Origin of the sequence: Streptococcus sp. FSL L8-0526, assembly GCF_038007145.1 — a bacterium.
GTDB lineage: Bacteria > Bacillota > Bacilli > Lactobacillales > Streptococcaceae > Streptococcus > Streptococcus thermophilus.
Genome location: NZ_JBBOWP010000001.1, coordinates 1 through 57,671, shown reverse-complemented (window position 1 = coordinate 57,671; position 57,671 = coordinate 1). Strand labels below are relative to the sequence as shown.

Annotated in this window: 49 protein-coding genes and 7 pseudogenes (1 of these 56 running past the window's edge); 45 read left to right on the top strand and 11 right to left on the bottom strand. The window is 40.2% G+C overall.

Features of this window, described 5'->3' with window-relative positions:
• Positions 1–285, bottom strand: partial view of an ABC transporter substrate-binding protein/permease gene (locus tag NSQ85_RS00280; RefSeq protein ID WP_011680665.1) — the start only. It extends 1,266 nt beyond the left edge of the window; the window shows 285 of its 1,551 coding nt (coding positions 1–285); it begins with the start codon at positions 283–285; the stop codon falls past the left edge of the window.
• Positions 286–488: 203 nt separating this feature from the next.
• Between NSQ85_RS00280 and NSQ85_RS00275 the strand changes: the two genes are divergently transcribed.
• The gene (locus tag NSQ85_RS00275; RefSeq protein ID WP_011680666.1) at positions 489–1,343 is read left to right on the top strand and encodes an undecaprenyl-diphosphate phosphatase; all 855 of its coding nucleotides are present in this window, start codon (positions 489–491) and stop codon (positions 1,341–1,343) included.
• A 51-nt stretch (positions 1,344–1,394) separates the two neighbouring features.
• Here NSQ85_RS00275 and NSQ85_RS00270 read toward each other — a convergent pair whose 3' ends face one another.
• Entirely contained in the window at positions 1,395–1,685 is a 291-nt protein-coding gene (locus NSQ85_RS00270) for a DUF3021 family protein (protein ID WP_232087380.1), read from the bottom strand.
• Between the two features lie 294 nt (positions 1,686–1,979).
• On the opposite strand from NSQ85_RS00270, the gene mecA reads away from it, so the two are divergent.
• The 31 genes and pseudogenes from mecA (at position 1,980) to NSQ85_RS00115 (ending at position 36,336) form a co-directional block, all read left to right on the top strand.
• A complete protein-coding gene (mecA, locus tag NSQ85_RS00265) occupies positions 1,980–2,729 on the top strand; it encodes an adaptor protein MecA (RefSeq protein ID WP_100273348.1) in 750 nt (249 codons plus the stop codon).
• Between the two features lie 3 nt (positions 2,730–2,732).
• Positions 2,733–3,890: a glycosyltransferase family 4 protein gene (locus NSQ85_RS00260; protein WP_014607894.1), complete on the top strand. Its 1,158-nt coding sequence runs from the start codon at positions 2,733–2,735 to the stop codon at positions 3,888–3,890.
• A 159-nt stretch (positions 3,891–4,049) separates the two neighbouring features.
• Positions 4,050–4,820, top strand: coding sequence for a Fe-S cluster assembly ATPase SufC (gene sufC, locus NSQ85_RS00255; RefSeq protein WP_002947634.1), 771 nt, complete (start codon positions 4,050–4,052; stop codon positions 4,818–4,820).
• Positions 4,821–4,856: 36 nt separating this feature from the next.
• On the top strand, positions 4,857–6,119 hold the full coding sequence (gene sufD / locus NSQ85_RS00250; RefSeq protein ID WP_179974182.1) for a Fe-S cluster assembly protein SufD: 1,263 nt from the start codon (positions 4,857–4,859) through the stop codon (positions 6,117–6,119).
• Between the two features lie 53 nt (positions 6,120–6,172).
• Positions 6,173–7,405, top strand: a complete 1,233-nt coding sequence (locus tag NSQ85_RS00245) for a cysteine desulfurase (protein ID WP_179974183.1) — start codon at positions 6,173–6,175, stop codon at positions 7,403–7,405.
• Positions 7,392–7,826: a Fe-S cluster assembly sulfur transfer protein SufU gene (gene sufU, locus NSQ85_RS00240; RefSeq protein WP_179972555.1), complete on the top strand. Its 435-nt coding sequence runs from the start codon at positions 7,392–7,394 to the stop codon at positions 7,824–7,826. Before NSQ85_RS00245 ends, sufU begins: the two co-directional genes overlap by 14 nt.
• A gap of 79 nt (positions 7,827–7,905) precedes the next feature.
• Positions 7,906–9,324: a Fe-S cluster assembly protein SufB gene (sufB, locus tag NSQ85_RS00235; RefSeq protein ID WP_179972556.1), complete on the top strand. Its 1,419-nt coding sequence runs from the start codon at positions 7,906–7,908 to the stop codon at positions 9,322–9,324.
• A 282-nt stretch (positions 9,325–9,606) separates the two neighbouring features.
• Positions 9,607–10,615: pseudogene (locus NSQ85_RS00230) on the top strand (peptide ABC transporter substrate-binding protein); the annotation flags it as partial.
• 7 nt (positions 10,616–10,622) lie between these two features.
• Positions 10,623–10,841: pseudogene (locus NSQ85_RS00225) on the top strand (ABC transporter permease subunit); the annotation flags it as partial.
• A 10-nt stretch (positions 10,842–10,851) separates the two neighbouring features.
• A pseudogene (locus tag NSQ85_RS00220) lies at positions 10,852–11,882 on the top strand (ABC transporter permease).
• A gap of 297 nt (positions 11,883–12,179) precedes the next feature.
• Positions 12,180–13,046: an Hsp33 family molecular chaperone HslO gene (hslO, locus tag NSQ85_RS00215; protein WP_179974184.1), complete on the top strand. Its 867-nt coding sequence runs from the start codon at positions 12,180–12,182 to the stop codon at positions 13,044–13,046.
• Positions 13,039–14,016: a tRNA dihydrouridine synthase DusB gene (gene dusB, locus NSQ85_RS00210; protein WP_179974185.1), complete on the top strand. Its 978-nt coding sequence runs from the start codon at positions 13,039–13,041 to the stop codon at positions 14,014–14,016. Before hslO ends, dusB begins: the two co-directional genes overlap by 8 nt.
• Before the next feature lie 226 nt (positions 14,017–14,242).
• Positions 14,243–15,511: a peptidase gene (locus NSQ85_RS00205; RefSeq protein WP_179974186.1), complete on the top strand. Its 1,269-nt coding sequence runs from the start codon at positions 14,243–14,245 to the stop codon at positions 15,509–15,511.
• Positions 15,512–15,616: 105 nt separating this feature from the next.
• Positions 15,617–16,060, top strand: coding sequence for a zinc-dependent MarR family transcriptional regulator (locus tag NSQ85_RS00200; protein ID WP_014607905.1), 444 nt, complete (start codon positions 15,617–15,619; stop codon positions 16,058–16,060).
• A gap of 1 nt (position 16,061) precedes the next feature.
• On the top strand, positions 16,062–16,769 hold the full coding sequence (locus tag NSQ85_RS00195; RefSeq protein WP_179974187.1) for a metal ABC transporter ATP-binding protein: 708 nt from the start codon (positions 16,062–16,064) through the stop codon (positions 16,767–16,769).
• Positions 16,762–17,574, top strand: coding sequence for a metal ABC transporter permease (locus NSQ85_RS00190; RefSeq protein WP_071417508.1), 813 nt, complete (start codon positions 16,762–16,764; stop codon positions 17,572–17,574). The genes NSQ85_RS00195 and NSQ85_RS00190 overlap by 8 nt, the downstream gene beginning before the upstream one ends.
• A gap of 162 nt (positions 17,575–17,736) precedes the next feature.
• Positions 17,737–18,675 carry an AEC family transporter gene (locus NSQ85_RS00185; RefSeq protein ID WP_179974188.1) on the top strand — a complete coding sequence of 313 codons (939 nt, stop codon included), beginning with the start codon at positions 17,737–17,739 and terminating at the stop codon, positions 18,673–18,675.
• 147 nt (positions 18,676–18,822) lie between these two features.
• On the top strand, positions 18,823–21,006 hold the full coding sequence (locus NSQ85_RS00180) for a PTS transporter subunit IIBC (RefSeq protein ID WP_179974189.1): 2,184 nt from the start codon (positions 18,823–18,825) through the stop codon (positions 21,004–21,006).
• Positions 21,007–21,104: 98 nt separating this feature from the next.
• The gene (locus NSQ85_RS00175) at positions 21,105–21,920 is read left to right on the top strand and encodes an endonuclease/exonuclease/phosphatase family protein (RefSeq protein WP_179974190.1); all 816 of its coding nucleotides are present in this window, start codon (positions 21,105–21,107) and stop codon (positions 21,918–21,920) included.
• 106 nt (positions 21,921–22,026) lie between these two features.
• Positions 22,027–23,376 (top strand): glucose-6-phosphate isomerase, encoded by a 1,350-nt coding sequence (locus tag NSQ85_RS00170; protein ID WP_340780882.1) that lies wholly within the window; start codon positions 22,027–22,029, stop codon positions 23,374–23,376.
• A 184-nt stretch (positions 23,377–23,560) separates the two neighbouring features.
• Positions 23,561–24,277, top strand: coding sequence for a YebC/PmpR family DNA-binding transcriptional regulator (locus NSQ85_RS00165; protein WP_179974192.1), 717 nt, complete (start codon positions 23,561–23,563; stop codon positions 24,275–24,277).
• A 125-nt stretch (positions 24,278–24,402) separates the two neighbouring features.
• The gene (locus NSQ85_RS00160) at positions 24,403–24,741 is read left to right on the top strand and encodes a preprotein translocase subunit YajC (protein ID WP_100284950.1); all 339 of its coding nucleotides are present in this window, start codon (positions 24,403–24,405) and stop codon (positions 24,739–24,741) included.
• Positions 24,742–24,869: 128 nt separating this feature from the next.
• Positions 24,870–25,628 (top strand): isoprenyl transferase, encoded by a 759-nt coding sequence (locus tag NSQ85_RS00155; RefSeq protein ID WP_179974193.1) that lies wholly within the window; start codon positions 24,870–24,872, stop codon positions 25,626–25,628.
• 12 nt (positions 25,629–25,640) lie between these two features.
• On the top strand, positions 25,641–26,435 hold the full coding sequence (locus NSQ85_RS00150; RefSeq protein ID WP_179972569.1) for a phosphatidate cytidylyltransferase: 795 nt from the start codon (positions 25,641–25,643) through the stop codon (positions 26,433–26,435).
• 16 nt (positions 26,436–26,451) lie between these two features.
• The gene (rseP, locus tag NSQ85_RS00145; protein WP_179972570.1) at positions 26,452–27,714 is read left to right on the top strand and encodes an RIP metalloprotease RseP; all 1,263 of its coding nucleotides are present in this window, start codon (positions 26,452–26,454) and stop codon (positions 27,712–27,714) included.
• Between the two features lie 70 nt (positions 27,715–27,784).
• A complete protein-coding gene (locus tag NSQ85_RS00140) occupies positions 27,785–29,653 on the top strand; it encodes a proline--tRNA ligase (protein ID WP_179974194.1) in 1,869 nt (622 codons plus the stop codon).
• A 609-nt stretch (positions 29,654–30,262) separates the two neighbouring features.
• Positions 30,263–32,203: an ABC transporter substrate binding protein gene (locus tag NSQ85_RS00135; protein WP_340780881.1), complete on the top strand. Its 1,941-nt coding sequence runs from the start codon at positions 30,263–30,265 to the stop codon at positions 32,201–32,203.
• Positions 32,203–33,006: an ABC transporter ATP-binding protein gene (locus NSQ85_RS00130; RefSeq protein WP_100273344.1), complete on the top strand. Its 804-nt coding sequence runs from the start codon at positions 32,203–32,205 to the stop codon at positions 33,004–33,006. Before NSQ85_RS00135 ends, NSQ85_RS00130 begins: the two co-directional genes overlap by 1 nt.
• A gap of 164 nt (positions 33,007–33,170) precedes the next feature.
• A complete protein-coding gene (groES, locus tag NSQ85_RS00125; RefSeq protein ID WP_179972573.1) occupies positions 33,171–33,458 on the top strand; it encodes a co-chaperone GroES in 288 nt (95 codons plus the stop codon).
• Between the two features lie 44 nt (positions 33,459–33,502).
• Positions 33,503–35,122: a chaperonin GroEL gene (groL, locus tag NSQ85_RS00120; protein ID WP_179974195.1), complete on the top strand. Its 1,620-nt coding sequence runs from the start codon at positions 33,503–33,505 to the stop codon at positions 35,120–35,122.
• Between the two features lie 93 nt (positions 35,123–35,215).
• A pseudogene (locus NSQ85_RS00115) lies at positions 35,216–36,336 on the top strand (IS3 family transposase).
• A 71-nt stretch (positions 36,337–36,407) separates the two neighbouring features.
• Here NSQ85_RS00115 and NSQ85_RS00110 read toward each other — a convergent pair.
• The 5 genes from NSQ85_RS00110 to NSQ85_RS00090 form a co-directional block, all read right to left on the bottom strand.
• Positions 36,408–36,557 carry a hypothetical protein gene (locus tag NSQ85_RS00110; protein ID WP_340780880.1) on the bottom strand — a complete coding sequence of 50 codons (150 nt, stop codon included), beginning with the start codon at positions 36,555–36,557 and terminating at the stop codon, positions 36,408–36,410.
• Positions 36,558–36,701: 144 nt separating this feature from the next.
• Complete coding sequence (locus NSQ85_RS00105; RefSeq protein ID WP_231910736.1) at positions 36,702–37,007, bottom strand: hypothetical protein; 306 nt, start codon at positions 37,005–37,007, stop codon at positions 36,702–36,704.
• Positions 37,008–37,371: 364 nt separating this feature from the next.
• Positions 37,372–37,677, bottom strand: a complete 306-nt coding sequence (locus tag NSQ85_RS00100) for a DUF2752 domain-containing protein (protein ID WP_179974196.1) — start codon at positions 37,675–37,677, stop codon at positions 37,372–37,374.
• The gene (locus NSQ85_RS00095; protein ID WP_113870446.1) at positions 37,677–38,009 is read right to left on the bottom strand and encodes a TM2 domain-containing protein; all 333 of its coding nucleotides are present in this window, start codon (positions 38,007–38,009) and stop codon (positions 37,677–37,679) included. The genes NSQ85_RS00100 and NSQ85_RS00095 overlap by 1 nt, the downstream gene beginning before the upstream one ends.
• A 201-nt stretch (positions 38,010–38,210) precedes the next feature.
• Complete coding sequence (locus tag NSQ85_RS00090) at positions 38,211–39,083, bottom strand: RluA family pseudouridine synthase (protein ID WP_113870445.1); 873 nt, start codon at positions 39,081–39,083, stop codon at positions 38,211–38,213.
• 65 nt (positions 39,084–39,148) lie between these two features.
• On the opposite strand from NSQ85_RS00090, the gene pbp2a reads away from it, so the two are divergent.
• The 5 genes from pbp2a to NSQ85_RS00065 all read left to right on the top strand — a co-directional run bounded on the left by pbp2a (position 39,149) and on the right by NSQ85_RS00065 (position 43,208).
• The gene (gene pbp2a / locus NSQ85_RS00085; protein WP_179974197.1) at positions 39,149–41,476 is read left to right on the top strand and encodes a penicillin-binding protein PBP2A; all 2,328 of its coding nucleotides are present in this window, start codon (positions 39,149–39,151) and stop codon (positions 41,474–41,476) included.
• Positions 41,477–41,524: 48 nt separating this feature from the next.
• Complete coding sequence (gene rpmG, locus NSQ85_RS00080; RefSeq protein WP_002946904.1) at positions 41,525–41,677, top strand: 50S ribosomal protein L33; 153 nt, start codon at positions 41,525–41,527, stop codon at positions 41,675–41,677.
• 8 nt (positions 41,678–41,685) lie between these two features.
• Positions 41,686–41,862 (top strand): preprotein translocase subunit SecE, encoded by a 177-nt coding sequence (locus NSQ85_RS00075; protein ID WP_179972577.1) that lies wholly within the window; start codon positions 41,686–41,688, stop codon positions 41,860–41,862.
• A gap of 196 nt (positions 41,863–42,058) precedes the next feature.
• The gene (gene nusG / locus NSQ85_RS00070) at positions 42,059–42,598 is read left to right on the top strand and encodes a transcription termination/antitermination protein NusG (RefSeq protein ID WP_179972578.1); all 540 of its coding nucleotides are present in this window, start codon (positions 42,059–42,061) and stop codon (positions 42,596–42,598) included.
• A gap of 121 nt (positions 42,599–42,719) precedes the next feature.
• The gene (locus NSQ85_RS00065) at positions 42,720–43,208 is read left to right on the top strand and encodes a phosphatase PAP2 family protein (RefSeq protein WP_179974198.1); all 489 of its coding nucleotides are present in this window, start codon (positions 42,720–42,722) and stop codon (positions 43,206–43,208) included.
• Between the two features lie 131 nt (positions 43,209–43,339).
• Here the strand turns inward: NSQ85_RS00065 and NSQ85_RS00060 are convergent.
• A pseudogene (locus NSQ85_RS00060) lies at positions 43,340–44,170 on the bottom strand (Cof-type HAD-IIB family hydrolase).
• Positions 44,145–44,911: pseudogene (locus NSQ85_RS00055) on the bottom strand (DeoR/GlpR family DNA-binding transcription regulator). Before NSQ85_RS00055 ends, NSQ85_RS00060 begins: the two co-directional pseudogenes overlap by 26 nt.
• Before the next feature lie 165 nt (positions 44,912–45,076).
• Between NSQ85_RS00055 and leuS the strand changes: the two are divergent.
• The 7 genes and pseudogenes from leuS (at position 45,077) to pepC (ending at position 53,976) form a co-directional block, all read left to right on the top strand.
• The gene (leuS, locus tag NSQ85_RS00050; RefSeq protein WP_179974199.1) at positions 45,077–47,578 is read left to right on the top strand and encodes a leucine--tRNA ligase; all 2,502 of its coding nucleotides are present in this window, start codon (positions 45,077–45,079) and stop codon (positions 47,576–47,578) included.
• Positions 47,579–47,758: 180 nt separating this feature from the next.
• A pseudogene (locus NSQ85_RS00045) lies at positions 47,759–48,226 on the top strand (MarR family winged helix-turn-helix transcriptional regulator).
• A gap of 146 nt (positions 48,227–48,372) precedes the next feature.
• A complete protein-coding gene (locus NSQ85_RS00040) occupies positions 48,373–49,503 on the top strand; it encodes an acyl-CoA thioesterase/BAAT N-terminal domain-containing protein (protein ID WP_415669274.1) in 1,131 nt (376 codons plus the stop codon).
• Positions 49,504–49,793: 290 nt separating this feature from the next.
• Entirely contained in the window at positions 49,794–51,248 is a 1,455-nt protein-coding gene (locus NSQ85_RS00035) for a nicotinate phosphoribosyltransferase (protein ID WP_179972581.1), read from the top strand.
• Positions 51,249–51,259: 11 nt separating this feature from the next.
• Positions 51,260–52,081 (top strand): ammonia-dependent NAD(+) synthetase, encoded by an 822-nt coding sequence (nadE, locus tag NSQ85_RS00030; protein ID WP_179972582.1) that lies wholly within the window; start codon positions 51,260–51,262, stop codon positions 52,079–52,081.
• 15 nt (positions 52,082–52,096) lie between these two features.
• Positions 52,097–52,537, top strand: coding sequence for a DUF805 domain-containing protein (locus NSQ85_RS00025; RefSeq protein ID WP_179972583.1), 441 nt, complete (start codon positions 52,097–52,099; stop codon positions 52,535–52,537).
• A 101-nt stretch (positions 52,538–52,638) separates the two neighbouring features.
• Positions 52,639–53,976: an aminopeptidase C gene (pepC, locus tag NSQ85_RS00020; protein WP_340780879.1), complete on the top strand. Its 1,338-nt coding sequence runs from the start codon at positions 52,639–52,641 to the stop codon at positions 53,974–53,976.
• Positions 53,977–54,085: 109 nt separating this feature from the next.
• On the opposite strand, the gene pbp1a is transcribed toward pepC, so the two are convergent.
• A complete protein-coding gene (gene pbp1a / locus NSQ85_RS00015) occupies positions 54,086–56,452 on the bottom strand; it encodes a penicillin-binding protein PBP1A (protein WP_340780878.1) in 2,367 nt (788 codons plus the stop codon).
• A complete protein-coding gene (recU, locus tag NSQ85_RS00010; RefSeq protein WP_024009722.1) occupies positions 56,452–57,048 on the bottom strand; it encodes a Holliday junction resolvase RecU in 597 nt (198 codons plus the stop codon). Before recU ends, pbp1a begins: the two co-directional genes overlap by 1 nt.
• A 76-nt stretch (positions 57,049–57,124) precedes the next feature.
• Here recU and NSQ85_RS00005 point away from each other — a divergent pair, with 76 nt between their 5' ends.
• Positions 57,125–57,658: a DUF1273 domain-containing protein gene (locus tag NSQ85_RS00005; protein WP_340780877.1), complete on the top strand. Its 534-nt coding sequence runs from the start codon at positions 57,125–57,127 to the stop codon at positions 57,656–57,658.
• The last annotated feature ends 13 nt before the right edge of the window (positions 57,659–57,671 follow it).

The following is a 57,671-nucleotide window of genomic DNA, read 5'->3' as shown; positions in this document are numbered from 1 at the left end:
AGAAGTGAGGGCAGGAATCAAACCTGTCCAAGCTGTTTTGACCACCAAGGGTTTCTTACCTTGGGCTTCAGCGATTTTTTTAGCGATTTGCACGTCATAACCGTTGGCATACTGTTTAGTACCTTCTATTGGAATGGCTCCGTTTGAGTTATCATCCTGTGTCCAGTTGAAAGGTGCATAGGCAGCTTCCATACCAACACGGAGATACTCGTCTGCTTGAGCGCTTGATACTCCGCCAAAAACGAGGAGGAGAGCCGCAAAGCAGGCTACAATAATTTTTTTCATTGAAACAATGTCTCCTATAAAAATCTCATTCCTTACTATTTTACAGGAAATTGAGACTGATGACAATAAGCTGATGCTAGAAAAAAACTGTATATCAGGATTATCTTTAAATACAGTTGCTAATTTGATATAATGGGGAGTATGATTTGGAGTCTTACTCGCTATTGATGTGATAAGTCTAACATTTAAAAACGGAGATAATAATGCAAACGGCACAGTATATTATTGAATTACTAAAGGCAGTCTTTCTTGGGATTGTCGAAGGAATAACTGAGTGGTTACCCATCTCATCAACAGGTCATTTGATCTTGGTTAATGAATTCTTGAACTTAAGACAAAGTAAAGATTTCATTGATATGTTTAATATCGTTATCCAGCTTGGGGCTATTTTAGCAGTTATGGTCATTTACTTTAAACGTTTGAATCCCTTTCAACCTGGTAAAACAGCACGTGAAGTGCAGTTGACTTGGCAACTTTGGCTCAAGGTGGTCATTGCTTGTATTCCCTCAGCCTTCTTTGGTCTTCTTTTAGATGATTGGATGGAGGCCCACCTCAGTAATTTCTTTGTAGTAGCTATCATGTTGGTGGTCTACGGGATTGCCTTTATTTGGATTGAGGACCGCAATCGACGTGTAGAGCCTAAGGTAACGGACTTGGCACGTATGTCTTACAAGACCGCTTTCTATATTGGTCTTTTCCAAGTCTTGAGTATCATTCCAGGGACTAGTCGTTCAGGTGCTACTATTCTTGGGGGAATCATCGTTGGTACTAGTCGTAGCGTAGCAGCTGACTTTACCTTCTTCCTTGCTATTCCAACGATGTTTGGTTATAGTGGGCTTAAGGCAGTTAAGTATTTTATTGATGGGAACACCTTGACTGGTGGACAAGCGGCCATTCTATTGGTAGCTAGTGTGACAGCCTTTCTTGTCAGCCTATTTGTGATTCGCTTCTTGATGAACTATATTAAGAAACACGATTTCACTGTTTTTGGAAAATACCGTATCGTACTCGGTATCATTGTGCTTTTCTATGGAGCTGTCAAACTTATTTTTGGATAAAAAATTGAAAGGATTTCGATTGAAGTCCTTTTTATCTGGTTTAGAGATTAGTTATTGAGAAGTTTTCCAAAGATAAGATAAGCTAGTGTCTAAAGAACTAGTCCGCAAGTTAGGAAACCGGAAAGGATTTTCAATAAGTCTACAATCGTTATGCAAGGGATGCCATCCGGAAAAACAGAGGATTGGAAGGATGGTAACATACAAGGTCGAGAAGTGGAGGAGTGATTGTTGTCTGAATGTCAAATGATTATCGTCGTAAATGGGTGCAGTTGCCAGTATAGTGGCAAGGATTAATCCTGTAAGAAAGGTAGATTTGTTTACTTGATAAGGTTTTCCTGACAAGTAGAGAAAGAGCGTCAAAAAACTCGTTATTCTTACAGTATTGCTAGTTCGAAGTCATCCTTTTTTATAGGCAGTCATGGTTGTTACCTCCAACCATATATCCACTATATATCCACTTTTATTTTACTCTTTTCTAGGATAGCTGACAGCAATAAATAGGAAAATTCAAGTCTTTGCTAGTATTAGAGAATTTTAAAAAAAGCTTCCTAAAATAAGACCTAAACTTGTTCAGAAATTGCTATCTCTTTGTTTTTCTAGTATAATGAAATAACTACTCGTGCGAGGTTTTTACATATGGAAATGAAACAAATAAGCGAGACAACTCTAAAAATCATGATTACCATGGAAGATCTTGAAGAACATGGTATGGAGCTGAAAGATTTCTTGATTCCCCAGGAAAAAACAGAGGAATTTTTCTATACTGTCATGGATGAGTTGGACTTACCTGATAACTTTAAAAATAGTGGGATGTTGAGCTTCCGTGTCACGCCACGAAAGGATCGTGTGGATGTTTTTGTGACTAAATCAGATCTTAAGGAAGACCTTGATTTCAATGATTTGTCAGATATGGAAGACTATTCAGGACTTTCTCCAGAAGAATTCCTCAAAGCTCTTGAAGATAACTTTATGGATAAGGGAGATATTGAAGCCCACCATAAGCTCGAAGAGCTTGAAAAGACCTTGAAAGAGGTTGATGAGACTATGACAGATCCGGCTAAGGAAGTGGCTGAGGAAACTATTCGTGAAGATTATACTCACTATGTCTTGGCTTTCTCTGACTTTGATCAAGTAGTGACCTTTGCGCAAGGTTTGAAGAATGTGTCAGTGGAGGGTTCTGAACTTTATAAACTTGGTGATGTCTACTATATGACTATCCTTCTTTACTTGGCTGATGAGCCTGATTATTACGCGAACAATATGTATGCGCGTTTTCTTGAATATGCGAATGTGGCAGACCGAACACGTCCCTATCTACAAGAGCATGCAACAATCTTGATGGAAGAGGACGCCTTACCGGTATTACAAGCAACGAAATGGAGCTAAGACATGCCTTGGACCATTAATTATATTTTTGTCTTGATTGGGACCTTTTTGATTGCCATTGTGGGAACCCCACTGGTTCGCTCTTTGGCCTTTCGAGTCGGAGCAGTTGATAATCCAAATGCAAGACGTATCAATAAAAAGCCAATGCCGAGTGCTGGTGGTCTAGCTATTTTCTTGGCTTTTGTACTGGCGACCTTGGTATTTATGCCTATGATTATTCAGAAGGATGTCTGGCATATTTCTTATTTTAGATACATCCTACCGGTTGTTGTGGGTGGTGCTATTGTGGTATTGACAGGTTTCATTGATGATATCTTTGAATTAAAACCTTTGCCTAAGATGCTCGGTATTGTTATCGGGGCTGTCATTGTTTGGGCTTTTACGGATTTTCGATTTGATAGCTTTAAGATACCTTTTGGCGGTCCCGTGATTCAATTTGGTCCAGTCTTGACCTTGATTCTAACAGTGTTATGGATTGCTGCTATCACCAATGCCATTAATCTGATTGATGGTTTGGATGGATTGGTTGGAGGAGTTTCTATCATTTCCCTGATGACTATGGGGGTGATTTCTTATTTCTTCCTCTATGATACTGATATTTTCTTGAACTTGACCATTTTTGTCTTAGTGGCTGCCATTATAGGCTTTTTCCCTTACAATTATCATCCAGCGATTATCTATCTAGGTGATACAGGGGCGCTCTTTATTGGCTTTATGATAGGTGTCTTGTCATTGCAAGGGCTGAAAAATGCGACAGCAGTAGCTATTTTGTCGCCTGTTATTATCCTGGGGGTGCCTATTACTGATACGGTGGTGGCTATTGTCCGCCGTAAGTTGTCAGGGCGCCCAGCCATGGAGGCTGACAAGATGCACTTGCATCATCGCCTTTTAGCTATGGGGTTCACTCATCGAGGAGCAGTTCTGGTGGTTTATGCCATCGCTACTCTCTTTTCATTGATTGCCCTCTTGTTGAATGTTTCCAGTCGTCTTGGTGGTATCCTTCTGCTCTTGAGTCTACTTTTAGGGATGGAAATTCTGATTGAAGGGCTCGAGATTTGGGGCATTGGTCGAACACCTCTCTTTAACTTCCTGAAATTTATCGGGAACAGTGATTATCGTCAAGCAATCATGTTGAAATGGAAGCAAGGTCGAAAAAAATAAACATTTGAAAAGCCAAGCAATGGCTTTTTTGTTATAATAATTCTAATTAGGGAAAATGGAAGTTCTCTTTTTATTTTCCGGAAAATAGTTTTGCTATTTTCAAAAAATAATGCAATTAGCGAGTACATGCTCGCTGTATATATGGAAAAGGGGTATACAATGTCTGTACTTGAAATCAAAAATCTTCATGTTTCTGTTGAAGATAAAGAAATCTTGAAGGGTCTTAATTTGACTCTTAAAACTGGTGAGATTGCTGCTATTATGGGTCCTAACGGAACTGGTAAATCTACCCTTTCGGCTGCTATCATGGGTAACCCAAATTATGAAATCACAGAAGGAGACATCCTTTTTGATGGTGAAAGCATCCTTGACTTAGAAGTTGATGAACGTGCACGCCTAGGTCTTTTTCTTGCTATGCAATACCCAGCTGAAATCCCAGGGATTACAAATGCTGAGTTTATCCGTGCGGCTATGAATGCTGGTAAAGAAGATGATGAAAAGATTTCTGTCCTTGATTTCATCACTAAATTGGATGAAAAGATGGAATTACTTGGTATGCGTGAAGAAATGGCTGAGCGTTACCTTAACGAAGGTTTCTCAGGTGGTGAGAAGAAACGTAACGAAATTCTTCAGTTGCTTATGTTGGAACCTAAGTTTGCTCTTCTTGATGAGATTGACTCAGGTCTTGATATTGATGCTCTTAAAGTGGTTTCAAAAGGGGTTAACGCTATGCGTGGCGAAGGCTTTGGTGCTATGATTATCACTCACTACCAACGTCTCTTGAACTACATCACTCCAGATGTTGTACACGTAATGATGGAAGGTCAAGTGGTTCTTTCAGGTGGTCCTGAATTGGCTGCCCGTCTTGAGCAAGAAGGTTATGCGAAAATCGCTGAAGAGCTCGGTTACGAGTACCACGAAGAAGCCTAAGTCTGTTACTCGAAATAACTAGAAAAGGAGTAACCTATGTCAAAAGAATCTATTATCGCTTTTTCACAAGCAAAAGCAGAGCCACTCTGGTTGCAAGATCTTCGTCAAGCAGCGTTTGATAAGCTTGACAGTTTGGCTCTTCCGAAAATTGAGCGTGTTAAATTCCACCGTTGGAATCTAGGCGATGGAACGATTGCTGAAAATGAATCATCAGCAAATGTGCCTGACTTTACAGCGCTTGGAAACAATCCTAAATTGGTCCAAGTAGGAACAAATACTGTCCTTGAACAATTGCCATCTGACTTGATTAACCAAGGTCTTGTCTTCACAGACCTTGCAACAGCTCTTGAAGAAATCCCAGAAGTCGTGGAAGCCTTCTTTGGTAAGGCTGTGGCCTACGATGAGGACAAATTAGCAGCCTATAACTATGCCTATTTCAATAGTGCAGCAGTCCTTTATGTACCAGATAATGTTGAAATTGACTTGCCAGTTGAGAGCTATTTCTACCAAGATGGTGATTCATCTGTTCCATTTAATAAACATGTTTTGATTGTAGCGGGTAAAAACAGTAAATTGACTTATCTTGAGCGTTTTGAAACGCTAGGTGAGGCTACTGAAAAAGCTAGTGCCAACATTTCTGTGGAAGTTATTGCACAAGACGGTGCTCAAGTTAAGTTTGCGGCTATTGACCGTTTAGGTGAAAATGTCACAACTTATATCAGCCGTCGTGGTCGTATTGGTCGTGATGCAAGCATTGACTGGGCTCTCGGAATCATGAACGAGGGTAATGTTATTGCTGACTTTGATAGCGACTTGATTGGCAATGGAAGTCATGCCAATCTTAAAGTTATTGGTCTGTCATCAGGTCGCCAAGTTCAGGGGATTGACACTCGTGTGACTAACTATGGTAACAACTCTGTGGGACATATCTTACAACATGGCGTTATCTTGGAGCGTGGTACCTTGACTTTCAATGGTATTGGTCACATTGTCAAGGGTGCTAAGGGTGCCGATGCACAACAAGAAAGCCGCGTTCTTATGCTTTCTGATAAGGCCCGTTCAGACGCTAACCCAATCCTTTTGATTGATGAAAACGAAGTTACAGCAGGACACGCTGCTTCAATCGGTCAGGTGGATCCAGAGGATATGTACTACCTCATGAGTCGTGGACTTGATCAAGAGACTGCAGAACGCTTGGTTATTCGCGGTTTCTTGGGAGCAGTTATCACTGAAATCCCAGTTAAGGAAGTGCGTGACGAGATGATTTCTGTAACTGATACAAAACTAAACAAACGTTAAGAACTATCAACGCAGATAGTCTAACCGATGATATATCTAGATAGGGAGATAAGATGTCAGCTCTAGATGCCTATAAGATTCGACAAGATTTTGCCATCTTAGATCGGGTAGTCAATGATGAACCTTTGGTATACTTGGATAATGCAGCGACGACTCAGAAACCTCAAGTAGTTTTGGACACCCTCATGGCCTACTATCGTGAGGAGAATGCTAATGTGCACCGTGGCGTGCACACTTTGGCAGAGCGTGCCACAGCTGCTTACGAAGCTAGTCGTGAAAAAATTCGCCAGTTTATTAATGCCAAATCAACTAAAGAGATTCTCTTTACACGTGGAACGACAACTGGTCTTAACTGGGTTGGTCGTTTTGCAGAGCAGGTTCTTGAGCCAGGAGATGAGGTGGTTATTTCAATTATGGAACACCACTCTAATATCATCCCTTGGCAGGAAGCTTGTAAGAACGCGGGGGCTAAACTTGTTTATGCTTACTTGAAAGATGGTCAGTTGGATATGGAAGACTTGGTCAATAAGATTAGTGAAAAGACAAAATTTGTCAGTCTGGCTCAGGTTTCTAACGTTTTAGGTTGCATCAATCCTGTTAAAGAGATTGCACAAATGGCTCACCGAGTTGGCGCCTATATGGTAGTGGATGGTGCCCAATCTGCACCCCACATGGCTATTGATGTTCAGGATTTGGATTGTGATTTCTTCATCCTTTCTGGGCATAAGATGTTAGGCCCAACAGGAATTGGCGTTCTATATGGAAAAGAAAAGATTCTCAACCAGATGAATCCTATCGAATTTGGTGGTGAGATGATTGATTTCGTTTATGAACAAGAAGCCACTTGGAAGGAACTGCCTTGGAAATTTGAGGCTGGTACACCTAACATTGCGGGAGCTATTGCACTTGGTACTGCTGTGGACTACCTCTCTGCTTTAGGTATGGAAAATGTTCATGCTTATGAGCAAGAGTTGGTAGACTATGTCTTGCCTAAGCTTCAAGCGATTGAGGGATTGACGGTATATGGGCCAGAAGATTCTGGCAAACATGCGGGTGTTATCGCCTTTAATATTAATGGACTTCATCCTCATGATGTGGCGACTGCCCTTGACTATGAAGGGGTGGCGGTTCGTGCGGGTCACCACTGTGCTCAACCTTTAATTAATCATTTAGGTATTTCATCGGCTGCCCGTGCAAGTTTCTACATTTACAATACTAAAGAGGATTGTGACAAGCTGGTAGAGGCAATTCTTGCGACGAAGGAGTTTTTCAATGGCACTCTCTAGACTAGATAGTTTATATATGGCTGTTGTGTCGGATCACTCTAAGAGCCCTCATCATCACGGTGTTCTACCTAATGTGGAGCAACTTCAACTGAATAATCCGACATGTGGAGATGTTATCAATCTGTCAGTTAAATTTGATGGTGATATGATTGAAGACATCGCCTTTGCTGGTGATGGTTGTACCATTTCGACAGCCTCATCAAGTATGATGACGGATGCGGTTATCGGTAAAACCAAGGCAGAGGCTTTAGAACTAGCAGAAATTTTCTCTCTTATGATTCAAGGGGATCATAAAGTGGATGAGGATAAGTTAGGTGAGGCCAAGCTCTTGGCGGGGGTTTCTAAATTTCCACAACGTATCAAATGTGCAACGCTCTCTTGGAATGCCCTTAAAAAGGCTATAGAGAGAAGTGAGCTCTAGGAAGCAATGGAGTAATTATCCTCCTTGCTAAAGTCTTAAATAAAGAAAATTAATCAAACCTTTAATAAAGGAAAATACTATGACTGAAACAAATGAAAAAGTAGAACCAAGACCCATTGATCTTGGGGAATATAAATACGGTTTCCATGATGATGTGACACCAGTCTTTTCAACAGGAAAAGGAATCAGTGAAGATGTGGTCCGTGCCATGTCTGCTGAAAAAGGGGAGCCTGAGTGGATGCTTGAATTCCGCTTGAAATCATTAGAAACCTTTAACAAAATGGCTATGCCAGAGTGGGGGCCAGACCTTTCTGGTATTAACTTTGATGATCTGACTTATTTCCAAAAGGCATCAGAAAAACCTGCTCGTGACTGGGAAGATGTTCCTGAGAAAATCAAGGAAACTTTTGAACGTATTGGTATTCCAGAAGCAGAACGTGCCTATCTTGCTGGAGCCTCAGCTCAGTATGAGTCAGAAGTGGTTTACCACAATATGAAAGAAGAGTATGACAAGTTGGGTATTATCTTTACAGATACAGATTCAGCACTTAAAGAGCATCCAGAACTCTTTAAGAAGTACTTCTCAAAACTGGTTCCGCCAACAGATAACAAATTTGCGGCCCTTAACTCTGCCTTCTGGTCAGGTGGTACCTTTATTTATGTACCAAAAGGCGTTAAGGTAGATATTCCGCTTCAAACCTACTTCCGTATTAACAACGAAGCAACTGCTCAATTTGAACGTACTCTTATTATCGTTGATGAAGGTGCCAGCGTTCACTATGTTGAAGGTTGTACAGCGCCTACATACACAACGGCAAGCCTTCATGCGGCCATCGTTGAAATCTTTGCACTTGATGGTGCCTACATGCGCTACTCAACTATTCAAAACTGGTCAGATAACGTCTACAACTTGGTAACTAAACGTGCTACGGCTAAGAAAAACGCAACTGTTGAGTGGATTGATGGTAACCTGGGTGCTGAAGTAACCATGAAGTATCCATCTGTTTACCTTGATGGTGAAGGTGCACGTGGTACCATGCTTTCAATTGCCTTTGCTAATGCTGGTCAACACCAAGATACAGGGGCTAAGATGATTCACAATGCACCGCATACATCATCATCTATTGTTTCTAAATCAATTGCTCGTAATGGTGGTAAGGTTGACTATCGTGGACAAGTAACCTTCAACAAGAATTCCAAGAAATCAGTATCTCACATCGAATGTGACACTATCTTGATGGATGACTTATCTAAATCAGATACTATCCCATTCAACGAAATCCACAATTCACAAGTTGCGCTTGAACACGAAGCTAAAGTTTCTAAGATTTCTGAAGAACAGCTCTACTACCTCATGAGCCGTGGGCTTTCAGAACAAGAAGCAACTGAAATGATTGTCATGGGATTTGTGGAACCATTTACCAAAGAACTTCCAATGGAATATGCTGTTGAGCTTAACCGCTTGATTAGCTATGAAATGGAAGGATCAGTTGGGTAAGCAGTAAGTTTGTGTAAAAATACAGAGTAAACTGAGAAATTGGTTCAAAATACTATAAGGTTAAGATATATTTCTTAGCCTTTTTGTTTGGATTGATTGTAAAATATTTATGTGTAGTGGACAAAAGCTATAGATGCGTCATTTTTTGGATATTTCGAGTCTTTTTCGAGACAAAATAACTGAATTGTCGAATTATTAAGAATTATGTCTTTACTTTAGGCTGTTTTAAGGTATAAATATACACGAAAGTAAATTTTTGATTGGAGGAGGCTTCTTATAATTATGGTTAAGAAACGTAACTTTAAGAGTATTGTAGCTGTTGGAGTAATTGCTTTCGCTTCTGCAACACTTCTTGCCGCTTGTGGCTCAAAATCAACCTCAAGTAAAGATGAAATTAACTCTGGTACACCCCTATTGAAAGATTGACCCTTGATATTTCTAAAAATTCAGATCACTAGTCAGCCTTGGCGCTTGGGAACTCAGAAAGTAACTTACTTCGTGTTGATAAAAATGGGAAGTTACAACCTGATTTGGCTAAAAAAGTTGATGTGTCAGCCGATGGTTTGACTTATACAGCGACTCTTAGAGATGGCTTTAAGTATTCAGATGGTACAAGATTACTGATGAGGACTTTGTCTATACTTGGCAACGTATGGTTGATCCTGCTACAGCTTCTGAGTATGCTTACCTCGCTTCAGATTCTCATCTTGTTAATGTTGCAGACATTATTGCTGGTAAGAAGAGCATTGATGAATTGGGTGTTAAGGCTGAGGGAAATAAAGTTATCTTTACCTTGTCAAATTCTTCTCCACAATTCAAGAGTCTTTTGTCATTCTCAAACTTTGTCCCACAACATAAGGAATTTGTAGAAAAGACTGGAAAACAATATGGAACGAAGTGTGACAAATAAATTTATTCTGGACCTTTCAAGGTTGAAAATTGGAATGGTACAAGTGGTAGCTTCAAACTTGTCAAAAATGACAATTATTGGGATGCTAAGCACGTCAAAACAAAGACAATCAATATTCAAACGGTTAAAAAACCTGATACAGCTGTCCAAATGTATAAACAAGGTCAACTTGACTTTGCAAGCATTTCAAGTACGTCAGCAATCTTTAACTCAAATAAAAAGAACAAAGATGTTGTTACAGTTCCAGAAGCAACAACAAGTTATATGACTTATAATGAAACTGGTAAAGTTAAAGGTCTAGGTAATCTTAAAATCCGTAAAGCTCTCAACCTTGCTACCGACCGTAAAGGTATTGTCGGAGCTGCGATTGATACAGGTTCAGTTCTAGATCGGTCCAATGGATGCTAATATTCTAACAGGTTCAGCACTTATAGAGCAGATTTTCTCAATTCCCGGGATTGGGCAACAGTTTGTTACTTCTATTCCAACAAAAGATTATCCTGTCATTATGGGAACCACTATCGTTTATGCCGTAATGCTTATGGTAGCTATCCTATTGACAGATATCATTACTGGTTTTGTGGATCCACGTGTCCGTATGAAGTAAGGAGAGTATCATGGAAGAAAAACAACTATTCAAACTTGTTGGTGCTGGAAATACTGAATCACAAGAAAAAATTGAAAAACCGACTCTTTCTTTTACACAAGATGTTTGGAGACGTCTGAAAAAAAATAAATTGGCGACCATATCACTTTGGTTTTTAGCAATTCTACTGGTCTTTTCAATTGGATCAAATTTCTTTGTTAATGCCAAGGATGCTAATAGTTTTAATGGTGATGAAGTTAAGACATATCGTAATTTACCACCTAAACTATCAGATAGCTTACCATTCTGGAATGGTAGTATTGTCTTTTCAGGTAATAAGGAGCCTAATGATGTATACTCTGGTCAATCGATTCCAAAAGACGATAAATTTATTTTGGGAACTGACAATCTAGGACGTAGCTTAGCGAAACGTGTGATTGTTGGTATACGTATCTCTCTCTTAATTGCCATCGTTGCTACTTTAATGATTTGATTATTGGAGTAACCTATGGTCTGGTGTCAGGTTTCTTAGGTGGGAAAATTGACCTCTTCATGCAACGTGTTATTGAGGTCATCTCATCTATCCCTAACTTGGTCATAGTAACGATGTTAGGGCTTCTCTTGGGTAGTGGTGTGTTGTCAATCATTATCTCAATTGCCATTGTCGGATGGACGTCTATGGCGTGTCAAGTCCGTAATTTGACCCTATCCTACCGAGAACGTGAATTTGTTTTAGCCTCACGCGCTTTAGGTGAAAATAAATTCAAGATAGCTTTTAAACATGTTTTGCCAAATATTTCAGGTATCATTATTGTTCAAATTATGATGACCGTTCCAAGTGCTATTATGTACGAGGCGGTTCTATCAGCTATCAACTTGGGGGTTAAGCCACCAACAGCTTCTTTAGGTTCGTTGATTACGGATGCTTCTGAGAATCTTCAATACTACCCTTATCAGGTGGTTATTCCTGCCTTTGCTCTTGTTTTTATCTCTCTTGCCTTCATTCTTTTGGGGGACGGCTTGCGTGATGCATTTGACCCTAAATCTAACAAAGAAAACTAATAGGAGCGTAATAATTTTGATAATTCAGGAAAAGTATGATCAGGGACAGTTTTCATTCATAGTCAACTCAAACGCTTGACGACTATTGACTATACTCCTTGTCAGCATCCATATTGAGTATTTGGAGAATTTATCACCTGTAATAAGGTAGAAGCATCATTTTGACAATAGGCAATTAGCAAGTTTGAGGGAAAAACTGTCCGAATTTTCATGGTAATTTGCTAGAGAGAGTGGGAGAGGAAACGCCAAGCGTTTACGACTTTTCCATCCTCTTTTTTGTGTTATAATAGAGATACTATGGATAAATTAATTAAAACAATTTCAGAATCAGGTTCTTTCCGTGCTTATGCTCTCGATAGTACTGAAACGGTCAGAACTGCACAAGAAAAACACAATACATTATCGTCATCGACAGTTGCTTTGGGGCGTACCCTTATTGCCAATCAAATCTTGGCTGCTAACCAAAAGGGTGATAGCGAAATTACAGTTAAGGTTATCGGAAACGGCTCTTTTGGTCATATCATCTCTGTAGCTGATACCAAAGGACATGTTAAGGGCTACATCCAAAATCCAGGTGTAGACATCAAGAAAACAGCGACTGGTGAAGTTTTAGTAGGTCCTTTCATGGGGCAAGGACAATTTGTCTCAATCATCGATTATGGAACTGGTAATCCTTACACGTCATCAACACCGCTTATTTCTGGTGAAATCGGTGAAGACTTTGCCTACTATTTGACAGAGTCTGAGCAAACACCATCTGCTGTTGGTCTTAATGTACTTCTTGACAAAGAGGATAAGGTCAAGGTTGCTGGTGGTTTCATGCTTCAGGTCTTACCAGGAGCTAGCGAGGAAGAAATCGCTCGTTACGAAAAACGCATCCAAGAGATGCCAGCCATTTCAACACTTTTAGAGTCTGATGACCATATTGAAGCGCTCTTGAATGCCATTTATGGGGATGAGCCTTTCAAACGCTTGTCTGAAGAGGAGCTTAGCTTTGAGTGCGATTGCTCACGTGAACGCTTTGAAAATGCCCTCTTGACGCTTGGTAAGGATGAACTTCAAGCTATGAAAGACGAGGACCATGGGGCTGAAATCGTCTGTCAATTCTGCCAAACTAAGTATGAATTTTCAGAAGCTGACTTGGAGGAACTCATCAATGACTAAACTTAATTCATCCTTTATGATTGGAAATGTAGAGATCCCTCACCGAACAGTCCTAGCTCCTATGGCAGGCGTGACCAACTCTGCCTTCCGTACTATTGCAAAAGAGTTTGGTGCTGGTCTTGTGGTGATGGAGATGATTTCTGAAAAAGGTCTCCTCTACAATAATGAGAAAACCCTCCACATGCTTCATATTGATGAGAATGAACATCCAATGTCTATCCAGCTTTTCGGTGGTGATGCTGATGGCTTGAAGCGTGCAGCTGATTTTATTCAGACCAATACTAAGGCTGATATCGTTGATATCAATATGGGTTGTCCGGTCAATAAGGTAGTCAAAAATGAAGCGGGTGCCAAGTGGCTCAAGGATCCAGATAAGATTTACCACATTGTCAAGGAAGTAACGTCAGTGCTTGATATTCCCTTAACCGTTAAGATGCGTACGGGATGGTCAGACAGTGATTTGGCTGTGGAAAACGCTCTTGCAGCTGAGTCTGCAGGTGTTTCTGCTCTTGCCATGCACGGTCGTACCCGTGAACAAATGTATACTGGTCACTGTGACCACGAGACGCTGGCTCGTGTTGCTAAAGCTATTACTAAGATTCCATTTATCGGAAATGGAGATGTTCGTAACGTTCAAGACGCTAAACTCATGATTGAAGAACTTGGCGTAGATGCCGTTATGGTGGGTCGTGCAGCCATGAATAATCCATACATCTTCACGCAAATCAATTACTTCTTCGAAACGGGAGAGGAGTTGCCAGATCTTCCGTTTGATAAGAAGCTGGACATTGCTGAAGACCACCTCAAACGTTTGGTAGACCTTAAAGGTGAGATGATTGCTGTTCGTGAATTCCGTGGTCTTGCTCCACACTATCTTCGTGGAACAGCAGGAGCAGCTAAGGTTCGTGGCGAAGTCTCACGTGCCGAGTCTGTTGCTCAGGTCAAAGAAATCTTTGCGACTTTGCGATGAAATAGAAAGAGCCCTGTTAGTATGTACTCTAACAGGGCTCTTATATAATAAATTGCTTGTAAGCTGACGAATAAAGCGATGAGACAGCTGTCTAATTCTTCAATATTCGAGTTAAGAGAAAAGAATCGATTACATATTTATGATTATTATTCTAATAATGAGGAGAGATGTAACTCAAGAGTATTAATTTATGTTTAATCTATTTCTCCCTCATCAGGAGGTTTAAATGCAGCTTTTTTTACAACACAAGCCTTATAGGGTTTTGACCCTATCCATCTTGTTAGGTATCTTTGGGACCACCTTGTTTGACTTGGTTTCGGTTCTCTATGCGGCTACCTTCCCTAATCCAGAATTGGCGGTGGGGTTGGCGAGTTTGATTACCTCGCTTCCCTATGTTTTTGATTTTATTGTGGGTTATGTCTCTGATCGAGCGTCAAATAGCTTTAAGGCCATGAAATTGGTACGCTGGTTGCAGATGAGTCTATATGTCTTTTTTGGGGTGTTAACCTTGCTTAAACCTAGTTGGTGGGTCTTCGTCTTGGTCCTAGCCATCAACTTTATGAGTGATATTATTGGTAATTACACTGCCTATCTCAATCTTTCCCTCAATCGTCGGGTGGTAGATGAGGAGAATTTTTCCTTAGCCATCTCTTTTCGTAAGGGAATGTCTAATATCGTCACCTTAGCGGGAAAGAGCGTGGGTGTCATGCTCATTGCCCTGCTGGCTCATAACTATTTCTTGTTTGCCTTGATTAATGTTTTGGTTTTCTTGGCTTCTTATCTGGTCTTGCGACGAGGGCGAAAACTTTTTGACCATCTTGATGAACCAATACCTGAGTCCAAAGAACAACAAGCAGAATCTTTAAAAGCCCTGATTTGTCAGTTTGTCAGGGACACCATAACCAATTTCACCTTTCTCAAATCCCAGTCCTCTATTTTTAATTTGGTCATGATTTACTCTAGTATGAACCTGCTCTCGTCAGCCATGGCCACCCTGTTGATGATTTATCTCTTATCGGTCAAGGAGTTGCAGTTGGGGTCTTATGCTGTGACTATCACAGTCTTTGAGTCTATCGAATTGGTTGCTTTCTTTTTAGGATCACTTTTTCCGTTCGACTTTTACCGCAAGTGGTCCATTAGGTCCAACCTGCTTTTTGAGAATAGTCTAGCATTGTTGATGATTATCAGTATCTTTGTATGGCACAATCCCATTGTCCTCTTTACCTTCCTTTTTCTTTCTTCTTATGCGACAGCCATTTCCAATCCAAAATCAGATACCATCGTCATCTTCTCCATTGTTGAAGAGCGACAGAACGCTGTCTTTAGTATCTTTTCAACCATTGTCACAGCGACTGTACCCCTGGGTGCAGCTGTGATTTTGGCCTTAAACCAGTCCTTGGGTGCTACTTGGTCATGGACTCTCTTGGCTTTCTTGGCGGTATTTAATATAGGTTATACCTGTTTTTGGAAGGAAGAGACACGGGCAGTATCTTAAACCTATTATCATTTTTAAGTCTAGCTGCGGTTGGACTTTTTATTTTTCCTTGCAAAACCTCTGTGTTTTCGATATAATTAACTGGTTAAGTAAATGGAGAAAGTAATGATAGAACTAGAAGAACAAGTAAATCAATTGATTAATCAAATTTTGCTTAAGGCTGAAAATCAGTATGAGCTCCTCATTGGTCAGTGCCGAAGTAAGGTTAAGTTGACCAACACCCAGGAGCATATTCTCATGCTTTTGTCTGAGGGGCAAAAGACCAATTCTGAGTTGGCTAAGGCTCTCAATGTCAGCCAGGCTGCTGTTACCAAGGCAGTAAAAACCTTGGTCAAAGAGGGCATGTTGGAGGGTAAGAAAGACAAGGATGATGGGCGCGTGACCTATTTCGTCTTGACACAAGAAGCTCAACCTATTGCCCAAGAGCATAAGGAACACCACCAAGAGACCCTTGGGGTTTATCGGTCTGTATTGGATCAGTTTGATCATCAAGAGCGTCAGGTTATTGGCCGTTTCTTGATAAAATTAGCAGAAAAAATAGAGGAATAAGATGCGTTATATTACAGTTGAAGGTCTGAGCTTCCAGTATGATGCGGAGCTCGTTCTGGACAATATTCACTATCATTTGGATTCTGGGGAGTTTGTGACCCTAACTGGGGAAAATGGAGCTGCCAAGTCAACGCTTATTAAGGCCACCCTAGGAATTCTCAAGCCTAAGAAGGGGATTGTGACGATTTCTGATATTAACAAAGATGGTAAGAAGCTTCGCATGGCCTATCTACCACAGCAAATTGCCAGCTTTAATGCAGGATTCCCAAGTACTGTTTATGAGTTTGTCAAATCAGGTCGCTACCCCCATAAGGGGTGGTTCCGTCGTTTGAACAAACATGACTTAGAGCATGTTCAACGTGCTCTAGAGTCTGTAGGTATGTGGGAAAATCGTTACAAGCAGATTGGACATCTCTCAGGTGGTCAAAAGCAACGTGCCGTCATTGCTCGTATTTTCGCTTCAGATCCTGATATCTTTGTTTTGGATGAGCCAACGACAGGGATGGATGCAGGGACAGCCAATACCTTTTACGAACTCATGCACCACTCTGCTCATAATCATGGCAAGTCTGTTTTGATGATTACCCATGACCCAGAGGAAGTCAAGGAGTACACAGACCGTAATATTCATCTGGTTCGTAACCAGAAATTGCCTTGGCGTTGTTTCAATATCCATGAAAAGGATGGAGAGGAGCACAAACATGATTAGTGAATTATTAGCCTATGAGTTTATGCAACGTGCTATTCTTGCCGTGATTGCTATCAGTATCTTTTCGCCAATTTTGGGGCTCTTCTTAATTCTTCGTCGTCAGAGTCTGATGAGCGATACTTTGAGTCACGTGTCCCTAGCTGGGGTGGCTGTTGGAATTTTCTTAGGACAATCAACCACTTGGATGACCCTTTTGGTTGTGGTTATTGCTGCTTTAGTTTTGGAATATCTCAGGGTCAGTTACAAGCATTATATGGAGATTTCAACAGCTATCCTCATGTCAATGGGATTGGCAGTGGCTCTTATTCTTAGTAGCAAGGCGGGTAGCAGTAGTATGAGTTTGGATAGCTATCTTTTCGGTTCTATTATCACGATTAGCTCTGAGCAGGTGCATGCTCTCTTTCTGATTGCGGCTATTGTACTGATTTTGACTCTCCTCTTTATTCGACCTATGTATCTTTTGACTTTTGACGAAGACACTGCTCATGTAGATGGCTTGCCAGTACGTCTCATGTCGCTCCTCTTCAATATTGTGACAGGGATAGCGATTGCCCTGATGATTCCAGCAGCAGGATCACTTCTGGTTTCTACCATCATGATTCTTCCAGCAGCTATTGGTATGAAAATAGGTCAGACCTTCAAGTCTGTTATTTTCTGGGCTATTGGTATTGGTTTGGTTGGAATGCTCTCTGGTATCTTTATTTCCTATTATTGGGAAACACCAGCTAGTGCGACCATTACTCTTATCTTCATCGCCTTCTTTGGTCTAGTATCAATCTTTGGGCCTCTCTTAAAAGCAGAGTAAATAATAGAAAAGGAGCTTGAGAAATCGAGCTCTTTTTGTGATATACTAAAGTGATTTTTTTAGATTTGAGTTTAAAATAACGGTAGATTTCTAGTCAGAAAAAATCAGTCAGATTCTGCTATTGTCTGTCATAAATCGTAGCAAAAACAAAAAGGAGGAAATATGGAAATCTTTTTAACAAGTATATCTGGAATTCTAGTCATCTTGGGTATGATTTTAGTGGGCTTCGTCATGGGGGAAAAAGGCTGGTTTGATGACAAGTCGCGTGGCCTAATCGCTAAGATGGTCACCCAAATTGCCTTGCCCTGCTATATGCTTTATACCATCACGCAGCGTTTCACAGCAGCAGACCTGCTTAAGATGTTGCCAGAATTACGTTTTCCTGCTCTGTCTATGGTGATTTTGTTTGGAATTGCAACAGCAGTGGCTAGGATTTTTGCAGTCAGAAAGGATCATCGTGGACTCTTTATTTCCATGTTTTTTAATTCTAATACGATCTTCGTGGGACTACCAATCAACCAAGCTCTTTTTGGCGATGCTAGTATTCCCTATGTTCTGATCTATTACATGTGTAATACGACTTTTTTCTGGACCTTGGGGACCTATCTCATCCAGCGAGATGGTGAAGGAGAAGCTGAGTTTGATTTAAAAACTAGTTTAAATAAGATTTTCTCTCCCCCTCTTATGGGTTTTATCATAGGTCTTATTATCGTTATTCTTCATATTCAGTTACCGACATTTTTAACCAGTGATTTGCAGTATTTAGGTAGTTTAACAACTCCTTTATCTATGATTTTTATCGGTTTGTCAGTGTCTAATGCAGGAGTGAAGCAGTTGGTTCTGAAAAAAGACCAGGTATTAATTCTGCTAGGACGCTTTGTGGTTGCCCCGGTTTTGATGGCTGCCATCATTTATTGGTCCCCCTTACCAACTTTGATGAAGCAAGTTTTTATCATCCAGTCGGCTATGCCTGTCATGACCAATGCACCTGTGGTTGCTAAACTCTACGGAGCTGATAGTGATTACGCTGCTATCATGGTGACTGAGACTACCCTCGCGACCATGATCGTTATCCCAATTCTCATGGTTTTGATGGCCTAATAAATGTCTGAGCCATCCAGTTTTTGCTGGCGGCCTTTTTTGTAAAAAAACAAAAAAGTTTAAGAAAACGCTTTATAAATTACCAAAAGGTGCTATAATGATTACATAAGCATGCAAACGCTTGCATAGGATATAGGAGAAAATGAAATGAATAAGCTAAAAGAAAAATTTGGCTTTGATTTCTGGCAAAAGTTTGGAAAGGCCCTCATGGTTGTTATCGCGGTTATGCCAGCAGCAGGTCTTATGATCTCTATCGGTAAAACGATTGCCATGATTAATCCAAACGTGGCACCACTTGTTATTACAGGTGGATTTCTTGAGCAAATTGGTTGGGGGGTTATCGGTAACCTTCACATCTTGTTTGCCCTTGCCATTGGTGGTAGTTGGGCTAAAGAACGTGCAGGAGGTGCTTTTGCAGCAGGTCTTGCATTTATCTTGATTAACCGCTTGACTGGTTCAATCTTTGGTGTTACTTCAGATATTCTTGCTGATAAGGGTGCTACAGTTCACACACTTCTTGGTCAATCAATCAAGGTGTCTGACTACTTCATCAGTGTTTTGGAAGCACCAGCCCTTAACATGGGTGTATTTGTAGGTATCATCTCTGGTTTCATCGGAGCTACTGCTTACAACAAATACTATAACTTCCGTAAATTGCCAGAAGCTCTATCATTCTTCAATGGTAAACGTTTCGTACCATTCGTAGTTATTCTTCGTTCAGCTATTGCAGCCATCGTTCTTGCTATTGTATGGCCAGTTATTCAATCTGGAATTAACGGTTTTGGTATGTGGATTGCCAGCTCGAAAGAAAATGCTCCAATTTTGGCACCGTTCTTGTTCGGTACATTGGAACGTCTTCTATTGCCGTTTGGTCTCCACCACATGTTGACTATTCCAATTAACTACACTCAATTGGGTGGTACTTATGAAGTGTTGACTGGTGCTGCAAAAGGTACTAAAGTTTTGGGTCAAGATCCACTCTGGCTCGCATGGGTTACTGACCTTGCTAACCTTAAAGGTGCGCATCCAGATCAATATAAACACCTTCTTGAAGCCTATACACCAGCTCGTTTCAAAGTTGGTCAAATGATTGGTTCCTTTGGTATCTTGATGGGTATGGTGGTAGCTATCTATCGTAACGTTGATGATGATAAGAAACATCAGTATAAAGGTATGTTGACTGCAACTGCGCTTGCAACATTCTTGACAGGTGTAACAGAGCCTATCGAGTACATGTTCATGTTCGTAGCTACTCCACTTTACATCATTTACGCATTTGTACAAGGTGCTGCCTTTGCAATGGCTGACATCGTTAACCTCCGTGTTCACTCATTCGGTTTTATCGAATTTTTGACACGTACACCTCTCGCTATTAACGCTGGTTTGGCGATGGATATCATTAACTTCATTTGGGTAACTGTACTTTTTGGTGTTATCATGTTCTTCATTGCAAACTTCATGATTAAGAAATTTGATTACGCAACACCAGGACGTAATGGTAACTACGAACAAAATGACGATTCTTCAGAATCTGCTGGATCAGCAGGTGCTGGAACAAGTTCAGCAAGCTCACAAGTTATCAACATCATCAACCTTCTTGGTGGACGTGCTAACATTGTCGATGTTGACGCATGTATGACTCGTCTCCGTGTTACTGTTAGAAACGCTGAAAAAGTCGGAACTGAAGAACAATGGAAAGCTGAAGGTGCTATGGGTCTTGTTATTAAAGGCCAAGGTGTCCAAGCTATCTACGGTCCTAAAGCTGACATCTTGAAATCTGATATCCAAGACATACTTGATTCAGGTGAAGTTATCCCTGAAACACTTCCAAGTCAAGTGACTGCTGTTCAAAAAGAAGGAGCTCAATTCAAAGGTGTGACTGAAGTTGTTTACTCAGTTGCAGACGGTCAAGTTATCAACATTGAAGATGTAAAAGATCCAGTATTTTCACAAAAAATGATGGGTGATGGTTTCGCTGTAGAACCAGAAAACGGTAAGATTGTTTCTCCAGTAGCTGGTAAAGTTTCAAGCATCTTCCCAACTAAACATGCTCTTGGTTTGGTATCAGATAATGGACTTGAAGTTTTGGTTCACATAGGACTTGATACTGTTAGTCTTGATGGTAAACCTTTTGAGGTTAAAGTTACTGAAGGACAAACTGTTGCTGCTGGTGATCTCTTAGTGGAAGCAGATCTTGCAGCTATCCGTGAAGCTGGACGTGAAACTTCAATAGTAGTTGTCTTCACTAATACAGACGCGATTAAATCAGTTGAAGTAGAACATACAGGAAAATTAGCAGCTAATGCTCCAGTTGCAAAAGTAGAACTTTGATTTGTTAAATAATAATCAAGCAGACAGCCCAGGGGCTGTCTTGTTTGTAAAAGACCTTGTTGTCATTTCTATATGTAAGTCAGATAAAGGATAAGATTATGAAATTTCTAACCTTAAATACCCATAGTTGGATGGAAAAAGATGCAGAAGGAAAATTTCAAATCCTAAAGGAACAAATCCTTAAGGCTCAATATGATATCATTTGTTTCCAAGAAGTTAATCAGGAAATAGAGACGGCAGCTGTAGAAACGGATGTTTACTATCATGGGCTACCATCAGCAACATCAATCCACCAAGATCACTTTGTCCGTTTGCTTGTGGAAAAATTAGCTGAAGAGGACCTTCAATATCATTGGACGTGGGCTTATAATCACATTGGTTATGACCACCTTAATGAAGGTGTTGCTGTCTTGTCACGTCAACCATTGACAGCTAGCGAAATTTTAGTTTCAGATGTTGATGATCCAACAGACTATCATACACGCCGTGTGGCAGTGGCTGAGACGACTGTAGATGGCCGAGAAGTTGCTGTTGCTAGTGTCCATCTTTCATGGTGGGATAAAGGTTTCCAAGAAGAGTGGGCACGCATTGAGGAACGTTTTCAATCTATTGGCAAACCTCTTATTCTAGCAGGGGACTTTAATAACCCAGTAGGTCGAGAAGGTTACCAAGCAATATTAGCCAGTCCGCTCAAACTTCAGGATAGCTTCCAAGTGGCTCAAGAAACAAATGGAAGCTATACAGTTGGACCTGGTATCGATGGTTGGAAAGGTAATGAAGAACCTTTACGTATTGACTATGTTTTTGTAAGCCAAGAGTGGGCAGTAAATCGCCTTAGTGTCATTTTTGATGGGAACAATTTACCTCTAGTAAGTGATCATTATGGCCTTGAAGCAGACCTTGCATTTAAATAGTAACTGTAACCTATCGTGATGACCTAATGAGGGTAAAAAACATTGTCAAAAGATAAATAAAAGAGTAAACTAGAAGCTGTAATTGAATTTTTATAAGGAGAGACTAATGGCTCATATTACATTTAACTATTCAAAAGTTTTGGATAAATTTGTAGCACCACACGAAGTAGATAACCTTCAAGCACAAGTAACAGTAGCAGACGAAATGATCCGCAAAGGAACAGGCCCAGGTGCTGACTTCCTTGGATGGCGTGACCTTCCAGAGAACTACGATCGTGAAGAGTTTGATCGTATTTTGAAAGCTGCTGAAAAAATTAAAGAAGAAAGCGACGTTTTGGTTGTTATCGGTATCGGTGGTTCTTACCTTGGTGCCAAAGCAGCTATTGACTTCTTGAACAATCACTTTGCTAACCTTCAAACAAAAGAAGAACGTAAAGCACCACAAATCCTTTATGCTGGGAACTCTATTTCATCAACTTACCTCGCTGACTTGCTTGAGTATGTTGAAGGTAAAGATTTCTCAGTTAACGTTATCTCTAAATCAGGAACAACAACTGAACCAGCTATCGCTTTCCGTGTGTTCAAGGAACTTCTTGTTAAGAAATACGGTCAAGAAGAAGCTAACAAACGTATCTACGCAACAACTGACCGCCAAAAAGGTGCTGTTAAGGTTGAAGCAGACGCTAACGGTTGGGAAACATTTGTTGTTCCAGATGATATTGGTGGACGCTTCTCAGTATTGACAGCTGTAGGTCTATTGCCAATTGCAGCTTCAGGGGCTGATATCAAAGCCCTCATGGAGGGTGCTAACGCTGCACGTAAAGAGTACTCTTCATCTAAAATCTCTGAAAATGAAGCTTACCAATACGCTGCAATTCGTAACATCCTTTACCGTAAAGGTTACACAACTGAAATCTTGGCAAATTACGAACCATCACTTCAATACTTCGCTGAGTGGTGGAAACAATTGGCTGGTGAGTCAGAAGGTAAAGACCAAAGAGGTATCTTCCCAACTTCAGCAAACTTCTCAACTGACTTGCACTCTCTTGGCCAATTTATCCAAGAAGGTACACGTAATCTATTTGAAACTGTTGTTCGTGTAGACAAACCACGTAAAAACGTTGTTATTCCTGAATTGGCTGAAGACCTTGATGGACTTGGTTACCTCCAAGGCAAAGATGTTGACTTTGTTAACAAGAAAGCAACAGACGGTGTTCTTCTTGCTCATACAGATGGTGGCGTGCCTAACATGTTCATTACTATCCCTGAACAAGATGCCTTTACATTGGGTTATATCATCTACTTCTTTGAGCTTGCTATCGCACTTTCAGGATACTTGAATGCTGTTAATCCATTTAACCAACCAGGTGTAGAAGCTTACAAAAAAAATATGTTTGCCCTTCTTGGTAAACCAGGATTTGAAGAACTTGGAGCAGAACTTAACGCTCGCTTGTAATTCTTAGATAAGATCAGCTTTGGCTGGTCTTTTTTTCTGTTATTAGCACTTCCACTTTATTTCAATTTTACTAACGGCAGTCAAAGTGCTATAATGTAAGGGATTGTGAATTTAGCGGGTTCTGCTATTTTCAAAAAGAAAAAAATAAGAGATGTTATAACATCTCTTAGAAGAGGTGAATCGAATGGGACGTAAATGGGCTAACATTGTTGCTAAGAAAACTGCTAAAGATGGTGCTAACTCAAAGGTTTACGCTAAGTTTGGTGTTGAAATCTATGTAGCTGCTAAACAAGGTGAACCAGATCCAGAGTCAAACTCAGCTTTGAAATTTGTTTTGGAACGTGCTAAACAAGCGCAAGTGCCAAAACATGTTATTGATAAGGCTATTGATAAGGCTAAAGGTAACACAGATGAAACTTTCGTTGAGGGGCGTTATGAGGGATTTGGACCTAACGGTTCTATGATCATTGTAGATACTTTGACTTCAAACGTTAACCGTACAGCTGCAAATGTACGTACTGCATTTGGTAAAAATGGTGGTAATATGGGTGCTTCAGGTTCAGCATCATACATGTTTGATAAAAAAGGTGTCATTGTATTTGCTGGCGAAGACGTAGATGCTATCTTTGAGCAATTGCTTGAAGCAGATGTAGACGTTGAAGATGTAGGAGCAGAAGATGGAACAATCACTGTTTACACAGAACCAACTGACCTTCACAAGGCGTTGGAAGCTCTCCGTGTTAACGGTCAGGAAGAGTTCCAAGTGACAGAACTTGAAATGATTCCACAAACTGAGGTTACTCTTGAAGGTGAAGACCTTGAGACTTTCAAAAGACTTATTGATGCTCTTGAAGCGGATGATGATGTTCAAAAGGTTTATCACAACGTAGCAGATATGTAATCTCATTAAACATTTTCTGTCTTGTAGAAAGTGTTTTTCTGTGGTCTGGTTAAGGATTTACCTTGCTTGTCCTGACGTAATCTGATATAGTAGAAGCCAAGTGAATTATTGGAGGAACACGAAATATGAATATGATGCTATTGTTGGTCATTTATGCTGTTGCAATTGTTGGTTATGTGGTGTTTAGCCGTCGCCGTCAGGCGAAGGCTCAAGAAGATCGTTTTGCAGGTCTCGCTAAGGGTGCGGAAGTCGAAACAATTGGTGGTTTGATTGCCATTGTTGACGAAATTGATAAAGAAAATAATCGTATTGTTTTGGATGCGGAAGGTGTTTTCTTAACTTTTGACTTGAACCGTTCAATCATGAAAGTGATCACGCCAGCACCAAGTACAGAAACAGCAGAGACTGTTAAAGAGACAATTGTTGAAGAAGATTCAGCAATTGAGTCTGCTGATGAAAAGTAAGATGTGTATTTTAGGCTAGGTTAAATCCTGGTCTTTTTGTATATTCTAATCTTCTTGGTATTAAACACTGTTCAGAACTCTTTAAAATGTGGTAGAATAAAGGGTAAACTATATTTAGAGGATATTTCATGTTTAAATTTATTAAATTTAGAAAAAAATCTCATCAAGAGATTTTAGACAATATTCCCAACCATATCGGTATTATTATGGATGGAAATGGCCGTTGGGCTAAAAAGCGTCTACAACCGCGTGTGATGGGACATAAGGCTGGAATGGATGCCTTGCAAAAGGTAACCATCGAAGCGTCACAACTTGGAGTTAAGGTATTGACAGTCTATGCTTTCTCAACTGAAAACTGGTCACGTCCACAAGATGAAGTTAAATTTATCATGAATTTACCAGTTGAATTTTTTAACAAGTATGTACCAGTATTAGACAAAGACAATGTTCGCATTTTGACAATCGGAGATAATAGTCGCCTACCTAAGGAAACCCTAGATGCTCTTGAAAAAGCAGTAGATCAGACGAAACATAATTCCGGTTTGATACTCAATTTTGCATTGAACTACGGTGGTCGTGCGGAGATTGTATCGGCTGTTCAAGCTATTGCTAAAGAGGTTGAAATAGGGGGGCTCAGACCTGAAGCTATTGATGAAGACCTCATTGCTAAACATTTGATGACAGATAAGCTGCCATACCTTTATCGTGATCCAGATTTAATTATCCGTACGAGTGGCGAACTTCGTCTTAGTAATTTCTTGCCTTGGCAATCTGCCTATAGTGAGTTTTACTTCACAGATGTTTTCTGGCCAGACTTTGATCAGCAGGGACTACATCAAGCTATCTCTGACTACAATAAACGTCACCGTCGCTTCGGCGGTGTCTAGAAAGGACCTCTCATGCAAGAACGTTTAATTGGTGGGGGTGTGGCAGCAGCCATTTTCCTCCCATTGCTTTTTATCGGTGGTCTTCCTTTCCAGCTTTTGGTTGGAGCTATGGCCATGGTTGCAGTGTCTGAGATGCTTCGTATGAAGCACTTGGAGGTGTTCTCTATTGAAGGTGTTTTGTCTATGTTGGCAGCCTTTATTTTAGTAGTGCCTATTGACCATTATTTTAACAGTCTTCCGACAGATGCCAGCGTGACAGGTTTTGCCATTATTTCTTTTTTGATTTTAGCAGGAACTGTACTTAATAGCGACCACTATTCTTTTGATGATGCAGCATATCCAATCACTTCTGCCTTTTATGTTGGTTTTGGTTTCCAAAATCTCATTGCAGCACGTTTGGATAGCTGGGAAAAAGTTTTATTTGCCCTCTTCATTGTTTGGGCGACGGATATTGGTGCCTATCTCTTTGGTCGTCGATTTGGTCAAAAAAAGTTATTGCCAAAAGTATCACCTAATAAAACCATCGAAGGTAGTGTTGGTGGTATCTTATCAGCAATCATTGTAGCACTACTCTTTGGGTTGATTAATCATAATGTCTATGCACCGCATAGTTTCTTCTGGTTGCTTATCTGTACGACTCTCTTTAGTATCTTCGGTCAATTTGGTGACTTGGTTGAATCAGCTATTAAACGACACTTTGGTGTTAAAGACTCAGGTAACCTTATTCCTGGACACGGTGGCATATTAGACCGTTGTGATAGCTGGATTTTCGTTTTCCCAATCATGCACTTACTAGGACTTTTTTAAGGGTGGTGGTGTCTAAATGAAAGCTATTATTACTTTTTTACTGATTTTCTGTGTGATTGTCGTCTTCCATGAGTTTGGCCATTTCTTCTTTGCCAAACGATCAGGCATTCTAGTGCGTGAATTTGCCATTGGGATGGGTCCGAAAATTTTTGCCCACACTGGTAAGGATGGTACCGTTTATACTATTCGTATCCTTCCTTTGGGTGGTTATGTGCGTATGGCTGGTTGGGGTGAAGATACAACTGAGATTAAAATGGGGAGTCCTGCTAGCCTAACGCTTGGAAAAGATGGCAAAGTGAGGCGTATCAATCTTTCAGATCGTCAGGTTGACCAGACGGCTTTGCCTATGAACGTTACTGCCTATGATTTGGAAGATAAGTTAACTATTACAGGTCTTGTCCTAGGTGAGACCAAGACCTATGAGGTTGATCATAATGCCACTATCGTTGAGGAAGACGGTACGGAGCTTCGTATTGCTCCTAAGGATGTCCAATATCAAAATGCTAGCATTTGGGGACGTTTAATTACCAATTTTGCTGGTCCTATGAACAACTTCATTCTTGGGGTCTTGGTCTTTATTATCCTTGCCTTTGTTCAAGGTGGTGTTCAAGATACGTCGACCAACCTTATCCAGGTGGCTAATGGTGGTGCTGCCCAGGTGTCAGGTTTGAAAACTGGTGATGCCATCGTGGCCATTAACAAGGACAAGGTTACTGACTGGGACAGCTTGAAAGAAGCGTTGAGAGAGAATACCCAAAAATTCTCGAAAGGCGACAGCCTTTCTGTGACGGTTAAGAGAAGTAATGGTCAGGAAGAAACTATTTCTGTTAAACCCCAAGAGAGCCAAGGGAGCTACTTTTTAGGTGTCTCTCCTGTCTTAAAGACAGGTCTTAAAGATAAGATTTTTGGTGGTTTCCAAATGGCTTGGGAAGGTGCGACGGCAATCCTCGCTACGCTCAAAGGGCTCATTACCAACTTTAGCTTGAACAAGCTTGGTGGACCGGTTGCTATGTTCCAGATGTCTGCACAAGCCTCAGAAAGTGGATTGATTTCCATTCTTAACCTTATGGGAATGCTCTCTATCAACTTAGGGATTTTCAATCTTATTCCAATTCCAGCCCTTGACGGTGGTAAAATTGTTATGAATATTATTGAAGCTATTCGTCGTAAACCACTTAATCAAGAAATTGAAAGCTATATCACACTCGCAGGTGTTGCGGTCATGGTTGTCCTTATGATTGCAGTAACTTGGAATGATATTATGCGTGCTTTCTTTTAATTAGAAACAAAGAAATGAAAGGAAGTCTAAGGGACTTGACCCACGGGCTAGCCTCCTTAGTATGTAAATAATGAAACAAAGTAAAATGTTGATTCCAACACTTCGTGAAATGCCAAGTGATGCTAAAGTTATTAGTCATGCCCTTATGGTACGTGCGGGTTACGTGCGTCAGGTCTCTGCTGGTATTTATGCTTATATGCCATTGGCAAATCGTGCTATCGAGAAATTTAAAACCATCATGCGTGAGGAGTTTGAAAAAATCGGTGCGGTTGAAATGTTGGCGCCAGCGCTTTTGACAGCAGATTTGTGGCGTGAATCAGGTCGTTATGAAACTTATGGTGAAGACCTTTATAAACTAAAAAATCGTGATAAATCTGACTTTATTCTCGGTCCAACTCACGAAGAAACTTTTACAGTCTTGGTTCGTGATGCGGTTAAATCATACAAACAATTGCCACTTAACCTTTATCAAATCCAATCTAAATATCGTGATGAAAAACGTCCTCGTAATGGTCTTCTTCGTACGCGTGAATTTATCATGAAGGATGCTTATAGTTTCCACCAAAACTACGAAGATTTGGATGTAACTTACGAAGACTATCGTAAGGCCTATGAAGCTATCTTTACACGTGCTGGCCTTGAATTTAAAGCTATCATCGGTGATGGTGGTGCTATGGGCGGTAAGGATTCCCAAGAATTTATGGCTATCACTCCTGAGCGTACGGACCTTAATCGTTGGGTAGTTCTTGATAAGTCAATTGCTTCATTGGATGAGATTCCAGAAGATGTCATGGAAGAAATCAAGAATGAATTGACATCGTGGTTGGTATCTGGTGAAGATACGATTGCATATTCTACAGAGTCAAGTTATGCAGCTAACCTTGAGATGGCAACAAATGCCTACACACCAGCAACTAAGGTTGTGACTCAAGAAGAAGTTTCACGAGTTGAAACACCAGGTTGCAAGTCAATTGACGATGTCGCTGCTTTCTTGAATATTCCAGAAGAACAAACGATTAAGACTTTGCTTTTCATTGCTGATGACAAACCAGTAGTGGCTCTTCTTGTTGGTAATGATCAAGTTAACGATGTGAAGTTGAAAAACTACCTTGCAGCTGACTTCCTTAAACCAGCTACAGAAGATGAAGCGCGTCAAGTCTTCGGTGCCAACTTCGGTTCTCTTGGTCCAGTTAACCTTCCTGAAAATGTTCGTATCATTGCAGACCGTAAGGTTCAAGACGTGGCTAATGCTGTTGTTGGAGCCAATGAAGATGGTTATCACTTGACAGGGGTTAACCCAGGGCGTGACTTCAAGGCAGAATACGTGGATATTCGCAAAGTTAAAGAAGGTGAGATTTCGCCAGACGGTCAAGGTGTCCTTCAGTTTGCGCGTGGTATCGAGATTGGTCATATCTTTAAACTTGGTACACGTTACTCTGAAAGTATGGGTGCTAACGTTCTTGACGAAAATGGTCGCGCAGTTCCAATTATCATGGGATGTTACGGTATCGGTGTAAGCCGTATCTTATCAGCGGTTATTGAGCAACATGCACGTCTCTTTGTCAACAAGACACCAAAGGGTCAATACCGCTATGCTTGGGGTATTAATTTCCCTAGAGAATTGGCGCCTTATGATGTTCACTTGATTACAGTTAACACAAAGGACGAGGAAGCTAATGAATTGACAGATCGTTTGGAAGCTGCTCTTGTGGCTGAAGGTTACGATGTTTTGATAGATGACCGTAATGAGCGTGTTGGTTCTAAATTCTCTGATAGTGACCTTATCGGGCTTCCAATTCGTGTGACGGTTGGTAAAAAGGCAAGTGAAGGTGTTGTCGAAGTTAAAATCAAGGCAACTGGTGACACTATTGAAGTGAACGCAGATAATTTGATTGAAACACTTGCTATCTTAACAACTGAACAAGATGCTAAATACTAAAAAATCTTTTCTTGCAGAGGCGGGAAGAGATTTTTTTAAAACGACAAAGATTAATTAAGAAAAAGGAGATAAATTCCAATTTGACAGAATTGTCTAAATAGTGTAAACTTAAATCTATCTTAACTACGGAGGCATTACATGCTTAACAAATCTACCCTCTGGGGAAATCTTAAAGCTTGTTATTACTTTAGTTTCTTTAGACAGGGCGTTTGTGTTTCAAGATACAAGCGTCAATAAGTTTGTATCTATGAAGCTAAAGCATTTTGTGATGGATTAGCCGATTAGATGAAGAGGTCTAACCGGTGACATAAGCTAGCTTGTGCTAGTCAAGATGTAGAGAACCAGTTGGGCCTGCCCTAGCTGGTTTTTCCATGCCGTAGTCTATTTTTAATTTCTCATTCTAAGCTAGAATTGTTCTTTAAACAGCAAGATTTAGCTTACTTTTGACGTGATAAATAAAGTGATTGTATCACTTGGGGATGCTCTTGAAGACTTGAGGATTTTTCATGGGCAATAAAACTGTTGTTTTCCTTGTGCCTCCAATGCTTCAGAAGAACATAAAAGGAAATTGGAAATAGATAAAATAAAAAAAAAACAGAGGTGTACAAGATGAAGAAATTCTTGGTCAGTATGATGGCTGTTATAACAGCTGCCATCTTGGTTGCATGCTCCAATGCTTCTAACAAAGATTTAGTTCACATCGGTGTTCTCCAATATGTAGAGCATCCTTCCTTGTCAGCGACACGTAAAGGGTTCATTGAAGAACTCAAAGAGGAGGGGTATGTCGATGGTAAGAACATTAAAATCGATTATCAGAATGCACAAGGAGATCAGTCTAACTTGCAGACAATTTCTCAGTCGCTTATTGAAGATAATGATGTCCTGTTGGCTATCGCAACCCCAGCAGCTCAGTCATTAAGCAGTTTGACAAAAGATAAGCCAATTCTCTTTACGGCAGTGACGGATCCTGTCTCAGCTAAGTTGGTTAAGTCTATGGACAATGTTGGTGGAAATGTGACGGGGACAAGTGACATGTCTCCTATCAATAAACAGGTTGAATTGTTGAAAAAGGTCTTTCCAAACACTAAAAAAGTTGGGATTATGTATACGACCAGTGAGCGTAACTCAGAAGTTCAGGTTGAAGAAGCCAAGAAATACTTCAAGGAAGCTGGTATTGAAACAGTTATTAAGGGGATTTCATCAACCAACGATATCCAAGATACAGCCAAAAGCTTGATGAGTCAGACTGAAGTCATTTTTATCCCGACTGACAATACCATTGTTAGTGCCATTAATACCTTGGTAGACCTTTCTAAAGAAACTAAAGTTCCTGTTGTTGGTAGTGATGCTGGTAGTGTAGAAAAAGGTGTCCTATTCACTTATGGAACCAACTATGAAGCGCTTGGTCGTCAAACAGGTAAGTTAGCAGGTCGTGTCCTGCGAGGTGAGAAAGTTAAGGACATTGATGCGGAGTACCCTAAAACTCTAAATGTTATGGTTAATCATGATATGGCTAAAGAACTTGGCATTGATGTTTCTAGCATTAGTGATGAGGAATCTAAAGTATCAACGAAAGATGACAAACCGATTGCCAAAAAAGATAAGGGTGTCATTAAGCTTAAGGTGAATAAGTCATCTAAGAATGGCTTTTCAAATGTGGTTCTAACATCCATTTCTCAGGGACTTCTCTGGGCGATTATGGCTATTGGGGTCTTCATTACCTTCCGTATTTTGGACCTTGCCGATTTGACAGCTGAGGGGGCCTTTCCACTTGGTGCTGCAACGACAACTATCATGATTATCCGTGGTATCAACGCAATCTTTGCAACTCTAGGTGGTTTTGTAGCTGGTATGTTTGCAGGTGCTGTGTCTGGCTTTATGCATACGAAAATGAAGATACCAGCACTATTAACAGGGATTATTACCCTAACAGGGCTCTATTCAGTTAATCTTTTGGTTCTCGGAAGTGCCAATATCTCTCTTTCAGGACATAATACGCTAGTGACTATGGTGATGGGTCTTGGTTTGTCTAAGCTGAGTGGTGTGATTCTATTAGGACTAATCTTCGTTAGTCTTGTAGTGTTTATGTTGGTTGTTCTCCTTAATACCCAGGTTGGACTTGCTCTTCGTGCAACAGGTGATAATCTTGCCATGGGAGAAGCTAATGGTATCAAGGTTGATCGTATGAAGATTCTTGGTTACATGATTTCCAATGGTTTGATTGCCCTATCAGGTGCTCTCCTAGCTCAAAATAATGGCTATGCGGATATGAATATGGGTACTGGTACAATCGTAAATGGCTTGGCTGCAATCATCTTGGCTGAGGTTATCGTTAAGTATTTACCACTTGGCAAACGTCTTTGGTCAATTGTTGTCGGAGCTGTTCTCTACCGTTTGGTCTTGGTTATTATCCTTGCCATGAACGTTGATGCTCAAATGCTGAAATTAGCTTCAGCTATCTTGCTTGCTATCATCCTTTATGTGCCTGAAGTACGACAAAAATTGAAAATCAATCCTAACAAATCCTTGACTCCAGGAGGTGACAAGTAGTGGCTTTACTTAGTTTACAACAGATTCATAAAACCTTTGAAAAAGGTACAGTCAATGAAAATCACGTCCTGCGTGGTTTAGATCTCGACATTGAACAGGGAGATTTTATCTCTGTCATCGGGGGAAACGGTGCTGGTAAGTCAACCTTGATGAATTCAATTGCTGGTGTTCTCAGCATTGATGAGGGGGATATCTTGTTGGACGGTCAATCAATTAAGAAAGCATCTGTAGATGAGCGCTCTAAAGACATTAGCCGTGTTTTTCAAGATCCTCGAATGGGTACAGCGACAAACCTTTCTATCGAAGAAAATATGGCAATCGCCTATCGTCGTGGCAAGAAACGTAGCTTCTTTAAAAAGTCTATTACTGAAAGTGAACGTCAAATATTCAAGGAAGCCTTGGTAGATCTTGGTCTTGGTCTTGAGAATCGTATGAAGACTGATGCTAATTTCTTGTCAGGTGGACAACGTCAGGCCTTGACGCTTGCTATGGCGACCTTGGTTCGTCCAAAGATTTTGCTGCTAGATGAACATACAGCAGCACTTGATCCTAAGACAAGTGACATGGTCATGAATTTGACGCGTAAGATTGTTGAAGAACAAAAGTTGACAACTCTTATGATTACCCACAATATGGAACATGCTATCGAATATGGAAACCGTTTAGTCATGCTCTATCATGGTAAGATCGTCGTAGATGTGCAAGGTGAAGATAAGAAAAACCTCACTGTTGCAGAGCTTATGGACCTCTTCCACAAAAATAGTGGACAAGTTCTCAATGACGATGCCTTGGTACTCGGTTAATATACTAGAAAAAAACTATCCAAAGTTTAAATTTTGGATAGTTTTTTCTTGACTATTTTTGACCAAGTGCTAAAATGAAGATATAGGTTAGCAGTTGTTCATTGTGAGTGCTAAAACAACATTTTAAACGTTGCTAATCTAAATAACATTTGGAGGTAATTGGTATGGCATTAAAACCATTGGGCGATCGTATCATCGTCCGTTTTGAAGAAACAGAAGAAAAAACAGCTAGCGGCTTTTTATTGGCAGGAGCTAGTCATGAAGCAACTAAGACTGCGGAGGTCTTGGCGGTAGGTGAAGGCACCCGTACTCTTACTGGGGAATTGATTGCACCTAGTGTTGCAGTAGGCGATAAGGTCCTTGTTGAAAATGGTACAGATGTCAGTGTTAAAGACGGAGAAGATTCCGTTTCAATTATCCGTGAAGCAGATATTTTAGCAGTCCTAGCTTAAATTCTTGCTAATCAGATATAAATTAAGATAAAGAAGGAGTAATTATGGCAAAAGATATTAAATTTTCATCAGATGCACGTGCAGCAATGGTTCGTGGTGTTGATACTTTAGCTGATACAGTTAAAGTAACGCTTGGCCCTAAAGGTCGTAATGTTGTTTTGGAAAAGGCTTTTGGTTCACCACTTATCACTAATGATGGTGTGACAATTGCTAAAGAAATTGAACTTGAAGATCATTTTGAAAATATGGGTGCCAAGCTCGTCAGCGAAGTGGCTTCAAAAACTAATGATATTGCCGGTGACGGAACAACTACAGCCACTGTTTTGACACAAGCTATTGTTCGTGAGGGGCTAAAAAATGTAACAGCTGGTGCTAATCCAATCGGTATCCGTCGTGGGATTGAAGCAGCTGTAGCTGCAGCTGTGGAAGAGCTTAAAGTCATTGCTCAACCAGTTGCTAATAAGGAAGCTATTGCTCAAGTCGCTGCGGTTTCATCTCGCTCTGAAAAAGTTGGTGAATACATTTCAGAAGCAATGGAACGCGTTGGTAATGATGGTGTTATCACTATTGAAGAGTCTCGTGGTATGGAGACAGAACTCGAAGTGGTTGAAGGTATGCAATTTGACCGTGGATATCTTTCTCAGTACATGGTTACTGATAATGAAAAAATGGTCGCAGATCTTGAAAATCCATATATTCTTGTGACTGACAAGAAAATTTCAAATATCCAAGATATTCTTCCACTCTTGGAAGAAGTGCTTAAGACCGGTCGTCCACTTTTGATTATTGCTGACGACGTGACTGGTGAAGCTCTTCCAACACTTGTTCTTAATAAAATTCGTGGAACCTTCAATGTCGTTGCTGTTAAGGCGCCTGGCTTTGGTGACCGTCGTAAAGCGATGTTGGAAGACATTGCTGTATTGACTGGAGCAACTGTTATTACTGAGGATCTTGGTCTTGAACTTAAGGATGCAACTATAGAGTCACTTGGTCAGGCTTCGAAAGTAATTGTGGATAAGGATAGTACAGTTATCGTTGAAGGAGCAGGAAGCGCAGAAGCAATTGCTAAACGTGTTAACCTCATTAAATCTCAATTGAAAACAACAACATCTGAATTTGACCGTGAAAAACTTCAAGAGCGTTTGGCTAAATTGTCAGGTGGTGTTGCAGTTATTAAGGTCGGTGCAGCCACAGAAACAGCTCTTAAAGAAATGAAACTTCGTATTGAAGATGCTCTTAATGCTACTCGTGCCGCTGTTGAAGAAGGTATAGTAGCTGGTGGTGGTACAGCCCTAGTTAACGTCAATGCTAAGGTTGCTGAACTTGATCTTGAAGGTGACGATGCTACAGGACGTAATATTGTCCTCCGTGCCTTGGAAGAACCTGTTCGTCAAATTGCTTATAATGCCGGTTATGAAGGTTCAGTTATCATTGATAAATTGAAGAATAGCCCAGTTGGTACAGGCTTTAACGCTGCTAATGGCGAATGGGTAGATATGGTTAAATCAGGAATCATCGACCCAGTTAAGGTAACACGTTCAGCCCTTCAAAATGCTGCTTCAGTAGCTAGTCTTATCTTGACAACAGAAGCAGTCGTTGCCGACAAACCTGAACAAAAGGCTCCAGCAGCGCCAGCTATGGATCCAGGAATGATGGGTTACTAAGATTTAAGAAAGAAAAAAACCTAGGAGAAGTCGAAAAATGAACTGCACCCCAAAAGTTAGATAGAAAAATCTAACTTTTGGGGTGTTTTTATTATGAAATTAACTTATGAAGATAAAGTTCAAATATATGAATTGAGAAAGCAAGGAGAAAGCTTTATCCGACTTTCAAATCAATTTGGGGTGAACATTTCTGGTCTAAAATATATGGTGAAATTAATTGACCGTTATGGAATAAAAATCATCAAAAAGGGAAAGAATCGTTACGATTCACCAGAATAAAAACAAGAAATGATTGATAAAGTTCTACTTGAAGGTCGTTCACAAAAAAGTGTAAGTCTTGATTATTGTCTTCCAAGTGGTGGCATGTTGCCTAATTGGATAGCACAATACAAAAATGGGTATACTCTTCTTGAGAAAAGAAGAGGGAAAGTACCTAAAATGGGGCGTAAACCAAAGAAGAAATCCGAAGAGATGACAGAGCTAGAGCGACTTCAAGAGGAGAATGAACGCTTACGTACCGAGGTGGCCTACCTAAAAAAGTTAAAAGAGTTAGAGGAAAGGGACGAAGCCTTACAGCGAGAAAGGCAGAAACAGCTAGAGAAATGGTTTCAGGAGGATTTCGACTCGATTTACTTCTTAAAACTGCACGTTTAGCTCGCTCGACTTACTATTATCAGTTGAAACAACTAGATGGGCACGACAAAGATAAAGAGACTAAAGGCGAAATTCAAGAAATTTATTATGAGCATAAAGGAAATTATGGCTGTCGCCGAATAACTCTTGAATTGAGGAATCGTGGTTTTGTAGTGAACCAGAAGAAGGTCCAACGTCTGATGAAGCTCCTTGGTTTAAGTTCCCAAATTCGTCGTAAACGCAAGTATTCTTCATACCAAGGAGAAGTTGGCAAGAAAGCAGATAACCTTAGTGACCAAGGTTGGCAATACCAACATCAGTATTAACATCAATTTTTAGAGGATAAAGGGATCCAGACGTCCATGTCACGTAAGGGAAATAGTCCAGACAATGGTATGATGGAGTCCTTCTTTGGCATTCTTAAGTCTGAGATATTTTATGGTTACGAGAAGACGTTTAACTCACTTGAGCAATTGGAACAAACTATTGTAGACTATATTGATTATTACAACAACAAACGCATTAAAGTAAAATTAAAAGGACTTAGTCCTGTGCAGTACAGAACTAAATCCTTTGGATAAATTATTTGTCTAATTTTTTGGGGTCAGTCAAAACTTTTTCTGAGTTTTCTTTTTTTATTAGTTATTGTTAATTAATGAAAAGGGTTAAACATATCAGAACTTCCTTGTTTACCTGACATCTGCATCATAATTTGTTGCTGTCTAGTGCGTTCTGCTTCTTTATTCGTATTGATAGAAATAATAGGCAAGATTGATAGAAATAATAGGCAAGATTGATCCATCCAATGAAAGTCCAGCTTAACAGTATTGAGAAAAGAAAGATTAGCCATTTCTTTTCTGTTTTGTTTAGAAGTGCTGGTAGGATGTCAATAATGATTGCTGGAAGACCCACAATCAAAGTCCAAAATGTCAAACCTAATTCTATGCTAGAATCGTCCCCAATAACTCCCAAGTAAGAACCATCCAAGAGCCCAAAGGATAACTGGTATGGTAGCGATGGCTATCATGATGAGGTTTGTTTGAGATTTCTTTTCTGGCTTCTTCCAAGCCACATTAAGAGTTCTGTTTGTTTGTGGGAAGCTTGCATGAGCTTGCTCGGCAAAGGAATTTAAAGGCTTATTAGTAGCGTTTTGTATTGGATTTAGTTGTTCTTGAAAGTTGGCTGTTGAAGCTTCTTGATCTATGTTAGGAATTTGGAAAGTTTGTCTTTCATCGATACTAGAATCATCCAAGGGTTCTTCAGTGACATCATAATTGTCAACATCATTTTTGACAGTTTCTACAGTCTCTGCTGATGGTTCAGGTTCTGTATGTTCAACAGCTTCTGAGTTTTGCGTCTTTTCTACAGTCTCTTTTTGTGAGAGTTTTTTTGTTGCTTCGACAGTTTGTTTGGGAGTTTCTCAGACAAACTCGCCTCGATTGGCCGCTTCAGCCATTTCTTGGATACTTGGATCACGTCCGTGGACTGCTTGGAAAAAATCAATCCAATCTTGTTGTTTCATATAGTTAGCCTCCATTTGTTTCGATTATAAATTTTGATGCTTACAATTATAGCAATAGTGTAAGGGATATGCAATGGGAGTTGGATAGGACAGTTTATTTCTCTATAATCTTTTTGTCACTAAAGATGGGAAAGAAAAAGAAATAGGTTAAGATATAGCCCACTAGAGGGTATATCAGTGGATTATAGTCCCAGGCTCCTTGCCAATCTAGGTGTAGTAGTCTAACGCTAGCGCGTGTTAGACCTGCGCTCCACCCCCTGAGTCCTAAAGGCTTTAGGATAAGGCTGAGTGGTGTCGGGAGATGTAAAAGGTAGATTCCGTAAATTGCCATTAAAACAAAGAGATATAATCTAAAAAAACGCTGGTGGTAGGCCCACAAGCGTGTGAAATAGTTTTTCATTACCCAATAACAGCAAAAAGTTTTTGAGCGTTTGATTGGCGAGTAGCATCCATGATGAGAAACCAGTCAACGATTGACCAGATACCACAACCACCACATGTCAAAAGTTTACCGATACCAAGACCAACTTGCCCCAACATAAAGCGGTCGATTCCAAGAGAACCACCAAAGAGTGAGATGACAAGCATCATCGTAGGATCTTGGAATCTGATTGAGTAAAGCTGTGAAAGTTGCTGTTCAGGAAGTGCCTCAAGACGTTGTCGGATGTACTGAACTTGTTCTGTTGGGAAATACTTAGCGTTAATTGCTAGCCATTGATCGACTGGATTCATAATTAAATACTCCTAAAATTTTAAATTATACGTAAAGAATAACATAATGTAAAGGATAACATAATGTAAAGGGAGATTCAAGGTAGTCAAAGTTTTCGAAATCAATAAAAGCAACTTATTTGCAAGCTTCCGCTGTCTTATAACGAGAATATCATTAGGATAATCCTTTCTTTCGCACTATGTTTGAGAGTGAGTTTGCTTTTATGATTTGTGATTTCTCAACACTTGTTCAAAACTTTCTGATCTAACCTTAACAGTGACTTTTTCGAGTGTTAAGGGGTGAGTGAAACTAAGGGTGTGGGCATGTAGCATGAGTCTAGATGCTGGATGATGACTGTAAAGTGGGTCCCCCAGAATAGCATGACCGTGATGGGACAGATGCACACGAATTTGGTGAGTCCGGCCGGTTTTTAATTGGCAGTTGACCAGACTGGCTCCTTCAAAGGTTTTGAGACGTGTGACGGTTGTATACGCACTCTGCCCTTTTTGAGGATCCACCACCCGTTTTCTACGATCGTGACGGTCGCGTCCAATCTTATCCTTATAAACAGTTTTCTTGGTCTGAAATTTACCTTCAGTCAATGCCCAGTATTGACGCTGAATCATCTTATCTTCTAAAAGCCGGTTAAGAATTGGCAGGATAAACGGATTTTTAGCGAAAAGCACAGCTCCACTAGTTTCCATATCTAGTCGATGAACGACGTAACAGGTTTGTCCACAATAAGCCGAAACATGGTTAAGAAGAGCGATTTCTGTGGGTTCATTGCCATGTGTCTTCATTCCTTCAGGCTTATTGACAACGATGAGATGCGAATCCTCATAGAGAGGCTTTACCAAATTGGCATCTCCCATAGGGATAGTTTTATTAGGATAGTCCTCTGTGTCAAAGGTCAGGCTAATCCTATCACCTTTTTTAACAGGGCTCTGCCAATTAATAGTTTCTCCATTGATAAGGACATGTTTTTTCGTGCGTAGGAAATGACGAATCTTACGAGGAATGAGGAGTTTGGTTTCTAGTAATTCTTTGACAGTTGTTGCAGGGTAGGGATTGATAATTTCTACGTGTAAAGTCATGGTTTCATTATATCATGAACGTTTAAAAGAGGACAGAACCTGTAAAAACTTGGTATAATAGGTTTATGACATTTTTTGATAATCTAAAAAACAAACTTTTTAAAGAAGAAACTAGCGGGAAGGGTAAGGAATCCCAGCCTGCTGGAAAATCGAAGGATTTACAAGATAGGATAAAAGGTCTTTTTGCTAAGAAGCCTGATGAGTTTGAACAAGCCGTTGAAGAACTTGACATGTCACGAGAAGGCCAAGAGACTTCACGTTACCAACGTTCTAAGCAAAAGAAACATATTGACACGACCAAACCCTTAGGTAAGGTTCGGGCTTTCTTGAGCAAGTTCACTCTTTCGCCAAGAAATCCTATTCGCCGTTTCTGGCGTCGCTATCATATTGGTAAAATTCTCTTTATCTTGGTAGCCGTGTTGGTTCTGACAGTAGGCTCCTATCTCTTCTATATCGCTAAGACGACCAATGTCTCAGATCTTCAGGATGCCTTGAAGGCTACTACGGTTATCTATGACAAAGAAGGCAATCAAGCTGGTTCACTGTCAGGGCAAAAAGGGACCTATGTGGAGCTAGATGCTATTAGTGATAGCCTAGAAAATGCCGTCATTGCAACGGAGGATCGCACCTTCTACAAAAATAGTGGGATTAACGTCAAACGTTTCCTCCTAGCCATTGTTTCCATGGGCCGATTTGGTGGTGGTTCGACCATCACACAACAGTTGGCTAAAAATGCCTTTTTGACTCAGGAACCGACAGTAACTCGTAAGGCCAAGGAATTCTTTCTTTCTTTGGAACTAACCAAGAAATACAGCAAGCAAGAAATCCTTACCATGTATCTCAATAATGCCTACTTCGGAAACGGTGTTTGGGGTGTTGAAGACGCCAGCCAAAAATACTTCGGGACAAGCGCTGCCAATCTAACGGTGGATGAGGCAGCGACACTTGCAGGTATGCTTAAGGGACCTGAAATTTACAATCCGATTGATAATATCCAAAATGCAACCAACCGCCGAAACACTGTCCTTGCCAATATGGTAGATGATGAGAAGTTGAGTCAAGCTGATGCTGATAGTGCAGCTGGAGTTGATATGGCTAGTCGCTTGGCTGATACTTATCAAGGGACTGGTGATGACTATAGGTATCCGTCTTACTTTGATGCTGTCATTGAAGAAGCTGCTAAGACTTATGGCTTGAGTGAGGATGAAATTGTTAAAAATGGCTACAAAATCTATACAGAGATGGATGTCAACTCACAGGCTAATATGCAGCAGACTTATGAAAATAGTTATCTCTTTCCAACGTCAGAAAGTGATGGTAGCACAGCCCAGTCAGCTAGTGTAGCACTTGATCCATCAACTGGAGCGGTTCGTGGTTTGGTAGGTCGTGTAGGTGGTACAGGTGATGCAACCTTCCGTAATTTCAACTATGCAACCCAAGGGAAGCGTAGTCCTGGTTCGACAATCAAACCTTTGGTGGTTTATGCTCCAGCTCTGGCTTCAGGGTGGAGCATCAATAAGGACCTACCTAATACGCCAATTGATTACAATGGCTATACCCCAACCAACTATGGTGGTGTTGAGACTGAGGATGTGCCCATGTATCAAGCTTTGGCCAACTCTTACAATATTCCGGCAGTTTATCTCTTTAACCAAATTGGTATACAAAAAGGGATTAGTTACGGTCAGAAATTTGGTCTTAACTTTGATAATGTTCCAGAAGAATTAGGGATTGCACTCGGTGGTGGTGTGACAGCTAGTCCTCTACAAATGGCTCAGGCTTATGCGACCTTTGCCAATGGTGGTGAGATGAATACAGCTTATTTTATCACTAAAATTGAAAATGCTAGTGGTGATATCATTGCTACCCATAGTAAGAAGTCTAAACGTATTATCAGCCAGTCTGTAGCTAACCAGATGACTAGCATGATGCTCGGTACCTTCTCAAATGGTTCCGCTGTTAACGCCAACTATACGGGTTACACTATGGCAGGTAAGACAGGTACTGTTCAGGCCGAGTTTAACAAAGATTTGACCAGTGACCAGTGGGTAATTGGCTATACTCCTGATGTGGTTATAACGACTTGGATTGGTTTTGATAAGACTGACGAGAATCACTACTTAACAGGAGCAAGCTCAGGAACAGCTTCAACTATTTTCAGCTATATCGCTGCAGATGTTTTGCCAAATACACCAGGTAATGAGTTTACTGTTGAAAATGCCTATGCGGCTGATGGTCAAACCTTAGATTATACAGCAAATCCAAACGATTCACGTAATAGCAATAATAAGTCATGGACAGACAAGGCTTCAGACGTTGTCGATGATGTAAAAGATCAAGCAAGCAGCCTATGGGGTAGGGTCTCAGACTCCTTCTCAGGTCTATTCAGATAGCTTGTCAATTAAGTTTAAAAGTGGTAAGATAAAAAGAACGGAGGCGTTATGGCACAGAAAAAAGCAAGCCTAGCGTGTGCAGATTGTGGGAACCGAAACTACTCGATTAGTGTTAGTAGCACTCCCAAACCAACACGACTAGAAGTGAACAAGTTTTGCAAAAATTGTAAAAAATATACCTTGCATAAAGAAACAAGATAGGAGACACCGTGAGACAAACTGGAAGTATTTTCAAAGTCTTGAAAGACACGACTTGGCCAGATCGTAAACAACGCTGGCACGATTTTAGTTCAATTCTTGAGTATACTGCATTCTTCACTGTCATCATCTATGCGTTTGATGAATTGTTGAGTCGCACTATGTCAGCACTGATTAACTTTTTCTAAAGAAAACATAAAAAGAGTGGGCATGCTTGCTCTTTTTTGTTATAATAAATGCAGATAAAAGCGAGAACAAGGGCCACCAGGCTTTTTTATTACGCTTTGAATTAAAACATAGGCATTTATTTACATTTAACGCTTGTGCCTCGAAGATTAATGGTCATGTTTAAATGTCATTTAGAACAAAGAAAGGAATCCTAAAATGCTAGATTCATTCGATAAGGGCTGGTTCGTCCTTCAAACGTATTCAGGATACGAAAATAAAGTTAAAGAAAATCTTTTGCAACGAGCTCAAACTTATAACATGCTTGAAAATATCTTGCGTGTTGAAATTCCAACTCAAACTGTCAATGTTGAGAAAAACGGTAAAGTTAAAGAAGTGGAAGAAAACCGCTTCCCTGGTTACGTTCTTGTTGAGATGGTAATGACAGACGAAGCATGGTTTGTTGTTCGTAATACTCCAAACGTTACTGGTTTCGTTGGTTCACACGGAAACCGTTCTAAACCAACACCACTTTTGGAAGAAGAAATCCGTCAAATCTTGATTTCAATGGGTCAAACAGTTGATGTCTTTGATACGAATATCAAGGTTGGTGACGTGGTTCAAATCATTGATGGTGCCTTTACGGGGCAAGAAGGCCGTGTTGTCGAAATTGAAAACAACAAGGTTAAAATCATGATTAACATGTTTGGTTCAGAAACAGCTGCTGAGCTTGAACTCTACCAAATTGCTGAACTTTAAAATAGTCAAAAAAGTTGGAACCAGGAGCTTCAACCTCGGAAGACTATCTCATTAAACATGGGAGAGAGACTAGAATCTAGATTTTTAAATTTAGTTCTGAGTCACTCCCTTTTTCTAACGGATGATGAATTATAAACAATTTTACGATAGGGTTAGCGGTCCATTGCGTCCTTATGCTAAGGTCTTGGGAGGATTGAACAAGGCTATAACAAGGACTTTTTACCTGCTTTTTCCTATATTTCTTATTTTGGTTTGGCTGAGGAATGACTGGTTTGTTCTTTTTACGACAGTGCTTATTATGGGAGGAGGCTTTTTTCTGCTTTCTCTTGGTCGTAGCCTTTATAATCGCCCACGCCCATATCAGACCTGGGACATTCAGCCTCTTATTAAGAAGGACAGTCTTGGCAAGTCATTTCCTAGCCGTCATGTTTTTTCAGCAACGACCATTGCCATGTTTACCTTATTGCTTAATCCGTGGCTAGGTGGGACTATGCTTTTTCTCGCAGCAATTTTGGCTATCTTGCGCGTGCTAGGTGGTGTTCATTATCCTAGTGATGTTTTGGCAGGCTATGTCATTGGAATTCTTGTTGGCCTCCTTCTTTACCTTTAGAAATTTTTGGTCTTCTTCGATAGAGGAGGGCTTTTTTCGTTGAAGAAAGAAAAGGACCCTTTGGGGACCTTTCCTTTTGTTCTAAAATTCGAGTTGGCGATTAAAGGTTATTCCCACCATTCGATATTGGCTTAGTTTAAAATATGCTCTATAATAGCTTGTGTTACTCCATGTTGATTATTTGAGGCAGTCACTAGGTTTGCAGACTTCTTGACTCCCTCAGGTGCATTGCCCATAGCAACTCCTAGGCTAGCCAGAGCGAGCATAGGACTATCGTTGAAATTATCACCAATAGTCATAACCTGTTCAAGAGGAATGTCATAATACTTAGCAACCTTAAGGAGGTCATGTTCTTTAGAAACGTGCTTGGCAGTGACTTCTAAGTAGTTATCGTTGGATAAGTAGAAGGCTGTCTGTGGAAAATCCATGCTTAGGAGTTTTTGGTGGAGGTCCTGGATAAACTTCAGGCTCATCAATCAACAATAGCTTGTGGATAGAAGGCTTTGAATCTGAGACAGTGTCTTGGAGTTCCTTAATAATAGGAGAATCACCCGTGATACTTGCTTCCAACTGAGACCATTTGTTTAGTTGGTTGGTAATCCAATCCTTACCAGAGTAGATATTCACAGAAACACTTGGATAGTTTGTGGATAAGTAGTTAAAAAATTTTCGAGTTTCAGAATTATCCACAGGATGTTCTATGATAGTACGATCACCCTCAAGTACTAGGCCCCGTTGTAGCAGGCGATAGGATTGTCATGAAGTCCTAGTTTATGAGCAATTGGTTGCATTCCTAGTGGAGAACGGGCAGAAGCTAAAACAAAAGGTATCTTCGCCTTTTCAAGCTCTAGCATGACTTCAATCAGTTGCTCATCTACCTGGTGGTTACTAGTGAAAATAGTCCCATCAATATCGCTGATAATCAAACGAATTTTATTAATAATCGCTATCCTTTCCATCATATAAAATTATTACTTTATCTTTAAGTGTTTCAACTATATCAGACTCAGGCTCCTTATCTGTAATCCAGTATTCAAAGTCCTCAAGTTTACCCAAGATATATTTGGAATGCTTTTCATATTTGTCAGATTCAGCAATAAGTATCTTAGTTCTAGTAGTTTGCAAGGCTAGCTGTTTGACGGCAACGTCTTCTTCATCTTCAAAGCTAACCAATCCTTGACTGAGACTAGCCGCTCCAAAGAAAGCTAAGTCAAATTGTAGATGTTGCAAGATCTGTGCTTCGTGAATCGAGTAGTAGAAGCGGTTTTTAGTGTAGAATTTGCCTCCCAAGAGCTGAAAATCAATCCCTTCCTTACCACTTAGGACCAAGGCATTATCCAAGGAGTGGGAGTAAACAGTGACGTTCTTAGTTAATTTCTGTGAAACTTCAAGCATCAAGGTAGAAACATCGAAAAAAAGTAGAGATTGTTCTTTGATGAGGCTAAGCGCCAGGTCTGCCATTTTTTTCTTATCTTCTGTGAGTCCTTTCTGACGTTCTTATAAGCCAAGAACACTGGTGTTTTTAACTGGAAGAATACCGCACCATGGGTACGTTGAGCCAGATTCCTCTGGCTGAGACAATCAAAATCTCTTCTGACAGTATATTTGGAAACTCCTAATTCATCAACCATTTCTTTGACAGATAGGTTTCCTCGCTCTTCCAAGAACATCAAAATTCTCTCAAATTGTTGTTCCTGATACATGAGTTACCTTTATTAGTATAGTTTCTTTTTATGTTTTTTATATATAAAAATGCAAAAAAACGCAAACTAAGACAGGTTCAAGTTACCTCGTAAACTTCTCTTACTATCTTTAAAAATCCTTCAAAAATGCTATAATAGAAGCATTACGAATATTGGAGAGAAACCATGAGTTTTTACAATCATAAAGAAATCGAGCCTAAGTGGCAAAAATACTGGGCTGACCATCACACATTTAAGACAGGAACAGATGCTTCAAAACCTAAGTTTTATGCGCTTGACATGTTCCCTTATCCATCTGGAGCGGGTCTTCACGTAGGACATCCAGAAGGCTACACAGCGACAGATATCCTTAGCCGTTTCAAGCGTGCCCAAGGCTATAACGTCCTTCACCCAATGGGATGGGATGCTTTTGGTTTGCCTGCAGAGCAATATGCTATGGATACTGGTAATGATCCAGCTGACTTTACAGCGGAAAATATTGCCAACTTCAAACGTCAAATCAACGCGCTTGGCTTCTCTTACGACTGGGATCGTGAAGTCAACACAACAGATCCAAACTACTATAAGTGGACGCAGTGGATTTTCACCAAGCTTTACGAAAAAGGTTTGGCTTATGAGGCGGAAGTACCGGTAAACTGGGTTGAGGAACTAGGAACAGCTATCGCCAATGAAGAAGTCCTTCCGGACGGAACTTCTGAGCGTGGTGGCTATCCAGTTGTCCGTAAACCAATGCGCCAATGGATGCTTAAAATCACTGCTTATGCAGAGCGATTGCTCAATGACTTGGATGAGTTGGATTGGCCAGAGTCTATCAAGGACATGCAACGCAACTGGATTGGTAAATCAACTGGTGCCAATGTCACCTTCAAAGTGAAAGGTACTGACAAGGAATTCACCGTCTTTACGACACGTCCGGATACCCTTTTCGGTGCGACCTTCACTGTTTTGGCGCCTGAGCATGACTTAGTAGATGCTATCACAAGTCCTGAACAAGCTGAGGCTGTAGCTAACTACAAACACCAAGCTAGCCTTAAATCAGACTTGGCTCGTACCGACCTTGCCAAGGAAAAAACAGGGGTTTGGACTGGAGCTTATGCTATAAACCCTGTTAACGGTAGAGAAATCCCAATATGGATTGCGGACTACGTTCTCGCTAGCTACGGAACAGGTGCAGTTATGGCCGTACCTGCTCACGATGAGCGTGACTGGGAATTTGCTAAACAGTTTGGTCTTCCAATCGTAGAAGTACTTGAAGGTGGCAACGTTGAAGAAGCAGCTTACACAGAAGACGGTCTTCATGTCAACTCTGACTTCTTGAACGGGCTTAACAAAGAAGAAGCTATTGCTAAAATTGTAGCTTGGTTGGAAGAAAAAGGCTTTGGTCAAGAAAAAGTCACTTACCGTCTCCGCGACTGGCTCTTTAGCCGTCAACGTTACTGGGGTGAACCAATCCCAATCATTCATTGGGAAGATGGCACTACAACAGCCGTTCCAGAAAGCGAATTGCCACTTGTCTTGCCAGTAACCAAGGACATCCGTCCTTCAGGTACTGGTGAAAGTCCATTGGCTAACTCGACAGACTGGCTTGAAGTGACTCGTGAAGATGGGGTCAAAGGTCGTCGTGAAACCAACACCATGCCACAATGGGCAGGTTCAAGCTGGTACTACCTTCGCTATATCGACCCACATAACACAGAAAAATTGGCAGATGAGGACCTCCTCAAACAATGGTTGCCAGTCGATATCTACGTGGGTGGTGCAGAACACGCCGTTCTTCACTTGCTTTACGCTCGTTTCTGGCACAAATTCCTCTATGACCTCGGTGTCGTTCCAACTAAAGAACCATTCCAAAAACTCTTTAACCAAGGAATGATCTTGGGAACAAGCTACCGTGACCACCGTGGTGCTCTTGTGGCGACTGACAAGGTTGAAAAACGTGATGGTTCCTTTTTCCATGTGGAAACAGGAGAAGAGTTGGAGCAAGCACCAGCCAAGATGTCTAAATCCCTCAAGAACGTGGTTAACCCAGACGATGTGGTGGAACAATATGGTGCTGATACCCTTCGTGTCTATGAAATGTTCATGGGACCACTCGATGCTTCTATCGCTTGGTCAGAAGAAGGCTTGGAGGGAAGCCGTAAATTCCTTGATCGTGTTTACCGTTTGATTACAAGTAAAGAAATCGTTGCGGAAAATAATGGTGGTCTTGACAAAGTTTATAACGAAACCGTTAAATCCGTCACTGAGCAAATTGAGTTGATGAAATTCAACACAGCCATCGCTCAACTCATGGTCTTTGTTAACGCGGCTAACAAGGAAGACAAACTCTATGTGGATTATGCCAAAGGCTTTGTCCAATTGATTGCCCCATTTGCACCTCACTTGGCAGAAGAACTCTGGCAAACTCTTACAGCAACAGGTGAGTCAATCTCTTATGTGCCTTGGCCAACTTGGGACGAAAGCAAATTAGTTGAAGACGAAATCGAAATCGTCGTCCAAATCAAAGGAAAAGTCCGTGCTAAACTCATGGTTGCTAAAGACCTTTCACGCGAAAAATTGCAAGAAGTGGCTCTGGCTGACGAAAAAGTCAAAGCAGAGATTGATGGCAAGGAAATTGTGAAAGTAATTGCGGTACCGAACAAGCTTGTGAACATTGTTGTGAAATAACCAATTTGTTTGCTGATTTGCAACCTTAAACAGTTCCCCAAACTGTTTGAGCTAACTAAACTCGTTTATATTGTTGTGGAATAAGAAATGAATCCTCTAGAGTTAGACTCTGGAGGATTTTTTACTCTTCTTAACAAGAAAACGATATTTTGTAATATCATTAACAAAAAGAAGGAAACTATGAATAAGAAAGAACTGCATAAGTTTAATAAACGTTTTAATAGCTTTGCTTTAGCCTTTGAACGGTTGAAAAAGGACCCAGTATAGGAATAGTATTGATAAATCAATCACTATTAATGAAGTCCAATTGATTGACCTAATAGGTCGGAATCAGCCTGTGAATCTAGTGAAATTATCTGAGTTGCTTGAAGTATCAAGGAGTGCCGTCACTCAGAGTGTTAGACGTTTAATCAAGAAAGACCTCGTTTCTTTTGAATTTGCACAGGATAATGAAAAAAAATATATCTGATATTATTTAAAAAAGGGGTTGAGGTTTTTAACATCCATAAAGAGCAGCAAGAACATATTGAAAAAGCCATTTTTTCAGTTTTAAGAAACTATAGTGAGGAGGACCTTCAAATGGTTATAAAACTGCTGGATGATGTTGAACAGGTGTGGCGAGAATTACCGTGGAAAAAATCACGGTAATTTTAAAACCATATTGTTAATCATATTAACAAAAAGAGAAAGATATGAATATACAAATTTAATTTATCTAGACGTCTGAGTTAGCAGATGAATCTTTTAATATTGTCATCAATGACTTAAAACGAAGAGAAACATATCGAGTCAAAATGTTTCTATCTGATTATTATTGTATCAATGCTTCCATGCATTTAGCTCATGATGTTTTATGGAAATCGACAGCGACTTTTGTATCAGATACGAATGGTATTATTAATATCTCACAAATCCCATCTTGTTCTGGCTCGTATGAAGGTATTTCAACAATGGGGCTATTTTTTAATGCCAAGCCCTTGACCAATAAGAGAAAGAAACTTCCAAACTCTCTTTCTAAAATTCCCTTATTGGATCATTTTTTTGTGGGAATCAAAATTATGCAAGGAAATACTGTCATTGCAGAGAGAACTTTCACAAGACATTACATGAGTTCGCAAATTAGTCATCAAGATATTTACGGGAAACATTTTCAAGGGAGACTCTTTTATGATAAAAAGGCAATCAAAACACCAGCATTGATTATTGTGAGCGGTAGTGAAGGAAGGATTGAAAAGGCACAGAATATAGCTCATCTTCTCTCTTCTAGAGGTTATATTTATTTAGCAATTGCCTACTTTGGTTTAGAGGGGTTGTCAAAACATTTGAAACATGTTCCTTTAGAGTGCCTTGTGGAGGCAAAGAGTTATCTACGTCAGCACCCTCAAGTAGATAGTGAAAGAATTGGAATCTATGGACGGTCTAAGGGAGCAGAGTTAGTTTTAGCTGGGGAGAGCATTTTTAATGACGTTCAATGCCTGGTACTAAATTCCCCCTCTGATGTGGTGTATGAAGGAATAATAGGGAAATGGAACTCTCATACTTCTACTTGGACGCATTTGCAAAAAGAACTTCCCTATCAAAAGTTTCGATTTAGAGATTATCTGTTCAGTAAACTTTTTAGAAAAAATTTCCCTAAAGATTGCTCTGCTAGGATAGATATTGGTCAAATGTATTCACCAACCTTGTTGCTCGGAAGTACTGTTGATAAAATATGGGATGCCTCGTCAGCAATTGATGATATTGTCTCACATTATAAAGGACACTACATTACATTTAAAAAATATCATGAAACAGGTCACATGTTGACGGTGGCTTATCAACCAAATCATCGTTATCAAAAAGATTGGCGTTTACTGATGAAAGAGAGTGAGGATTCTTGGTTGGCTACTATTCGTTTTTTTGATAGGCATTTGAAAAAGCAATAAAAGAAGATTATAAATATGCTATAATAGTCCCAACTAAGATAAAAACACAGTTCTGGTTGGTAGTGCAGACGTAGGCGAGCCTATCAGTAACCTAAGTCTATGAATAGAAATGAAGAGTAGTCCATCAAGGCTACTCTTTTTCGTCAAAAGAACCATTAGAAAAATCGGAAAATCCAAACAATATTTAACTTTCTGAAATGTGGAGACAATTGCTCAAAAATGCTATAATAGTCAGAGTATACAAGCTATTAATAACAAAAAATAAGTACCTATTCGATTGGAGGAAATCCTTGTATAAAGATGATAGTTTAACCTTGCACATGGACTTGTATCAAATCAATATGATGCAGGTCTACTTCAACCAAGGTATTCACAATAAAAAGGCCGTTTTTGAAGTATATTTCCGTCAACTTCCGTTTAAAAATGGCTTTGCTGTGTTCGCAGGTCTGGAGCGTATTGTCAACTATCTTGAAAATCTGACTTTTTCAGAAACTGATATTGCTTATCTGAAGGATTTAGGCTATCCGAAGGATTTTCTGGACTATCTAGCCAACCTAAAACTCGAGTTGACTATCAATTCAGCCCTTGAGGGTGATTTGGTATTTGCTAATGAACCGATTTTTCAAGTGGAAGGTCCCTTGGCTCAGTGTCAGTTAGTAGAGACTGCCCTACTGAATATCCTTAATTACCAGATTCTTATTGCGACTAAGGCAGCTCGTATTCGTTCAGTTATTGAGGATGCTCCTCTGTTGGAATTTGGGACACGTCGTGCCCAAGAGATGGATGCAGCAATATGGGGGACGCGTGCAGCCGTGATTGGTGGTGCTGACGCAACTTCAAATGTACGTGCAGGTAAGATTTTCGGTATTCCTGTTTCAGGTACTCATGCCCATGCCCTTGTTCAAGCTTATGGAAACGATTATGATGCCTTTAAAGCCTATGCATCTACTCATAAAGACTGCGTATTTCTTGTGGATACCTATGATACCCTTAAGATTGGTGTTCCAAATGCTATCCGTGTGGCTAAAGAGCTAGGTGATAAGATCAACTTCTTGGGTGTTCGTCTTGATTCAGGTGACTTGGCTTATCTGTCTAAGCAGGTCCGTAAGCAACTAGATGCGGCTGGTTTTCCTGATGCCAAGATTTACGCTTCAAATGACCTTGATGAAAATACCATTCTTAATTTGAAAATGCAGAAGGCCAAGATTGATGTTTGGGGTGTTGGTACTAATCTTATCACAGCCTATGATCAACCAGCCTTGGGTGCGGTCTACAAAATTGTCTCAATCGAGAATGATCAGGGAGTCATGCAGGATACCATCAAGTTGTCCAACAACGCTGAGAAGGTTTCGACACCGGGTAAGAAGCAAGTGTGGCGTATTACGAGCCGTGCTAAGGGAAAATCAGAAGGTGACTATATCACCTTCGCAGACACGGATGTTAATGCTTTAGAAGAAATCAACATGTTCCACCCAACTTACACCTACATTAACAAAACTGTCCGCGATTTTGATGCGGTGCCACTTTTGGTCCCAATCTACGACAAGGGGCAACTAATCTATGATTTGCCAAGTCTTGATGAAATCAAGAACTATGCGACTAAGGAATTGGATAAGCTTTGGAATGAGTACAAGCGCGTGCTTAACCCCCAAGATTATCCAGTTGACTTGGCCAAAGATGTCTGGGATAACAAGATGACCTTTATTGATAATATGCGTAAAAAAGCCCGTGACTTGTCAGAGTAAAAGGAGAAAATATGACTTTGCAAGAAACTATTATTGCTCAACTAGGAGTTAAACCTAGCATTAATCCGAAGGAAGAGATTCGAACATCCGTTGATTTTTTGAAGGCCTACATGATCAAACATCCATTCCTTAAAACATATGTTTTAGGGATTTCAGGAGGTCAGGATTCTACATTGGCTGGTCGTCTTGCGCAACTTGCGGTTGAAGAACTTCGTGCAGAGACAGAAAAAGACTATCAGTTTATCGCCATTCGTTTACCATATGGAGTTCAAGCAGATGAAGACGATGCCCAACGTGCCCTAGCTTTTATCAAGCCAGATGTAAGTCTCACGGTTAACATTAAAGAAGCTGTTGATGGTCAGGTTACTGAACTGGCCAAGGCAGGTGTAAACGTATCTGACTTTAATAAGGGAAATATCAAGGCCCGCCAACGTATGATAACCCAATATGCGGTTGCTGGTGAAAATAGTGGAGCAGTTATTGGGACAGACCACGCCGCTGAAAACCTTACAGGGTTCTTCACAAAATTTGGTGATGGTGGTGCGGATATCCTGCCCCTCTTTCGTCTAAACAAGCGTCAAGGCGCTGCCCTTCTCGCAGAGCTTGGTGCTGATAAAGCCCTTTATGAAAAAGTACCAACAGCTGACCTGGAAGAAGATAGACCAGGAATTGCCGACGAAGTGGCATTGGGAGTGACCTATCGTGAGATTGATGATTACCTTGAAGGCAAGGAAGTATCAGCCAAAGCTCAGGAAACGATTGAGACTTGGTGGCGTAAAGGTCAACACAAACGTCACTTGCCAATCACTATTTTTGACGATTTTTGGAAATAAGAAGAGAAATGATTTATGATTAAAGCTTATATTGATTTTTGGAAGCGAGCCTTTGATTTTAGTGGACGTTCGACACGCCCAGACTACTGGTGGGTTTACTTGATTAATGTTATCATTAGTACTATCCTTGTAGTAGGTTTTGTTCTCATTCCTTTCTTCAGTAATGTGTCTCATAACCCAGCGATATTAAATGACTCAACTGAAATACAAAAAATGATTTTGAAATATATGTCGCCAATAATGATTTTTGGATTGATCATATTAATTCCACAACTGTCCCTTCAATTTCGTCGTTTGCGAGATGCAGGTATTCATCCGGCTTGGGGGCTTCTAAGTTGTGTAGGGCTTGTACCAATCTTGACTTTCTTCTCATTCATTGGAAGTATTGTACTCATTATCATGTCATGTCAGCCAACTAAACCAGCACCTGAAACGCTTTTTGATAAAGTTGAATAAGATTGTCGTACCCCTAGGTTTAACCTAGGGGTATTTTTAAATTGAATTTTCAGAAATTAGTGATAAAATAGATAGGAATAAGTCTTAAAAGGAGGAATCTTATGACTTCACTATCAACAGATTTCACAGAAAAACTATTTGCAGATTATGAGGCCAATGCCAAGTATGGCGCTATTGAAAACGCAGTAACCCATAACGGCTTGCTTAAATCTATCAAGACACGTCAATCAGAAGTGGAAAATGATTTTGTTTTCTCAATTGATTTGACTAAAGATGAGGTGTCTAACCAAAAAGCTTCAGGTCGTTGCTGGATGTTTGCGGCCCTTAATACTTTCCGCCATAAATTGATTTCAGACTTCAAATTGGAAAGTTTCGAGCTTTCTCAAGCCCACACATTTTTCTGGGATAAATATGAAAAATCAAACTGGTTCTTGGAACAAATTATTGCTACAGCAGATCAAGAAATTGATAGTCGTAAGGTTAAATTCCTTTTGGATACCCCTCAACAAGATGGTGGACAATGGGATATGGTCGTATCACTCTTTGAAAAATATGGTGTTGTACCAAAATCAGTATATCCAGAATCTGTAGCTTCAAGCAATAGTCGTGAGCTTAATCAATACCTTAATAAGCTCCTTCGTCAAGATGCCCAAATCTTGCGCGATTTGATTGCCAGTGGTGCTGATCAGGCTGCTGTTCAAGCTAAAAAGGAGGAGTTCCTTCAAGAAATCTTCAATTATCTTGCCATGACCCTTGGATTGCCACCACGTCAGTTTGATTTTGCCTATCGAGATAAAGATGATAACTATCAATCTGAGAAGGGTATCACGCCACGGGCCTTCTTTGAAAAATATGTTGGCCTTAAACTCAGCGACTATGTATCAGTTATCAACGCTCCAACAGCTGATAAACCTTACGGAAAATCTTACACGGTTGAGATGTTGGGAAATGTTGTAGGTGCGCCAAGTGTTCGTTATATTAACCTCCCAATGGACCGATTCAAAGAGCTTGCTATTGCACAGATGAAGGCAGGAGAGAGTGTTTGGTTTGGTTCAGATGTTGGTCAGGTTTCGGACCGTCAAAAAGGTATTCTTGCAACTAATGTTTACGACTTTACAGCTAGCATGGATATTAACTGGACTCAAGACAAGGCTGGACGTTTAGACTACAGTGAATCTCTCATGACCCATGCCATGGTATTGACAGGTGTTGATCTGGATGCTGATGGTAAACCAATTAAATGGAAGATTGAAAACTCTTGGGGAGACAAGGTTGGACAAAAGGGGTACTTTGTTGCTTCTGATGCTTGGATGGATGAATATACATATCAAATCGTTGTTCGCAAAGATTTCCTTACAGCTGAAGAGTTGGCTGCCTATGAAGCAGATCCACAAGTGCTTGCGCCTTGGGACCCAATGGGATCCCTTGCTTCAAAATAAGAGGATATTTCAAAAACACTGGATAGAATTCCAGTGTTTTTAGTTGACTTCATTAAAATTTATGGTTGTAAAAAGAGCTATCTAATGGATAACTCTTTTCAATTCCTTTTTACTCATCTACTGTAGAAGTAGAAGTAGAAGTAGAAGTAGAAGTAGAAGTAGAAGTAGAAGTAGAAGTAGAAGTAGAAGTAGAAGTGCTTGAATTTGAATTCTCAGCACCGTTAGAACCCGAAGAACCCGATGTTGAAGGATTTGTAGATGCATCTGGGCCATACTGTCGACTATCTTGTGAACTTGATGAGTCACTATTTTTACCATAATCCGAACTTGATGATGAGCTAGAGGTTCCTAGTGATCCGTTATAAACATTTGACGTTGACGAACCAGTTAAGAAGACGTAACTACCATTGTTGTAAACACCACTAGGCATATTGAAATCTTCCGAACCTGCACCATACATCTGGTTGAGGTATCTACTTGTTAGAGCGTAGATTTGTTTAGCAATATCTAGGTCTGAGCCATAAAGTGGAGTTTTACGGTTTTTATAACCTGTCCAAATGGCCATTGCATATTTAGTATTATAACCAACGAACGTTTCGTCAGGAACTATAAGATCAGTGTAGACGCCACTTTCTTTTTGTACTTGATAGTACTCATCGTCACTGTAGTTAGATGTACCCGTTTTACCGGCATTGATGGTGCCAGGTACATAAGCTTCAGTCGCTGCACCACCTGTCAAAACCTGTTTCAACATGCTATTCATCATATAAGCTGTTTGTGGCGACATGGCCTCGACACCTTTAGAATCGTATGATTTTGTTGAACCATCTTCAAATTTAATTGATTTAATGTAGGAAGGTTTATAGTAAGTACCACCATTGGCAAAGGATGCATAGGCAGCCGCCATCTTCTCACTTGAAGCACCATATTTAGGATCTGATGATGTTGTTGAAGATGAGATAGCGTTTGAATAAAACATCTCTGGGTACTCAATACCTAAATCTTTCAAAAAGGATTGAGCATAATCCAAGCCAGTCGCTTGAAGCGCTTTAACCGCAGTAACGTTACGTGATTGTTGAATCGCATAAGTCAGAGAGATACTTCCGTAATACTTGCGGTCCCAGTTGTAAACTGGAGTTGAAGTACCTGGGAAATTATAAGGGGTATCGTAAACGGTAGTACCAGTGTTAGTATATACCCTTTTTTCAATAGCAGGTGCGTAATCGGTGATAGGTTTCATTGTAGACCCCCAGTCACGATCAGTTTGAACAGCTTGGTTTGTACCAAGGGCAATGTTTTCGTCTTGGTGACGTGATCCCAATTGAGCAACAACACGTCCATTGGTAACATCAATGATAGTAGAAGCTACTTGAAATTTGTCATCAGGATAAGCAATATAATCATTTGAGTTGTAGACATTCCAAATGTATTTTTGAATATCAGGATCAAGATTTGTATAGACATCGAGTCCAGCTGAGTAGATATCAGCATTGGCTTCGGTAGAGACTTGTTCAATAACTTGTTTGATGTAGTTATCTAGGTATGGTTCGTAGCTAGCTTTATTCGTAAGTGGAAGAAGACCATCTGATATATCCGTTGCTTTAGCTTGCACGTACTCCTCTTTAGAAATATTTTTGTCTTCATACATTTCATTAAGAACAGTGTTGCGACGTTCTTTAGCAGCATCCGGATTAGTATAAGGATCATATTGTGTTGGTGCTTGTGGGATACCAGCAAGAAGAGCTGCTTGGGCAACTGAGAGGTCACCTAATTCTTTACCAAAATAAGATTTAGCTGCGGTCTTCATACCGTAGTAACCATTACCCATATAAACCTTATTAACGTAGAAGGTCAAGATTTCTTGTTTAGTATACTGACGCTCCATTTGGAGAGATAACCATATTTCTTGTGACTTACGTTTAAGGGTTTGGTCTGATGTATTAGTTGAGAAGTAGGCTAACTTAATCAACTGTTGGTCAAGTGTAGATCCCCCTTGAGTGCTGTTATGGCGAAGGTTGTTAATAGCGGCTCCCATAATACGATAAACGTCAATGCCGCGATGGGTAAAGAAACGCTTATCCTCGATAGAGGTAATTGCATTGACTAGGGTTATAGGAATCTCATCTGTTGATGCACTTTCACGTTTTTCGGATCCCAAGTCAGCAATAAGACTACCATTTCTATCGTAAATCTTACTTGAGTTTGTTGATTGCAACTTATTCTCGGTAAGTTTAGGAACACTACTAACATAGTAAGCAAAGAGTCCACCACCAGCAATGACACAGATTACAAAGAGAGTGAGTAGTCCAATAAAACCGTATTTTACAATACGCCATCCTAAATTTTGATCTGAAGCAGCTGAGCGTTTTCCTTTGCTATAGCGAGAAGAATCTGAACGTTTAACCTGTATGTTTTTAGCACGTTTAGTTAAACCGTTAAGTGATTCTTTAAAGTTGCTGAAATTAAATTTAGCCATTATGTGTTACCACCTAATAATTTTTCAATGATCTCTAAATAAGGAACTTGAGGATAAGCTGACTCTGCGATTGCATAACCTCTTTTTTTGATATAATCAAGAGGCATTGATTTTGTCCCCTTATCAATTTGATAAAAAGCGATTAAGTCTTTGGCAGGCAGAAGGTAGGTTTCCTTAAGCGTTGAAAAGTGAAGTAGCACGAAGCAGATTCCATCTTGATTGATGACCTGAGACATGTGCTTAATTTGATGCGGATGAAAGTTTTTCATAGGCATAGATGTCTTTTGCCGTGTCTCTTTGGCTTCAAAATCAATATAGTATCCTTTGTAAACGCCAGAGTAGTCAGTAGTTGAGGCTTGCCTAAAGTAAGCTTCTACAATCTTTGCTCGTGAGCGTTTTGGATAATCGACTTTGACGATCTGAACAGGTGTAGGTTTCTTATGAATAACGGCTAAGCCACGCGACAAATAGTAATTATTAGTCGCATTGATAGCAGATTCAAAGTTCATCCCCCGATTGGCAAAGTCAACTCTATTAGATTTTTTAGTACTTACTTGTGCTATCTTACGAGATATCTGATGGGGATAGTTTACCATTTCTTTCCCTTCTTCTTTATAAGATATGCATAAAGACTATTTCATTATACCATAAAATGAGCGAGGAAAACAATAAATGACATCACTACTCATAACGGGCTATAAGAGCTTTGAACTTGGTGTTTTTAAAGACAAGGATCCTAAGGTAACCATCATTAAGAAGACAATCAAACGTGATCTTAAACGCTTTTTAGATAAAGGTGTGGATTGGATGATTTTTACTGGGAACCTTGGTTTTGAATTTTGGGCGCTAGAAGTGGCTAAGGAACTTCAGAAAGACTACCCTTTGAAGTTAGCGACGTTATTTCCATTTGAAACACACGGTCAGAATTGGAGTGAAGCTAACCAAGAAAAATTGGCAGCCTTTAAACAAGTTGATTTCGTAAAGTATAGTTTTCCAGCTTATCAATCGCCAGCTCAGTTCAAACAATTTAATCAGTTTCTCATCGATAATACAGACCAAGCTTATTTATTTTATGAGCCTGAATTATTTTATGAGCCTGAAAATGAAACAAATTTAAAATATTTTTACAATATGATAATAGATGCAAGTGATTATCCCTTATTTCGATTGACTTTTGATGACCTCAATGAAGTCATGTCGGAATAGGATATAATTGCGT

What these genes read in the sequence shown, in the direction of transcription:
- NSQ85_RS00170 (WP_340780882.1), top strand. Translation starts at nt 22,027, where the DNA reads ATGGCTCATATTACATTTAACTATTCAAAAGTTTTGGATAAATTTGTA.
- NSQ85_RS00150 (WP_179972569.1), top strand. Translation starts at nt 25,641, where the DNA reads ATGCAAGAACGTTTAATTGGTGGGGGTGTGGCAGCAGCCATTTTCCTC.
- hslO (WP_179974184.1), top strand. Translation starts at nt 12,180, where the DNA reads ATGGATAAATTAATTAAAACAATTTCAGAATCAGGTTCTTTCCGTGCT.
- NSQ85_RS00185 (WP_179974188.1), top strand. Translation starts at nt 17,737, where the DNA reads ATGGAAATCTTTTTAACAAGTATATCTGGAATTCTAGTCATCTTGGGT.
- sufC (WP_002947634.1), top strand. Translation starts at nt 4,050, where the DNA reads ATGTCTGTACTTGAAATCAAAAATCTTCATGTTTCTGTTGAAGATAAA.
- NSQ85_RS00040 (WP_415669274.1), top strand. Translation starts at nt 48,373, where the DNA reads ATGTTTCTATCTGATTATTATTGTATCAATGCTTCCATGCATTTAGCT.
- NSQ85_RS00275 (WP_011680666.1), top strand. Translation starts at nt 489, where the DNA reads ATGCAAACGGCACAGTATATTATTGAATTACTAAAGGCAGTCTTTCTT.
- groL (WP_179974195.1), top strand. Translation starts at nt 33,503, where the DNA reads ATGGCAAAAGATATTAAATTTTCATCAGATGCACGTGCAGCAATGGTT.
- NSQ85_RS00245 (WP_179974183.1), top strand. Translation starts at nt 6,173, where the DNA reads ATGTCAGCTCTAGATGCCTATAAGATTCGACAAGATTTTGCCATCTTA.
- leuS (WP_179974199.1), top strand. Translation starts at nt 45,077, where the DNA reads ATGAGTTTTTACAATCATAAAGAAATCGAGCCTAAGTGGCAAAAATAC.
- NSQ85_RS00175 (WP_179974190.1), top strand. Translation starts at nt 21,105, where the DNA reads ATGAAATTTCTAACCTTAAATACCCATAGTTGGATGGAAAAAGATGCA.
- NSQ85_RS00140 (WP_179974194.1), top strand. Translation starts at nt 27,785, where the DNA reads ATGAAACAAAGTAAAATGTTGATTCCAACACTTCGTGAAATGCCAAGT.
- NSQ85_RS00100 (WP_179974196.1), bottom strand. Translation starts at nt 37,677, where the DNA reads ATGAAAAACTATTTCACACGCTTGTGGGCCTACCACCAGCGTTTTTTT.
- NSQ85_RS00195 (WP_179974187.1), top strand. Translation starts at nt 16,062, where the DNA reads ATGCGTTATATTACAGTTGAAGGTCTGAGCTTCCAGTATGATGCGGAG.
- nadE (WP_179972582.1), top strand. Translation starts at nt 51,260, where the DNA reads ATGACTTTGCAAGAAACTATTATTGCTCAACTAGGAGTTAAACCTAGC.
- NSQ85_RS00200 (WP_014607905.1), top strand. Translation starts at nt 15,617, where the DNA reads ATGATAGAACTAGAAGAACAAGTAAATCAATTGATTAATCAAATTTTG.
- mecA (WP_100273348.1), top strand. Translation starts at nt 1,980, where the DNA reads ATGGAAATGAAACAAATAAGCGAGACAACTCTAAAAATCATGATTACC.
- NSQ85_RS00160 (WP_100284950.1), top strand. Translation starts at nt 24,403, where the DNA reads ATGAATATGATGCTATTGTTGGTCATTTATGCTGTTGCAATTGTTGGT.
- sufU (WP_179972555.1), top strand. Translation starts at nt 7,392, where the DNA reads ATGGCACTCTCTAGACTAGATAGTTTATATATGGCTGTTGTGTCGGAT.
- NSQ85_RS00090 (WP_113870445.1), bottom strand. Translation starts at nt 39,083, where the DNA reads ATGACTTTACACGTAGAAATTATCAATCCCTACCCTGCAACAACTGTC.
- groES (WP_179972573.1), top strand. Translation starts at nt 33,171, where the DNA reads ATGGCATTAAAACCATTGGGCGATCGTATCATCGTCCGTTTTGAAGAA.
- rpmG (WP_002946904.1), top strand. Translation starts at nt 41,525, where the DNA reads ATGGCACAGAAAAAAGCAAGCCTAGCGTGTGCAGATTGTGGGAACCGA.
- nusG (WP_179972578.1), top strand. Translation starts at nt 42,059, where the DNA reads ATGCTAGATTCATTCGATAAGGGCTGGTTCGTCCTTCAAACGTATTCA.
- NSQ85_RS00110 (WP_340780880.1), bottom strand. Translation starts at nt 36,557, where the DNA reads ATGGATCAATCTTGCCTATTATTTCTATCAATCTTGCCTATTATTTCT.
- NSQ85_RS00260 (WP_014607894.1), top strand. Translation starts at nt 2,733, where the DNA reads ATGCCTTGGACCATTAATTATATTTTTGTCTTGATTGGGACCTTTTTG.
- NSQ85_RS00165 (WP_179974192.1), top strand. Translation starts at nt 23,561, where the DNA reads ATGGGACGTAAATGGGCTAACATTGTTGCTAAGAAAACTGCTAAAGAT.
- pbp1a (WP_340780878.1), bottom strand. Translation starts at nt 56,452, where the DNA reads ATGGCTAAATTTAATTTCAGCAACTTTAAAGAATCACTTAACGGTTTA.
- pepC (WP_340780879.1), top strand. Translation starts at nt 52,639, where the DNA reads ATGACTTCACTATCAACAGATTTCACAGAAAAACTATTTGCAGATTAT.
- dusB (WP_179974185.1), top strand. Translation starts at nt 13,039, where the DNA reads ATGACTAAACTTAATTCATCCTTTATGATTGGAAATGTAGAGATCCCT.
- sufD (WP_179974182.1), top strand. Translation starts at nt 4,857, where the DNA reads ATGTCAAAAGAATCTATTATCGCTTTTTCACAAGCAAAAGCAGAGCCA.
- NSQ85_RS00135 (WP_340780881.1), top strand. Translation starts at nt 30,263, where the DNA reads ATGAAGAAATTCTTGGTCAGTATGATGGCTGTTATAACAGCTGCCATC.
- sufB (WP_179972556.1), top strand. Translation starts at nt 7,906, where the DNA reads ATGACTGAAACAAATGAAAAAGTAGAACCAAGACCCATTGATCTTGGG.
- NSQ85_RS00180 (WP_179974189.1), top strand. Translation starts at nt 18,823, where the DNA reads ATGAATAAGCTAAAAGAAAAATTTGGCTTTGATTTCTGGCAAAAGTTT.
- NSQ85_RS00005 (WP_340780877.1), top strand. Translation starts at nt 57,125, where the DNA reads ATGACATCACTACTCATAACGGGCTATAAGAGCTTTGAACTTGGTGTT.
- pbp2a (WP_179974197.1), top strand. Translation starts at nt 39,149, where the DNA reads ATGACATTTTTTGATAATCTAAAAAACAAACTTTTTAAAGAAGAAACT.
- NSQ85_RS00095 (WP_113870446.1), bottom strand. Translation starts at nt 38,009, where the DNA reads ATGAATCCAGTCGATCAATGGCTAGCAATTAACGCTAAGTATTTCCCA.
- NSQ85_RS00065 (WP_179974198.1), top strand. Translation starts at nt 42,720, where the DNA reads ATGATGAATTATAAACAATTTTACGATAGGGTTAGCGGTCCATTGCGT.
- NSQ85_RS00155 (WP_179974193.1), top strand. Translation starts at nt 24,870, where the DNA reads ATGTTTAAATTTATTAAATTTAGAAAAAAATCTCATCAAGAGATTTTA.
- rseP (WP_179972570.1), top strand. Translation starts at nt 26,452, where the DNA reads ATGAAAGCTATTATTACTTTTTTACTGATTTTCTGTGTGATTGTCGTC.
- recU (WP_024009722.1), bottom strand. Translation starts at nt 57,048, where the DNA reads ATGGTAAACTATCCCCATCAGATATCTCGTAAGATAGCACAAGTAAGT.
- NSQ85_RS00025 (WP_179972583.1), top strand. Translation starts at nt 52,097, where the DNA reads ATGATTAAAGCTTATATTGATTTTTGGAAGCGAGCCTTTGATTTTAGT.
- NSQ85_RS00190 (WP_071417508.1), top strand. Translation starts at nt 16,762, where the DNA reads ATGATTAGTGAATTATTAGCCTATGAGTTTATGCAACGTGCTATTCTT.
- NSQ85_RS00205 (WP_179974186.1), top strand. Translation starts at nt 14,243, where the DNA reads ATGCAGCTTTTTTTACAACACAAGCCTTATAGGGTTTTGACCCTATCC.